The organism is Bradyrhizobium sp. Kon10, assembly GCF_055807395.1.
In genome coordinates, this window is record NZ_JBVVOZ010000042.1 from 1 (window position 1) to 53447 (window position 53447).

General features: G+C 63.0%; 58 protein-coding genes and 1 tRNA gene. 7 read left to right on the forward strand and 52 right to left on the reverse strand.

Annotation, left to right across the window (positions count from 1 at the left end; genetic code table 11):
* Both AC0L2O_RS32705 and AC0L2O_RS32710 read left to right on the forward strand, forming a co-directional pair.
* Positions 1 to 342: porin (locus tag AC0L2O_RS32705; protein WP_473372662.1), on the forward strand; the 342-nt coding region annotated here is incomplete at its 5' end.
* Positions 343 to 371: 29 nt separating this feature from the next.
* The gene (locus tag AC0L2O_RS32710) at positions 372 to 1385 is read left to right on the forward strand and encodes a zinc-binding alcohol dehydrogenase family protein (protein WP_473372663.1); all 1014 of its coding nucleotides are present in this window, start codon (positions 372 to 374) and stop codon (positions 1383 to 1385) included.
* A 3-nt stretch (positions 1386 to 1388) separates the two neighbouring features.
* Here AC0L2O_RS32710 and AC0L2O_RS32715 read toward each other — a convergent pair whose 3' ends face one another.
* The 34 genes from AC0L2O_RS32715 to rpsL all read right to left on the reverse strand — a co-directional run bounded on the left by AC0L2O_RS32715 (position 1389) and on the right by rpsL (position 23300).
* Positions 1389 to 2711: a chloride channel protein gene (locus AC0L2O_RS32715; RefSeq protein WP_409192853.1), complete on the reverse strand. Its 1323-nt coding sequence runs from the start codon at positions 2709 to 2711 to the stop codon at positions 1389 to 1391.
* 62 nt (positions 2712 to 2773) lie between these two features.
* Positions 2774 to 3070, reverse strand: a complete 297-nt coding sequence (locus tag AC0L2O_RS32720; RefSeq protein WP_473372664.1) for a DUF1330 domain-containing protein — start codon at positions 3068 to 3070, stop codon at positions 2774 to 2776.
* Positions 3071 to 3079: 9 nt separating this feature from the next.
* Entirely contained in the window at positions 3080 to 3868 is a 789-nt protein-coding gene (locus AC0L2O_RS32725; protein WP_473372665.1) for an SDR family NAD(P)-dependent oxidoreductase, read from the reverse strand.
* 201 nt (positions 3869 to 4069) lie between these two features.
* Complete coding sequence (gene rplQ / locus AC0L2O_RS32730) at positions 4070 to 4486, reverse strand: 50S ribosomal protein L17 (protein WP_369723119.1); 417 nt, start codon at positions 4484 to 4486, stop codon at positions 4070 to 4072.
* A gap of 121 nt (positions 4487 to 4607) precedes the next feature.
* A complete protein-coding gene (locus tag AC0L2O_RS32735; RefSeq protein WP_369723118.1) occupies positions 4608 to 5639 on the reverse strand; it encodes a DNA-directed RNA polymerase subunit alpha in 1032 nt (343 codons plus the stop codon).
* Positions 5640 to 5749: 110 nt separating this feature from the next.
* Entirely contained in the window at positions 5750 to 6139 is a 390-nt protein-coding gene (gene rpsK / locus AC0L2O_RS32740) for a 30S ribosomal protein S11 (RefSeq protein WP_007603045.1), read from the reverse strand.
* Between the two features lie 131 nt (positions 6140 to 6270).
* Positions 6271 to 6639: a 30S ribosomal protein S13 gene (rpsM, locus tag AC0L2O_RS32745; protein ID WP_473372666.1), complete on the reverse strand. Its 369-nt coding sequence runs from the start codon at positions 6637 to 6639 to the stop codon at positions 6271 to 6273.
* Positions 6640 to 6826: 187 nt separating this feature from the next.
* The gene (locus AC0L2O_RS32750; RefSeq protein ID WP_473372667.1) at positions 6827 to 7660 is read right to left on the reverse strand and encodes an adenylate kinase; all 834 of its coding nucleotides are present in this window, start codon (positions 7658 to 7660) and stop codon (positions 6827 to 6829) included.
* 267 nt (positions 7661 to 7927) lie between these two features.
* Positions 7928 to 9259 carry a preprotein translocase subunit SecY gene (gene secY, locus AC0L2O_RS32755; RefSeq protein WP_354139697.1) on the reverse strand — a complete coding sequence of 444 codons (1332 nt, stop codon included), beginning with the start codon at positions 9257 to 9259 and terminating at the stop codon, positions 7928 to 7930.
* A 147-nt stretch (positions 9260 to 9406) separates the two neighbouring features.
* The gene (gene rplO / locus AC0L2O_RS32760; protein ID WP_369723116.1) at positions 9407 to 9892 is read right to left on the reverse strand and encodes a 50S ribosomal protein L15; all 486 of its coding nucleotides are present in this window, start codon (positions 9890 to 9892) and stop codon (positions 9407 to 9409) included.
* A gap of 74 nt (positions 9893 to 9966) precedes the next feature.
* Positions 9967 to 10161: a 50S ribosomal protein L30 gene (rpmD, locus tag AC0L2O_RS32765; protein WP_369723115.1), complete on the reverse strand. Its 195-nt coding sequence runs from the start codon at positions 10159 to 10161 to the stop codon at positions 9967 to 9969.
* 25 nt (positions 10162 to 10186) lie between these two features.
* Positions 10187 to 10777, reverse strand: a complete 591-nt coding sequence (gene rpsE, locus AC0L2O_RS32770; RefSeq protein WP_369723114.1) for a 30S ribosomal protein S5 — start codon at positions 10775 to 10777, stop codon at positions 10187 to 10189.
* Positions 10778 to 10821: 44 nt separating this feature from the next.
* Entirely contained in the window at positions 10822 to 11184 is a 363-nt protein-coding gene (rplR, locus tag AC0L2O_RS32775; protein ID WP_007603036.1) for a 50S ribosomal protein L18, read from the reverse strand.
* Positions 11185 to 11195: 11 nt separating this feature from the next.
* Complete coding sequence (gene rplF / locus AC0L2O_RS32780) at positions 11196 to 11729, reverse strand: 50S ribosomal protein L6 (RefSeq protein ID WP_409188257.1); 534 nt, start codon at positions 11727 to 11729, stop codon at positions 11196 to 11198.
* Between the two features lie 16 nt (positions 11730 to 11745).
* Positions 11746 to 12144 (reverse strand): 30S ribosomal protein S8, encoded by a 399-nt coding sequence (gene rpsH, locus AC0L2O_RS32785; protein WP_045008205.1) that lies wholly within the window; start codon positions 12142 to 12144, stop codon positions 11746 to 11748.
* Positions 12145 to 12158: 14 nt separating this feature from the next.
* Positions 12159 to 12464, reverse strand: coding sequence for a 30S ribosomal protein S14 (gene rpsN / locus AC0L2O_RS32790; RefSeq protein ID WP_409188256.1), 306 nt, complete (start codon positions 12462 to 12464; stop codon positions 12159 to 12161).
* 46 nt (positions 12465 to 12510) lie between these two features.
* On the reverse strand, positions 12511 to 13068 hold the full coding sequence (gene rplE / locus AC0L2O_RS32795) for a 50S ribosomal protein L5 (protein WP_369723110.1): 558 nt from the start codon (positions 13066 to 13068) through the stop codon (positions 12511 to 12513).
* Positions 13061 to 13375 carry a 50S ribosomal protein L24 gene (rplX, locus tag AC0L2O_RS32800; RefSeq protein WP_409188255.1) on the reverse strand — a complete coding sequence of 105 codons (315 nt, stop codon included), beginning with the start codon at positions 13373 to 13375 and terminating at the stop codon, positions 13061 to 13063. The genes rplE and rplX overlap by 8 nt, the downstream gene beginning before the upstream one ends.
* Positions 13375 to 13743 (reverse strand): 50S ribosomal protein L14, encoded by a 369-nt coding sequence (gene rplN, locus AC0L2O_RS32805; protein ID WP_008549246.1) that lies wholly within the window; start codon positions 13741 to 13743, stop codon positions 13375 to 13377. The genes rplX and rplN overlap by 1 nt, the downstream gene beginning before the upstream one ends.
* 83 nt (positions 13744 to 13826) lie before the next feature.
* A complete protein-coding gene (gene rpsQ / locus AC0L2O_RS32810) occupies positions 13827 to 14075 on the reverse strand; it encodes a 30S ribosomal protein S17 (RefSeq protein WP_369723108.1) in 249 nt (82 codons plus the stop codon).
* A 13-nt stretch (positions 14076 to 14088) separates the two neighbouring features.
* The gene (rpmC, locus tag AC0L2O_RS32815) at positions 14089 to 14295 is read right to left on the reverse strand and encodes a 50S ribosomal protein L29 (RefSeq protein ID WP_045008782.1); all 207 of its coding nucleotides are present in this window, start codon (positions 14293 to 14295) and stop codon (positions 14089 to 14091) included.
* Between the two features lie 5 nt (positions 14296 to 14300).
* Positions 14301 to 14714 carry a 50S ribosomal protein L16 gene (gene rplP / locus AC0L2O_RS32820; RefSeq protein ID WP_063982581.1) on the reverse strand — a complete coding sequence of 138 codons (414 nt, stop codon included), beginning with the start codon at positions 14712 to 14714 and terminating at the stop codon, positions 14301 to 14303.
* Positions 14715 to 14746: 32 nt separating this feature from the next.
* Positions 14747 to 15466, reverse strand: coding sequence for a 30S ribosomal protein S3 (gene rpsC, locus AC0L2O_RS32825; RefSeq protein ID WP_369723107.1), 720 nt, complete (start codon positions 15464 to 15466; stop codon positions 14747 to 14749).
* Positions 15467 to 15484: 18 nt separating this feature from the next.
* A complete protein-coding gene (gene rplV, locus AC0L2O_RS32830) occupies positions 15485 to 15874 on the reverse strand; it encodes a 50S ribosomal protein L22 (RefSeq protein ID WP_369723106.1) in 390 nt (129 codons plus the stop codon).
* A 10-nt stretch (positions 15875 to 15884) separates the two neighbouring features.
* Complete coding sequence (gene rpsS / locus AC0L2O_RS32835; RefSeq protein ID WP_008136357.1) at positions 15885 to 16163, reverse strand: 30S ribosomal protein S19; 279 nt, start codon at positions 16161 to 16163, stop codon at positions 15885 to 15887.
* A gap of 12 nt (positions 16164 to 16175) precedes the next feature.
* Positions 16176 to 17009: a 50S ribosomal protein L2 gene (rplB, locus tag AC0L2O_RS32840; protein ID WP_369723105.1), complete on the reverse strand. Its 834-nt coding sequence runs from the start codon at positions 17007 to 17009 to the stop codon at positions 16176 to 16178.
* A 12-nt stretch (positions 17010 to 17021) separates the two neighbouring features.
* Complete coding sequence (locus AC0L2O_RS32845; RefSeq protein WP_247436933.1) at positions 17022 to 17324, reverse strand: 50S ribosomal protein L23; 303 nt, start codon at positions 17322 to 17324, stop codon at positions 17022 to 17024.
* Positions 17321 to 17941, reverse strand: coding sequence for a 50S ribosomal protein L4 (gene rplD / locus AC0L2O_RS32850; RefSeq protein WP_369723104.1), 621 nt, complete (start codon positions 17939 to 17941; stop codon positions 17321 to 17323). The genes AC0L2O_RS32845 and rplD overlap by 4 nt, the downstream gene beginning before the upstream one ends.
* A gap of 1 nt (position 17942) precedes the next feature.
* The gene (gene rplC, locus AC0L2O_RS32855; protein ID WP_369723103.1) at positions 17943 to 18659 is read right to left on the reverse strand and encodes a 50S ribosomal protein L3; all 717 of its coding nucleotides are present in this window, start codon (positions 18657 to 18659) and stop codon (positions 17943 to 17945) included.
* A gap of 53 nt (positions 18660 to 18712) precedes the next feature.
* Positions 18713 to 19021 carry a 30S ribosomal protein S10 gene (gene rpsJ / locus AC0L2O_RS32860; protein WP_002712302.1) on the reverse strand — a complete coding sequence of 103 codons (309 nt, stop codon included), beginning with the start codon at positions 19019 to 19021 and terminating at the stop codon, positions 18713 to 18715.
* A gap of 85 nt (positions 19022 to 19106) precedes the next feature.
* On the reverse strand, positions 19107 to 20297 hold the full coding sequence (gene tuf, locus AC0L2O_RS32865; RefSeq protein ID WP_129268061.1) for an elongation factor Tu: 1191 nt from the start codon (positions 20295 to 20297) through the stop codon (positions 19107 to 19109).
* A 40-nt stretch (positions 20298 to 20337) separates the two neighbouring features.
* On the reverse strand, positions 20338 to 22410 hold the full coding sequence (gene fusA, locus AC0L2O_RS32870) for an elongation factor G (RefSeq protein WP_369723102.1): 2073 nt from the start codon (positions 22408 to 22410) through the stop codon (positions 20338 to 20340).
* 32 nt (positions 22411 to 22442) lie between these two features.
* Entirely contained in the window at positions 22443 to 22913 is a 471-nt protein-coding gene (gene rpsG / locus AC0L2O_RS32875) for a 30S ribosomal protein S7 (protein WP_045008219.1), read from the reverse strand.
* A gap of 15 nt (positions 22914 to 22928) precedes the next feature.
* The gene (rpsL, locus tag AC0L2O_RS32880; RefSeq protein WP_007603006.1) at positions 22929 to 23300 is read right to left on the reverse strand and encodes a 30S ribosomal protein S12; all 372 of its coding nucleotides are present in this window, start codon (positions 23298 to 23300) and stop codon (positions 22929 to 22931) included.
* A 637-nt stretch (positions 23301 to 23937) separates the two neighbouring features.
* On the opposite strand from rpsL, the gene AC0L2O_RS32885 reads away from it, so the two are divergent.
* Positions 23938 to 25176 (forward strand): FAD-dependent oxidoreductase, encoded by a 1239-nt coding sequence (locus AC0L2O_RS32885; RefSeq protein ID WP_473372668.1) that lies wholly within the window; start codon positions 23938 to 23940, stop codon positions 25174 to 25176.
* Here the strand turns inward: AC0L2O_RS32885 and AC0L2O_RS32890 are convergent.
* From AC0L2O_RS32890 to AC0L2O_RS32945, 12 genes are all read right to left on the reverse strand, one after another.
* Positions 25104 to 27116 carry an ABC transporter ATP-binding protein gene (locus tag AC0L2O_RS32890; RefSeq protein WP_473372669.1) on the reverse strand — a complete coding sequence of 671 codons (2013 nt, stop codon included), beginning with the start codon at positions 27114 to 27116 and terminating at the stop codon, positions 25104 to 25106. The genes AC0L2O_RS32885 and AC0L2O_RS32890 overlap by 73 nt on opposite strands.
* A gap of 137 nt (positions 27117 to 27253) precedes the next feature.
* Complete coding sequence (locus AC0L2O_RS32895; protein WP_473372670.1) at positions 27254 to 29308, reverse strand: FAD-dependent oxidoreductase; 2055 nt, start codon at positions 29306 to 29308, stop codon at positions 27254 to 27256.
* Positions 29309 to 29498: 190 nt separating this feature from the next.
* Positions 29499 to 33695: a DNA-directed RNA polymerase subunit beta' gene (rpoC, locus tag AC0L2O_RS32900; protein ID WP_369723098.1), complete on the reverse strand. Its 4197-nt coding sequence runs from the start codon at positions 33693 to 33695 to the stop codon at positions 29499 to 29501.
* Between the two features lie 128 nt (positions 33696 to 33823).
* A complete protein-coding gene (gene rpoB, locus AC0L2O_RS32905; protein ID WP_369723097.1) occupies positions 33824 to 37939 on the reverse strand; it encodes a DNA-directed RNA polymerase subunit beta in 4116 nt (1371 codons plus the stop codon).
* Positions 37940 to 38441: 502 nt separating this feature from the next.
* On the reverse strand, positions 38442 to 38813 hold the full coding sequence (rplL, locus tag AC0L2O_RS32910; RefSeq protein ID WP_148750326.1) for a 50S ribosomal protein L7/L12: 372 nt from the start codon (positions 38811 to 38813) through the stop codon (positions 38442 to 38444).
* 51 nt (positions 38814 to 38864) lie between these two features.
* Positions 38865 to 39383 (reverse strand): 50S ribosomal protein L10, encoded by a 519-nt coding sequence (gene rplJ / locus AC0L2O_RS32915; protein ID WP_369723096.1) that lies wholly within the window; start codon positions 39381 to 39383, stop codon positions 38865 to 38867.
* Between the two features lie 577 nt (positions 39384 to 39960).
* Positions 39961 to 40914 (reverse strand): 2-hydroxyacid dehydrogenase, encoded by a 954-nt coding sequence (locus tag AC0L2O_RS32920; RefSeq protein ID WP_473372671.1) that lies wholly within the window; start codon positions 40912 to 40914, stop codon positions 39961 to 39963.
* Positions 40915 to 41004: 90 nt separating this feature from the next.
* Complete coding sequence (rplA, locus tag AC0L2O_RS32925) at positions 41005 to 41697, reverse strand: 50S ribosomal protein L1 (protein ID WP_369723094.1); 693 nt, start codon at positions 41695 to 41697, stop codon at positions 41005 to 41007.
* A 6-nt stretch (positions 41698 to 41703) separates the two neighbouring features.
* Complete coding sequence (gene rplK, locus AC0L2O_RS32930) at positions 41704 to 42132, reverse strand: 50S ribosomal protein L11 (protein ID WP_007602986.1); 429 nt, start codon at positions 42130 to 42132, stop codon at positions 41704 to 41706.
* Between the two features lie 130 nt (positions 42133 to 42262).
* Positions 42263 to 42820 (reverse strand): transcription termination/antitermination protein NusG, encoded by a 558-nt coding sequence (gene nusG, locus AC0L2O_RS32935; protein WP_369723093.1) that lies wholly within the window; start codon positions 42818 to 42820, stop codon positions 42263 to 42265.
* The gene (secE, locus tag AC0L2O_RS32940) at positions 42820 to 43011 is read right to left on the reverse strand and encodes a preprotein translocase subunit SecE (protein ID WP_369723092.1); all 192 of its coding nucleotides are present in this window, start codon (positions 43009 to 43011) and stop codon (positions 42820 to 42822) included. The genes nusG and secE overlap by 1 nt, the downstream gene beginning before the upstream one ends.
* A gap of 330 nt (positions 43012 to 43341) precedes the next feature.
* Positions 43342 to 43417: transfer RNA gene (locus AC0L2O_RS32945), tRNA-Trp, on the reverse strand.
* Between the two features lie 161 nt (positions 43418 to 43578).
* Here AC0L2O_RS32945 and AC0L2O_RS32950 point away from each other — a divergent pair.
* On the forward strand, positions 43579 to 44802 hold the full coding sequence (locus tag AC0L2O_RS32950) for a serine hydrolase domain-containing protein (protein WP_473372672.1): 1224 nt from the start codon (positions 43579 to 43581) through the stop codon (positions 44800 to 44802).
* A gap of 98 nt (positions 44803 to 44900) precedes the next feature.
* On the opposite strand, the gene AC0L2O_RS32955 is transcribed toward AC0L2O_RS32950, so the two are convergent.
* A complete protein-coding gene (locus AC0L2O_RS32955; RefSeq protein ID WP_219683752.1) occupies positions 44901 to 45668 on the reverse strand; it encodes an SDR family NAD(P)-dependent oxidoreductase in 768 nt (255 codons plus the stop codon).
* 141 nt (positions 45669 to 45809) lie between these two features.
* On the reverse strand, positions 45810 to 46508 hold the full coding sequence (locus tag AC0L2O_RS32960; RefSeq protein WP_473372673.1) for a histidine phosphatase family protein: 699 nt from the start codon (positions 46506 to 46508) through the stop codon (positions 45810 to 45812).
* Positions 46509 to 46642: 134 nt separating this feature from the next.
* Here AC0L2O_RS32960 and AC0L2O_RS32965 point away from each other — a divergent pair, with 134 nt between their 5' ends.
* The 3 genes from AC0L2O_RS32965 to AC0L2O_RS32975 all read left to right on the forward strand — a co-directional run bounded on the left by AC0L2O_RS32965 (position 46643) and on the right by AC0L2O_RS32975 (position 50153).
* Entirely contained in the window at positions 46643 to 47428 is a 786-nt protein-coding gene (locus AC0L2O_RS32965) for an SDR family NAD(P)-dependent oxidoreductase (RefSeq protein ID WP_409188248.1), read from the forward strand.
* A 1004-nt stretch (positions 47429 to 48432) separates the two neighbouring features.
* Positions 48433 to 49605, forward strand: coding sequence for an acetylornithine deacetylase (gene argE / locus AC0L2O_RS32970; protein WP_473372674.1), 1173 nt, complete (start codon positions 48433 to 48435; stop codon positions 49603 to 49605).
* A gap of 251 nt (positions 49606 to 49856) precedes the next feature.
* Positions 49857 to 50153, forward strand: a complete 297-nt coding sequence (locus tag AC0L2O_RS32975; RefSeq protein WP_369723066.1) for a GIY-YIG nuclease family protein — start codon at positions 49857 to 49859, stop codon at positions 50151 to 50153.
* Between the two features lie 89 nt (positions 50154 to 50242).
* Here the strand turns inward: AC0L2O_RS32975 and AC0L2O_RS32980 are convergent, their stop codons facing one another.
* From AC0L2O_RS32980 to AC0L2O_RS32995, 4 genes are all read right to left on the reverse strand, one after another.
* Positions 50243 to 50869, reverse strand: a complete 627-nt coding sequence (locus AC0L2O_RS32980) for a LysE family translocator (protein WP_473372675.1) — start codon at positions 50867 to 50869, stop codon at positions 50243 to 50245.
* Positions 50870 to 50889: 20 nt separating this feature from the next.
* Positions 50890 to 51231, reverse strand: a complete 342-nt coding sequence (locus AC0L2O_RS32985) for an NIPSNAP family protein (protein ID WP_473372676.1) — start codon at positions 51229 to 51231, stop codon at positions 50890 to 50892.
* A gap of 343 nt (positions 51232 to 51574) precedes the next feature.
* Positions 51575 to 52633, reverse strand: a complete 1059-nt coding sequence (locus tag AC0L2O_RS32990; protein ID WP_473372677.1) for a phosphotransferase family protein — start codon at positions 52631 to 52633, stop codon at positions 51575 to 51577.
* A 103-nt stretch (positions 52634 to 52736) separates the two neighbouring features.
* The coding region (locus AC0L2O_RS32995) for an acyl-CoA dehydrogenase family protein (protein ID WP_473372678.1) at positions 52737 to 53447 on the reverse strand (711 nt) is incomplete at its 5' end.

Here is a 53447-nt window from a genome sequence, read left to right on the forward strand (position 1 = left end):
CTGACAGGCGAAGGTCGCAGCTATAACGCGGCCAACGCCGCCTATAACGGCGTCAAGCCGGCGCATCCGTTCTCGCTCGACGGCGGCGGCTGGGGCGCGTGGGAAGTCGCCGGACGCGTGAGCCAGATCGACCTCAACGATCAGCTCGCGACCGCCAGTGGCGTCGCCGGTGGACGCCAGACCGTCTACACGCTCGCGCTCAACTGGTATGTCAACGGCAACGTCCGCTTCATGCTCGACTACCTGCATGGCAATATCTCCAAGCAGGCCTCGCCGGTCTCGACCGCCGATGTCGGTTCGAAATTCGATGCCGTGGCGATGCGCACGCAGTTCGCATTCTGATGCGATCAACCATCTGATGGAGACAAGCCATGAAGGCCGTCGGCTACAAAAAGTCGCTTCCGATCGAGGATACGAATTCGCTGATCGATTTCGAGACCGCAAAACCCGAGCCAAAGGGACGCGACATCCGTGTTGCCGTGAAGGCGATCTCGGCCAATCCGGTCGATTACAAAGTACGCAAGCGCGCCGCTCCGCCCGAAGGTGAGGTGAAGATTCTGGGCTACGACGCCGCCGGCGTGGTCGACGCCGTCGGGCCCGAGGTGACGCTGTTCAAGCCGGGCGAGGAGGTGTTCTACGCCGGCTCGATCCTGCGCCAGGGCACCAATTCCGAATTCCACCTGGTCGACGAGCGCATCGTCGGCAACAAGCCGAAGTCGCTCTCGTTCGCGCAGGCAGCCGCCCTCCCCCTGACTTCCATCACCGCGTGGGAATTGTTGTTCGATCGGCTCAGTGCGATACCCGGCAAGAGCGTCGATCCGCGCACGCTGCTGATCACCGGCGGTGCCGGGGGCGTCGGCTCGATCCTGATCCAGCTCGCCCGCCGCCTGACCGGACTGACCGTGCTCGCCACCGCGACGCGGCCGGAATCGCAAAGATGGTGCCTCGACCTCGGCGCGCATGCGGTGATCGACCACGGCAAGCCGATGAAGGAGCAGATCGAGAAGCTCAAGCTGCCGCCCGTCGCGCTGGTGGCGAGCCTCACCTTCACCGACCAGCACTACAAGGCGATCGCCGACATCATGGCGCCGCAGGGCAAGTTCGGCCTGATCGACGATCCCCCCGAATTCACCGTGAGCGTGTTCAAGGGCAAGGCGATCTCGGTGCACTGGGAATCGATGTTCACGCGCTCCTCGTTCCAGACGCCGGACATGATCGCGCAGCATCAGCTGCTGGGCGACGTCGCGGACCTCATCGACAAGGGGGTCTTGCGTACCACGCTCGACCAGACCTTCGGCACGATCAACGCGTCCAACCTCAAGCGCGCCCATGCGCTGCTCGAGAGCGGCAAGTCGCGCGGCAAGATCGTGCTGGAGGGGTGGTAGGCTTCAATGCGAGGCGGGCGGCGGCTTCGTCTCCGGCGAAAGCGTCGCCCGCTCGATAAAGCCCTTTGCGAGGGCGTGATAGATGCCCTCTTCGCAGATCAATCGAGACACGAAGTGCGCAATCAGCGCCGCCGTCATCAACGGCACCACCATGCCGTGATTGTCGGTCATCTCGGTCACGATCACGAACGCGGTGATCGGCGCCTGCACGACACCGGCAAAATAGGATACCATGCCGAGCAGCATGATCGCGCCGAGCGGTGCATCGTGAAACAGCTGCGCGACATTGCTGCCGAGGCCGGCACCGATGGCCAGCGAAGGTGAGAAGATGCCGCCGGGGATGCCGCTAATCGCGGCGAAGGTCGTCGCGAGAAATTTGAGCACGCCAAAATCCTGCGGCAGAGGCGAACCGTGCTCCAGCGACATCTTCACCTGCTCGTACCCGGTGCCATAGATGGTATCGCCGGAGACCAGGCCGCAGCCGGCAACGGCAAAGCCACAGGCCAGCGCGAACCACAGCGGGTGGGCCTTGATGGCGTGCCCAACGGAATTGGGAAGCCCCCGCGACATGGTGATGACGGTTCGGCTGAAGAGCCCGCCGAGCACACCCCCAGCCACGCCGCAGGCGGGCACCGCCAGCCAGTCGATGCCGCGGGCGAGCGACATCGCGCTGCTGCCGAAATAGGTGTAGTTGCCCATCAACGCCAACGACGTCAGGCCTGCCGCGATGACCGCGGCGATGATGAGGCTGCTGGTGCGCGTCTCGAAAGCGCGGCTCATCTCCTCGATCCCGAACACGATGCCGGCCAGCGGGGTATTGAACGCCGCGGCGACCCCAGCCGCCGCGCCGGCCAGGATCAATCCGGGTTGACGGCGCGGCGAGACGCGGCCGATCGCGAACATGACGGAGGCGCCGACCTGCACCGTGGGCCCTTCCCGCCCGACCGATGCCCCGCACAGCAGTCCAAACAGGGTGAGGATCATCTTGCCAACGGCAATGCGCATCGAGACGAGCCGCCCCCGCGCCGCCTGATCGCTCAGATGCCGCGCGGCAATGGCTTGCGGAATTCCACTGCCCTGGGCACCGGGAAACACCCGGATGGTGAGAAAGGCCGACAGCATGAAGCCGAGCGGCGTCACCAGCAGGACCGCATAGCGCGAATAGGCAAGCAGCAGCCTGAAGGCGTGCTGGGCGAGGTCGGCGAGTTGGGCCAGGGCCACGGCCGCGGCGCCAACGACAATCCCGCCCAACAGAAAAATCGCCCGCCGCTGCCAGCGGGCAGACGTGATTCTCAACCGCCGCTTGTTGCGAAGAGACCTGACCATGATCATGAGGCCGATCTTTAGCCGGTCGCAGCGCAAATGAAAGCGGCAAGCGAGCAGACCAGTCAGTCAGGAACCGCGCCCTCGACGAACATCAGCCGCCGCTCCAGAGCCGTCCGCCGCAGTTTCAGAGCCTCGGCATATTCAGCCGATGCGTACCATTCGCGCGCGCGGGCCATCGAAGGAAACTCCACAATGATGATGGTCCTGGGCGGCGGGCCGCCCTCCACCAATTCGGTGGCGCCGCCGCGCGCGAGGTAGCGGCCGCCATAGCGCGCAATGGCTTGTGCGGCGAGCGTGCGATAGGCCTGCATCGCGGCCTGGTCGCGCACCTCGACCTCGGAAATCACATAGGCCGGCATCTGCACGCCTCACGCGATCGTATTGACGATGCCGCCTTCCGCGCGAAGTGCCGCGCCGTTGGTCGCGGACGCCTGCTTGGACGCGACGTAGACCACCATATTGGCGATCTCCTCGACGCTGGCGAAGCGTTGCAGCAGCGAACTCGGCCGATGCTGCTTGACGAAATTGGCCGCGGCTTCGTCCACGGACTGGCCGTTCTGCTTGGCCAGATCCTTCACGAAGGTCGCGACGCCTTCCGACATGGTCGGACCCGGCAGCACCGAATTGACGGTGACGCCGGTGCCACCGGTGAGCTGCGCCAGGCCGCGCGCGACCGAGAGCTGTGCCGTCTTGGTCATGCCGTAATGGATCATCTCGACGGGAATGTTGAGCCCGGACTCCGAGGAGATGAAGACGATGCGGCCCCAATTGCGCTTGAGCATGCCTTTCAAATACGCCCGCGACAGCCGCACGCCGCTCATCAAATTGACCTCGAAAAAGCGGCTCCAGTCCTCGTCGGGGATGTCGAAAAAGTCCTTTGGCTCGAAGATGCCGGCATTGTTGACGAGGATGTCGACCTCCGGCAGCGCCGCGACAAGCGCCTTGCATCCGGCCGCGGTCGAGACGTCAGCGGCGATGCCGCGAACCTTGCCCCCCGCTGTTTCCAGCTTGCGCACGGCCGCATCCACCTTGTCCTGGCCGCGCCCGTTGATCACGACGCTGGCGCCCGACGCGGCAAGGCCCTTGGCAATGGCGTGGCCGATGCCGGCTGTCGAACCGGTCACGAGGGCAGTCTTTCCGGAAAGGTCGATGTTCATGCGCGATCTCCGTTGATGTCGACGGAGATATTGGGCGTTGCCAGCGTCCTGGCAATCAGCGCTCACCGATGCGTGAGGGAAGATGGATATTGTCGTCCCGGCCTTCGCCGGGACGACACCTCAGTAGCCGATGAAACAACTGCGCCGACAAAAAAAACGGCGCCCAAGGCGCCGCTTTCTCGAAACTTGATACCGACCGGCTTACGCCGCCTCGGCTTCCTTCGCCTGCACCGGACCGGAGTCCTGGCCCTTGGCGTCGACGTCGCGGTCGACGAACTCGATGACGGCCATCGGCGCGTTGTCGCCGTAGCGGAAGCCAGCCTTGATGATACGGGTGTAGCCGCCCTGGCGGTCCTTGTAGCGGGTGGCCAGCGTGTCGAACAACTTGCGGACCTGATCCTTGTCGCGCATCTCGGAGATCGCCTGGCGGCGCATGGCCAGGCCGCCCTTCTTGCCGAGGGTGACGAGCTTCTCGACGATCGGGCGCAGCTCCTTGGCCTTCGGCAGCGTGGTGACGATCTGCTCGTGCTTGATCAGCGCGGCCGCCATGTTGGCGAACATCGCCTTGCGATGCTCGGCGGTGCGATTGAGCTTCCGATGAACCTTGCCGTGACGCATGTGACTATTCCTTACGTAAAAATTGCCGCGACGGTTCGTCGGACATGTTGCTCAGGTGGGCTGCCTGCGTTCGCCCGCTAAAGCGCGATGATTTCGCGCTTTAGCCTGTGGTGAGTTCGGATCAGTAGTGATCCTCGAAGCGCTTGGCGAGCTCGTCGATGTTCTCCGGCGGCCAGCCCGGCACTTCCATGCCAAGATGCAGACCCATCTGGGCCAGCACTTCCTTGATCTCGTTCAGCGACTTGCGGCCGAAGTTCGGGGTGCGGAGCATTTCCGCTTCCGACTTCTGCACGAGGTCGCCGATGTAGACGATGTTGTCGTTCTTCAAGCAGTTGGCCGAACGCACCGACAGCTCGAGCTCGTCCACCTTCTTGAGGAAGGCCGGGTTGAAGGCGAGATCCGGGATGATCTCCTGGGCGACTTCCTTGCGTGGCTCTTCGAAGTTGACGAACACGTTGAGCTGGTCCTGGAGGATGCGTGCGGCATAGGCCACGGAATCATCAGGCGTCAGCGCGCCGTTGGTCTCGATCGTCATGGTCAGCTTGTCGTAATCGAGGATCTGGCCCTCGCGGGTGTTCTCGACCTTGTAGGAGACCTTGCGGACCGGCGAGTACAGGCTGTCGACCGGGATCAGACCGATCGGCGCGTCCTCGGGACGGTTGCGCTCGGCCGGCACGTAGCCCTTGCCGGTCGCGACCGTGAACTCCATGCGGATCTCGGCGCCCTCGTCCAGCGTGCAGATCTGCAGATCCGGATTGAGCACCACGACGTCGCCCACGGTCTGGATGTCGCCGGCGGTGACCACGCCGGGGCCGGACTTCTTCACGACCATGCGCTTGGGGCCTTCGCCCTGCATCTTGATCGCGATGTCCTTGATATTGAGCACGATGTCGGTGACGTCCTCACGGACGCCGGCGATCGAGGAGAACTCATGCAGCACGCCGTCGATATGCACCGACTGCACCGCCGCGCCCTGGAGCGAGGAGAGCAGAATGCGGCGCAGCGCATTGCCGAGCGTCTGGCCGAAGCCGCGCTCGAGCGGCTCCGCGACGATGGTCGCAAAACGGTTCGAATCGCTGCCGGGCTGGACCTGGAGCTTGTTCGGCCGAATCAGTTCTTGCCAATTTTTCTGGATCGTCACTGTTTCACCCATACAGGCCAGTCAAACTGCTGTCGCAGACACTGGCGTTGGAGAAAGGCCGCAGGTCATTCCCGCGGCTTTGCAAAAGTCATTGCGGGCGACGATGCGCCCGCAACTTCGTATCAGACGCGCCGACGCTTACGCGGACGGCAACCGTTGTGCGGGATCGTGGTCACGTCGCGGATCGAGGTGACGGTGAAGCCTGCGGCCTGGAGCGCGCGGAGCGCCGACTCACGACCCGAACCGGGACCGGCGACTTCGACTTCCAGCGTGCGCATGCCGTGCTCTTGCGCCTTCTTGGACACGTCTTCAGCTGCGACCTGCGCGGCGTACGGGGTCGACTTGCGCGAGCCCTTGAAGCCCATCGTGCCGGCGGAGGACCAGGCAATCGTGTTGCCCTGCGCGTCGGTGATGGTGATGGTCGTGTTGTTGAACGACGAGTTCACGTGCGCGACGCCGGAGGCGATGTTCTTGCGCTCACGACGACGAACGCGGGTGGCTTCCTTGCCCATAGAGTACCTTTCCTGGAGATCTCAAACGCCGCCGTAATGCCAGCGGCTACACCTGTGGATGCGAATGGTGAGCAGCGAATGGCGAATAGGGATGCTCCCTACTCGCCATTCGCCATTCCCTATTCGCGAGTTTACTTCTTCTTGCCGGCGATGGCCTTGGCCGGGCCCTTGCGCGTGCGCGCATTGGTGTGGGTACGCTGACCGCGCACCGGCAGACCGCGACGATGACGCAGGCCGCGATAGCAGCCGAGGTCCATCAGACGCTTGATGTTGATACCGACCTCACGACGCAGATCGCCCTCGACGAGGTAGTCGCGGTCGATGACTTCGCGGATCTGAAGCACTTCGGCATCGCTGAGCTGATTGACGCGACGATCCGCCGGGATCTTCACCTTCTCGATGATTTCGCCGGCAATCCTCTCGCCGATGCCATGGATGTACTGAAGCGCGATCAGCACGCGCTTGTTGGTGGGAATGTTCACGCCGGCAATACGGGCCACGGCCTTCTCTCCTGTTGCCGATCCCTCGTCAGGAATCAGGCTTTAAGTGCTTGGTTTCTCGGGCAGGTGTTCACAAACGCGAACACGACGCCCACCCCTGGTCTTCCTGGGGCCCGGCATCGTCTGAAACTATCCGACTTGGATGCGGGGCTTATTAAGGGATTCAGGGGGCTTTCGTCAACCGCTGCTAGCGCTTAGCTCGCCTTTTCGTGACCTTTTTTGCGGCCTTCTTGGCCCCTTTTTTGGCGGCCTTCTTGGCCGCCTTCTTCGCCGTCTTCCTGGTCGCCTTCACAGCCTTCTTCGCTGGCTTTTTGGTCGCTTTGGCAGGTTTTTTGGCCGTTTTCGCCGGCTTTTTGGCAGCTTTGGCCTTCGTGACCGCCTTCTTGCCGGCAGCTGCTGTGACCGAGCTCCGGGCGTGGCCTTTGGGTTCGACCGCCCCCAGCGCCAGCAACTGGCGGTGGATGGCGCGGGTCACCTCGTCGATGGCCATCATGCCATCGATGGTCGAAAGCTTCCGCCGCTCGGAATAGTAGTGAATCAGGGGTTCCGTCAGGCTGCGATAGCTGGCGAGTCGCTTGGTCAGGACTTCCGGCGTGTCGTCGACCCGGACTTCCTCGCCACGTTCCCGCATCTGCGCCACGCGGGTCTCGACGCGGTTCAACAAGGCGCTCTCGTTGACGCGAAGCTCGATCACGGCGTCGAGCTTGAGGTGCTTGTGCTTGAGCAGCTCATCCAGCGCTTCCGCCTGCGGCACGGTGCGCGGGAAGCCGTCCAGGATGAAACCATTGCGCGCGTCGGGCTGGTCGATCCGGTCGGAGATGATTCCAACCACGACGTCGTCGGGCACGAGGCCGCCGCGGGCCATGATCTCCTTGGCCTTCAGCCCGACCGGCGTACCGGCCGCCACGGCCGCGCGCAACATTTCGCCGGTCGAGAGCTGGACGATGCCATAGCGCTGCACCAGCCGCTGCGCCTGGGTCCCCTTGCCCGACCCCGGCGGCCCCAGAAGTATAATTCTCATCGGCGTACGCCCCCCGGATTGGTGAGCGATATGTCGCGCACCTGTGTTTGAAGATCAGCAACAGTGCAAACCATAATCGGCGCCACACCGCTACCCATATCATAGGGGAGCGGATGCCCGGACGCCAACAACGGCTTTGAAATCAGTGATTGAAGCGCAGTGAAAGCAGCGCTGCCGATGCGACCGAACGGTCCGTCCGCATCTCGCGGAAACCGCGCAGCTGGGCGCGGTGAATCGGCGATGTAAGTCGAAAGAGGACGCCGCGCCTCAGCGGCGGCGGCCCCGCAGCTTCGACTTCCGAATCAGCCCCTCATACTGATGCGCCAGCAGATAGCCCTGCACCTGCGCCACCGTGTCCATGGTGACGCTGACGACGATCAGCAGCGAGGTGCCGCCGAAGTAGAACGGCACCGAGGCGTAGGAGATCAGGATCTCCGGGATCAAGCAGACGATCGCGAGGTAGATCGCACCGAGCACGGTGATGCGCGACAGCACGTAGTCGATATATTCGGCGGTGCGCTCGCCTGGACGGATGCCCGGGATGAAGCCGCCGTGCTTCTTCAGGTTGTCCGCGGTCTCGGTCGGGTTGAACACGATCGCGGTGTAGAAGAACGCGAAGAACACGATCAGTGCGAGATAGAGAATCAGAAACAGCGGACGGCCGTGGCCGAGCTGCGTCGTGATCCACTGGAACCACTCCGGACCGCGGCCCGCGTTGAAATTCGCAACCGTGGTCGGCAGCAACAGCAGCGAGGATGCGAAGATCGGCGGGATGACGCCCGAGGTGTTGAGCTTGAGCGGCAGATGCGAGGACTGGCCCTCGAACATCTTGTTGCCGACCTGGCGCTTCGGATATTGGATCAGGAGCCGGCGCTGGGCGCGCTCCATGAACACGATGAAGGCGATCACGGCGACCGCCATCACGATCACGACCAGAATCAGGCCGGTCGACATCGCGCCCTGACGACCGAGCTCGAGCATGTTGGCGAGCGCCGAAGGCAGCTCGGCGACGATGCCGGACAGGATAATCAGCGAGATGCCGTTGCCGATGCCGCGCGAGGTGATCTGCTCGCCGAGCCACATCAGGAACATGGTGCCGCCGGTCAGGGTGATCGCGGTGGAGAGACGGAAGAACATGCCGGGGTCGCTGACGACGTTGCCGGCGCCTTCGAGGCCGACCGCAATACCGTAGGACTGGAACGCGGCCAGGATCACCGTGAGATAGCGGGTGTACTGGTTCAGCAGCTTGCGGCCCGACTCGCCTTCCTTCTTCAGCGCCTCGAGTTGCGGCGAGACGGTGGTCAGGAGCTGGATGATGATCGAAGCCGAGATGTACGGCATGATGTTCAAAGCGAAGATCGCCATGCGGTGGATGCCGCCGCCGGCGAACATGTTGAACATGCCGAGGATGCCGCCGGCCTGCGACTTGAACACCTGCTCCCAAATATTGGGATCAATGCCAGGCAGCGGAATGTAGGTGCCGAGCCGATAGACCAGCAACGCGCCCAGGGTGAACCAGATGCGCTTCTTCAGCTCGTCGGCCTTGGCGAACGCGCCGAAATTGAGGTTGGCTGCCAGTTGTTCCGCTGCTGAGGCCATTTTGGACTTTCTCCCGCCGCCGTTTGCGCCGTCATGCCCGCAGCCGGGCAAATCGGCAGACGCCGGACATTATCTGGTGCTCGGCTTCGATAAGTCCATCGTCCCGCATGCGTAAGGCCCGCAAGGCGCGGGCCAATGACGCAGTTGTTACGCCGCCTCGCCTTCTTCCTTGGGAGCGGCGAGGATCTTCACCGAGCCGCCGGCCTTCTCAACGGCCGCGATCGCGGTCTTCGAGGCGCCGTGCACTTCGATGTTGAGCTTGGCCTTGAGCTCGCCGCGGCCGAGCAGCCGCAGACCACCCTTGGCGCGGCGCAGCACGCCGGCCTTCACCAAAGCCTCGACGTTCACAACGCTCCCGGCGTCGACCTTCTTGGCATCGACCGCTTCCTGGAGCCGGTCGAGGTTGATCTCGACGAACTCGACGCGGAAGATGTTCGTGAAGCCGCGCTTCGGCAGACGGCGATGCATCGGCATCTGGCCGCCTTCGAAACCCTTGATGCGCACGCCCGAGCGCGCGGTCTGGCCCTTGCCACCGCGGCCAGCCTGCTTGCCCTTGCCCGAACCGATGCCACGGCCGACGCGCATACGCTTCTTGCGCGAGCCGGCGTTGTCGGCGATATCGCTGAGCTTCATCGCCCTGCTCCTTGTTTCCTGCTCATGATCTCGCCCGAAAACCGGTACCCGGCTTGCGGGATCACGCGCCTTGCTTACTTCTCGTCGACGATGCGGACGAGATGGTGAACCTTGTCGATCATGCCGCGGACGGCCGGAGTATCCGGCAGTTCGCTGACGCGGCCGATCTTGTTGAGCTTGAGCCCGATCAGCGTCGAACGCTGCGAGTGATGGCGGCGGATCGCGCTGCCGGTCTGCTCAAGCTTGATCGTCTTTGCGGCTTTGGCCATCGTGGTCTACTCCGAAAAGATTCCGTTACTCGGCAGCCACTTCGGCATCGCCGCCGATACGACGGGCCTGCAGGGTGGACACCTTGATGTTGCGGCGGGCTGCGACCGAACGCGGCGAATCCTGGTGCTTCAGCGCGTCGAAAGTCGCGCGCACCATGTTGTACGGGTTCGACGAGCCGATCGACTTCGCCACCACGTCCTGGACGCCGAGCGTCTCGAACACGGCGCGCATCGGGCCGCCGGCGATGATCCCGGTACCAGCCGGAGCAGCACGCAGATAGACCCGGCCCGCGCCATGACGGCCCGCAATGTCGTGATGCAGGGTACGGCCCTCGCGCAGCGACACGCGGGTCAAATTGCGCTTGGCGGACTCGGTGGCCTTGCGGATCGCCTCAGGCACTTCGCGCGCCTTACCGTGACCGAAGCCGGCGCGGCCCTTTTGATCGCCAATCACGACCAGCGCTGCGAAACCGAAGCGCTTGCCGCCCTTGACGACCTTGGCCACGCGGTTGATGTGGACGAGCTTGTCGACGAACTCGCTGTCGCGCTCCTCGCGCTGCTGGCGGTCACGTCCGCCGCGTTGATCGCGTCCACCACGTTGTTCGCGTTCTGCCATTTTTCCAATCCTTCAGAGGCTTGCGCCTCAATCCTCAAATTCTGTTAGAAGCTCAGCCCACTCTCACGCGCCGCGTCGGCCAGTGCCTTGACGCGCCCGTGATAGAGATAGCTGCCGCGATCGAACACGACTTCCTTGACGCCCTTCTCGGCAGCGCGCTCGGCCAGCAGCTTGCCGACCGCCTTCGCCGCATCGATGTCGGCGCCGGTCTTGCCGCCGTCGCGCATCGATTTCTCGAGCGAGGAGGCAGAGGCCAGCGTCTCGCCCTTCAGGTCGTCGATGACCTGGGCGTAGATGTGCTTCGACGAGCGGAACACGGACAGGCGCGGACGGCCGCCACCGGAGCGGCGCAACTTCAGCCGCACACTCCGCTTGCGCCGGGCATTCGTAACCTTGGCTTTCGACATGACCGGCTCCGTTACTTCTTCTTGCCTTCCTTGCGGAAGATGAATTCGCCAACATACTTCACGCCCTTGCCCTTGTAGGGCTCCGGCGGACGATAGGAGCGAATCTCGGCGGCGACCTGGCCGACACGCTGGATGTCGCTGCCCGTCACCGTGATTTCGGTCGGCTTCGGCACGGTGATCGTGATCCCTTCCGGAATCGTGTAGACCACGTCGTGGCTGTAGCCGAGCGCGAGCTGCAGGTTCTTGCCCTGCAGCGCGGCGCGGTAACCGACGCCGGTGATTTCGAGCTTCTTCTCGAAGCCCTTGGTGACGCCTTCGACCAGATTCGCGACCTGGGCGCGAGCCGTACCGTACAGCGCCCGCGCGCGGTTGGTCTCGACCCGCGGGTTCACCTTGACCTGGCCGTTGTCGAGCTTCACCTCGACGTCGTCATGGACGACGAACTGAAGCTGGCCCTTGGGCCCCTTCATCTTGACGGTCTGCCCGTCGACGGACGCGGTCACACCCGACGGCACCGCTACCGGCCTTTTGCCAACTCGTGACATGGATCAAAAATCCTTCTCAGAACACCGTGAAGAGGACTTCACCGCCCACGTTCGCTTCACGCGCACTGTGGTCGGCCATGATCCCCTTCGGCGTCGACAACACCGAAATACCGAGTCCGTTATTGACCCGCGGCAGGTTCTTCACCGAGGCGTAAACGCGACGCCCGGGCTTGGAGACCCGCTCGATCTCGCGGATGACGGGCTCGCCGTCGAAATACTTCAACTCGATCTCGATCTCGCTGCGGCCCGAGGAATGCTCGAGCGTCGCGTAGCCGCGGATGTAGCCCTCGCTCTTCAGCACTTCGAGGACGTTCTCGCGCATCTTCGAACCAGGCGTGGAGACCTTGTTCTTGGCGCGCATCTGCGCGTTGCGGATGCGGGTGATCAGATCGCTGATTGGATCGTGCGTGGACATCTAAACGACCCTCCTTACCAGCTCGACTTGACGAGGCCCGGGACCATGCCCTTGGAGCCAAGTTCGCGCAGCGCGATACGGGACAGCTTGTTCTTGCGATAGTTCGAGCGCGAACGGCCCGACAGCTCGCAACGCAGACGAATGCGCGTCGCCGACGAATTGCGCGGCATCTCGGCAAGCTTCAGGGTCGCGGCAAACCGCTCCTCCATCGGCAGCGTCTTGTCGGCGATGATCGCCTTCAACCGTTCGCGCTTCGGGGCGGCGTTCTTCGTCATCCGCTTGCGCCGGTTGTTCTTCTCGATTGAACTCTTCTTTGCCATGCTTGGCTCCTGGGTATCCGCGTTTGAGAGGCTTTAGGTCAGCGTCTCACTGCCGGAACGGGAAATTGAAAGCGGTCAACAAGGCCCTCGCCTCGTCGTCGGTCTTGGCCGTGGTGCAGACGGTGATGTCCATACCGCGGGCTTCGGTGACCTTGTCGAAGTCGATTTCGGGGAAAATGATGTGTTCCTTGATGCCGAGCGAATAGTTGCCGCGGCCGTCGAAGCTCTTCGGGTTCAGGCCGCGGAAGTCGCGGACGCGCGGCAGCGCGACCGTCACCAGGCGATCGATGAACTCGTACATACGGGCCTTGCGCAGCGTGACCTTGCAGCCGATCGGCTGGTTCTCACGCAGCTTGAAGGTCGCGATCGCGACGCGCGAATAGGTCACGATCGCCTTCTGGCCGGCGATCTGGGTCAATTCGGCAGCGGCGTTCTCGGCCTTCTTGCGGTCGTTGACGGAATCACCAACGCCCATGTTCAGCACGACCTTGTCCAGCCGCGGAACCTGCATGACGTTGTCATAACCGAACTTCTCGGTCATCTCCGTCCGGATCTTCGCGTCGTATTCCGCGCGCAGGCGCGGGGTGTAAGCGGTCTCAGCCATCGATCTCAGCTCCCGAGCTCTTGGCGATGCGAACTTTCTTGCCGTCCGCCAGAATCTTGAATCCGACGCGCGTCGGCTTTCCGTCCTTGCCGACATAGGCGACGTTGGACAATTGGATCGGCGCCTCTTTCGAGATGATGCCGCCCTCCTGGGCCTGCGTCTGCTTCTGGTGACGCTTGACCATGTTGATGCCGCGCACGAGCGCCGTGCCGGCGTCCGGACGCACCTCGAACACTTCGCCGGTGCGGCCCTTGTCGCGACCGGTCAGCACGACGACCTTGTCGCCCTTGCGGATCTTCGCAGCCATCACAGCACCTCCGGCGCGAGCGAGATGATCTTCATGTGGTTCTTGGCGCGCAGCTCGCGCGGCACGGGCCCGAAGATACGGGTGCCGACCGGCTCGGCCTGGTTGTTGATCAGGACGGCGGCGTTGCGGTCGAAGCGGATGACCGAACCGTCAGCGCGGCGGATGTCCTTGCGGACGCGCACCACGACGGCCTTCATCACGTCGCCCTTCTTCACCTTGCCACGCGGAATCGCTTCCTTGATCGAGACGACGATGATGTCGCCGATCGTGGCGTAGCGGCGCTTGGAGCCCCCGAGCACCTTGATACACATGACACGGCGTGCGCCAGAATTATCGGCCACGTCGAGGTTGGTCTGCATCTGAATCATTGATGCACCTCGTCCTCTTCTCTTTGCGCCAGCCTAGCCGGCGCTCAACATTTACCTGAAGTCAGTCGGCCAAAGCCAACAGATCAGGCGCTTTTCTTGTGTTCGCCCCGGATCACGATCCAGCGCTTCAACTTCGAAATCGGCTTCGATTCCTCGATCCACACCACATCGCCCGGCTTGAACTCGTTGCCTTCGTCGTGCGCGTGGTAGTTCTTCGAACGGCGGATCGTCTTCTTGTAGATCGGGTGCGTGAAGCGGCGGTCGACGCGCACCACGACGGTTTTGGCTGTCTTGTCGCTGACGACCACGCCTTGCAAAGTACGTTTTGGCATCTTCGTAAGCCTCTTACTTCTTCTTCGCGCGCTGCTGCGCGGCGACGGTCTTGATCCGGGCGATGTCACGACGGGCCTCGCGCAGCCGCGAGGTATTCTCGAGCTGGCCGGTGGCGCGCTGGAAGCGCAGGTTGAAGCGCTCCTTCTTCAGGTTCAGCACAGCATCATCCTGCTGGTCGGGGCTCAGCGCACGGATGTCTTCGATCTTCATCTGGGCCATGGCCATTACTCCGCAATGCGTTCGACGAAGCGCGTCTTGATCGGCAGCTTGGCGGCCGCCAGCGTCAGCGCCTCGCGCGCGGTCTGGGTGTTGACGCCGTCGATCTCGAACAGCACCCGGCCCGGCTTGACGCGCGCCACCCACAGTTCCGGCGCGCCCTTGCCGGAGCCCATGCGGACTTCGGCCGGCTTCTTCGACACCGGAACGTCGGGGAACACGCGAATCCAGACCCGGCCGGCGCGCTTCATGTGGCGGGTCAGCGCGCGGCGAGCGGCTTCGATCTGGCGCGCGGTGACGCGCTCAGGCTCGGTCGCCTTCAGGCCGAACTGGCCGAACGCCAACGTCGCACCCGAAGACGCCACGCCGTGGATACGGCCCTTATGCGCCTTCCGGAACTTCGTTTTCTTAGGTTGCATCATGGCTTCAAGCCCTCAAATTCTCTGTGCTGGCGTCAGGCCGCAGCGTTGTCACGGCGCTGCCGGCCGCCGCCACCGCCACCCGTCTCGCCTTCGGCCATTCTCTTGTCCTGGGCCATCGGATCGTGCTCGAGGATCTCGCCCTTGAAGATCCAGACCTTGACGCCGCAGGTGCCGAAGGTCGTGAACGCGGTCGCGACGCCGTAGTCGATGTCGGCGCGCAGCGTATGCAGCGGCACGCGGCCTTCGCGGTACCATTCCATGCGCGCGATTTCCGCACCGCCCAGGCGACCCGAGCAGTTGATGCGGATGCCTTCCGCGCCGAGACGCATCGCCGACTGCACGGCGCGCTTCATGGCACGGCGGAACGCGACGCGGCGCTCGAGCTGCTGCGCGATCGATTCGGCCACCAGCGTCGCATCGAGCTCCGGCTTGCGGATCTCGACGATGTTGATGACGACGTCGGACGCGGTGATGTCCGCGACCTTCTTGCGCAGCTTGTCGATGTCGGCGCCCTTTTTGCCGATCACCACGCCCGGGCGAGCCGAGTGGATGGTGACGCGGCACTTCTTGTGCGGACGCTCGATCACGATGCGGGCGACGGCCGCCTGCTTCAGCTCCTTGTGCAGGATCTCGCGGATCTTGACGTCCTCGTGCAGCAGCTTGCCGTATTCCTGCTTGCCGGCGTACCAGCGGGAATCCCAGGTCCGGTTGATGCCCAGACGCAGACCGATCGGATTGATCTTTTGACCCATCGTTTTCTCCTGCGTCCCTTAAGCCGCTGCTGCTTCGGCTTCGACCTGACGCACAATGATCGTCAGCTGCGAAAATGGTTTGTAGACACGGCCCGAGCGGCCACGGCCGCGCGGTGCAAAGCGCTTCATCACGAGACCGTTGCCGACGAAAGCCTGGGTCACGACGAGATCGTCGACGTCCAGGTCGTGGTTGTTCTCGGCATTCGCGATCGCCGACTCCAGGCACTTCTTCACGTCGACCGCGATCCGCTTGCGCGAGAACTGCAGGTCGGCGAGTGCCGCAGACGCCTTCCGGCCGCGAATGAGCTGGGCGACCAGGTTGAGCTTCTGCGGGCTCACCCGCAGCATCCGGGCGACCGCCTTGGCCTCGTTCTCGGCGAGGCTCCGTTCGCGCTTAGGTTTGCTCATCGTTTAATCCTCAAGCCTTCTTGGCTTTCTTGTCGCCCGAATGGCCATGGAAAGTACGGGTCGGCGAAAACTCGCCGAACTTGTGACCGACCATTTCCTCGTTGACCGCCACCGGCACGTGCTTCTGGCCGTTGTAGACGCCGAAGGTCAGACCGACGAACTGCGGCAGGATGGTCGAGCGACGGCTCCAGATCTTGATGACGTCGTGACGGCCGGAAGCGCGCGCGGCATCTGCCTTCTTGAGCAGAGAACCCTCGACGAACGGGCCTTTCCAGACTGAACGAACCATGTCCGGCGTTCCTTACTTCTTCCGCTTGTGGCGGCTTAGGAGAATGAATTTGTTGGTCGACTTGTTGGTGCGGGTCTTCTTGCCCTTGGTCGGCTTGCCCCACGGGGTCACCGGGTGGCGACCGCCCGAGGTACGACCTTCACCACCGCCGTGCGGATGGTCGATCGGGTTCATCGAGACGCCGCGGTTGTGCGGGCGACGGCCCATCCAACGCGTGCGGCCGGCCTTGCCGATCGAGGTATTCATGTGATCCGGGTTCGACACCGCGCCGATCGTGGCGCGGCAACGGCCGTGCACCAGGCGCTGCTCGCCCGAGTTCAGGCGGATGATCACGTAGTCCTGGTCGCGACCGACGAGCTGGGCATAGGTGCCCGCGGAACGGGCGAGCTGGCCGCCCTTCCCGATCTTGGTCTCGATGTTGTGGATGATCGTGCCGACCGGCATGTTGCCGAGCGGCATGACGTTGCCCGGCTTCACGTCGACATAGTTGCCGGCGATGATGGTGTCACCCACGGCCAGGCGCTGCGGCGCCAGGATGTAGGCCTGCACGCCGTCCTCGTATTTGATCAGCGCAATGAAGCCGGTGCGGTTCGGATCGTATTCGAGCCGCTCGACGGTCGCGGGAACGTCGATCTTGTCGCGCTTGAAGTCGACGGTCCGCAGCGTCCGCTTGTGGCCGCCGCCACGGAAACGCACGGTGATGCGGCCGGTGTTGTTGCGACCGCCCGAGGAGTGCTTGCCTTCGGTGAGCGCCTTGACCGGCTTGCCCTTGTAGAGCGCCGAACGATCGACCATGACCAGCTGGCGCTGGCCCGGCGTCGTGGGATTGAATGTCTTCAGTGCCATCGTCGTGCGACCTTACAGACCGGTGGTAACGTCGATCCGGTGGCCCTCTTCGAGGGTCACGATCGCGCGCTTGGTATTCGACTGCGAGCCGAGATTGCCGCGGAAGATCTTGGTCTTGCCCTTGCGGACCAGCGTGTTGACGCTCTTGACCTTGACGTCGAACAGCTTCTCGATCGCTTCCTTGATCTGCGGCTTGGTCGCCTTCGCGGCCACCTTGAACAGGACCTTGTTGTGCTCGGACGCCAGCGTCGCCTTTTCGGTCACGACCGGGGCGACAATCACGTCGTAATGGCGGGGCTCGATGTTCTTCGTCATTTGAAGCGCGCCTCCAGCGCATCGATGGCGGCCTTGGTCAGAACCAGCTTCCGACGGCGCAGGATGTCATAGACGTTGATGCCCTGGATCGGCAGCACATCCATGTTCGGGATGTTGCGAGCGGCAGCGGCAAAACCGTTGTTGAGCTCGGCACCGTCGATGATCAGCGCGTTGGTCAGGCCGAGGCCCGAGAAGTGACCGAGCAGCGCCTTGGTCTTGGCGGCTTCCAGCGCGGCCTTGTCGATCACCAGCAGATCGCCGTCCTTGGCCTTGGCCGACAACGCATGCTTGAGCGCAAGCACGCGGACTTTCTTCGGCAAGCCGGTGGCGTGCGAACGCACCACCGGACCGAAGGCACGGCCGCCGCCACGGAACTGCGGCACGCGGGCCGAGCCGTGACGAGCACCGCCGGTGCCCTTCTGCTTGTACATCTTCTTGCCGGTGCGCCAGATCTCGGCGCGGCCCTTGGCCTTGTGCGTGCCGGCCTGACGCTTGTTGAGCTGCCACTGCACGCAACGTGCAAGGATGTCCTGGCGCGGCTCAAGGCCGAAAATGGTGTCGGAAAGCTGGACCGAGCCGGCTTCCTTGCCCTCGAGGGTCGTGACCTTCAATTCCATCTCACGCTCCCTCTTGCTGGGCCGCAGCCTCGGCTTCGCCGCCGGCAACCTTGAACTTGCCAGGCTTCGGAGCTTCCTTCGGCAGCGGCTTCTTGACGGCATCGCGCACGCGGATCCAGCCGCCCTTGGAGCCGGGAACGGCGCCTTCGACGAGGATCAGGCCGCGCTCGACATCGGTCTGGACGACGCGAAGGTTGAGCGTGGTGATGCGATCGACACCCATGTGGCCGGGCATCTTCTTGTTCTTCCAGGTCTTGCCCGGGTCCTGACGACCACCGGTCGAACCGATCGAACGGTGCGAGACGGACACGCCGTGGGTGGCGCGCAGACCGCCGAAGTTCCAGCGCTTCATACCGCCGGCAAAACCCTTACCGACCGAGGTACCGGTGACATCGACGAACTGGCCGACGACGAAGTGGTCGGCCAGGATCTCGGCACCAACCGGGATCATGGCATCCGCGGAGACGCGGAATTCCTCGACCTGCCGCTTCGGCTCGACCTTGGCGACGGCGAACTGGCCGCGCTCTGCCTTGGGCAGATACACGGTCTTGCGGCTGCCGGCACCAAGCTGGAGCGCGACGTAGCCGTTCTTCTCTTCAGTGCGGTGGGCTACGACCTGGCAATTGCCGAGCTTCAGCACGGTCACGGGGATATGTTCGCCGGCCTCTGTAAAGACCCGCGTCATCCCGACCTTTTGTGCGATCACTCCGGAGCGCATCGGCGTGCTTCCTGTTCTTTCTGTCCGCTAGGCGCGAACGTGATCCAAAAATCTTAGAGCTTGATCTCGACGTCGACACCGGCGGCCAGGTCGAGCTTCATCAAAGCGTCGACGGTCTGAGGGGTCGGATCGACGATGTCGAGCAGGCGCTTGTGAGTGCGCATCTCGAACTGCTCGCGGCTCTTCTTGTCGACGTGCGGCGAACGGTTGACGGTGAACTTCTCGATGCGGGTGGGCAGCGGAATGGGTCCGCGAACCTGCGCGCCGGTACGTTTCGCCGTGTTCACGATCTCGCGGGTCGACGTATCGAGAATTCGATGGTCGAACGCCTTGAGACGGATACGAATATTTTGGCCGTTCATTGCCGTGTCTTTCTTAGTGAGTGGCGAGTAGCGAACAGCGAATGGATTTCATCCACTCGCCACTCGCCATTCCCTATTCGCGTGATTACTCGATGATCGAGGCGACGACGCCGGCGCCGACGGTACGGCCGCCTTCGCGGATCGCGAAGCGGAGCTTCTCTTCCATCGCGATCGGCACGATCAGGTGCACTTCCATCGCGATGTTGTCGCCTGGCATCACCATCTCGGTGCCTTCCGGCAGATGCACGACACCGGTCACGTCGGTGGTGCGGAAGTAGAACTGCGGACGGTAGTTGGTGAAGAACGGGGTGTGGCGACCGCCCTCTTCCTTGGTGAGGATGTAGGCCTCGGCCTTGAACTTGGTGTGCGGCTTGACCGAACCCGGCTTCGCCAGCACCTGGCCACGCTCGACGTCCTCGCGCTTGGTGCCGCGGAGCAGCGCACCGATGTTGTCGCCGGCCTGGCCCTGATCGAGCAGCTTGCGGAACATTTCGACGCCGGTGACGGTGGTCTTCTGGGTCGCGCGCAGACCGACGATCTCGATTTCCTCGCCGACCTTGACGATGCCGCGCTCGACACGGCCGGTCACGACGGTGCCGCGGCCCGAGATCGAGAACACGTCTTCAACCGGCATCAGGAACGGCTGATCGATCGGACGCTCCGGCTGCGGGATGTACTCGTCGACGTTCTTCATCAGCTCGAGGATGGCGTCGTGGCCGAGCTTCTTGTCCGAATCTTCGAGAGCGGCGAGCGCCGAACCCTTGATGATCGGGATCTTGTCGCCCGGGAATTCGTACTTCGAGAGCAGCTCGCGTACCTCGAGCTCGACCAGTTCGAGCAGTTCCGGATCGTCCACCATGTCGCACTTGTTGAGGAACACAACGAGCGCGGGCACGCCGACCTGGCGGGCGAGCAGGATGTGCTCGCGGGTCTGCGGCATCGGGCCGTCGGCAGCCGACACGACCAGGATCGCGCCGTCCATCTGGGCAGCGCCGGTGATCATGTTCTTCACGTAGTCGGCGTGGCCGGGGCAGTCGACGTGGGCGTAGTGGCGGTTCTTGGTCTCGTACTCGACGTGCGCGGTCGAGATGGTGATGCCACGCGCCTTCTCTTCCGGCGCCTTGTCGATCTGGTCGTACGCCGTGAACGTCGCACCGCCGGTCTCGGCGAGAATCTTGGTGATCGCCGCGGTCAGCGACGTCTTGCCATGGTCGACGTGACCGATGGTGCCGATGTTGCAGTGCGGCTTGTTACGTTCAAACTTTGCTTTGGCCATTTGACTCTCCGTTCAATCGTCAGTTCGAGACCGACGACAATCAGGCAAACTTCTTCTGGACTTCTGCCGACACGTTTGCCGGCGCTTCTGCGTAGTGATCGAATTGCATGGTGAAGGTCGCGCGCCCCTGGCTCATCGAGCGCAGGTTGTTCACGTACCCAAACATGTTCATGAGCGGCACCATCGCGTTGATGACGTTGGCGTTGCCGCGCATGTCTTGACCCTGGATCTGACCGCGCCGGGAATTCAGGTCGCCGATGACCGAGCCGGTGTAGTCTTCCGGGGTCACCACTTCGACCTTCATGATCGGCTCGAGCAGGACGGACTTGCCCTTCTGCAAGGCTTCGCGGAAGGCCGCGCGCGACGCGATTTCGAAGGCGAGCGCCGACGAGTCGACATCGTGATACTTGCCGTCGACGAGCTGCACCTTGACGTCGACCACGGGGAAGCCCGCCACGACGCCAGAGCTCAAGACGCTGTTGATGCCCTTTTCGACGCCGGGGATGTATTCCTTCGGCACCGCGCCGCCGACGATCTTCGACTCGAACTCGTAGCCTTTGCCGGGCTCGTTCGGCTCGACGATGATCGACACTTCGGCGAACTGACCGGTACCGCCGGTCTGCTTCTTGTGGGTGTACTTGACCTCGGCCTTCTTGGTCACGCGCTCGCGGAACGCCACCTGCGGTGCGCCGATGTTCGCGTCGACCTTGTAGGTGCGCCTGAGGATGTCGACCTTGATGTCGAGGTGGAGTTCGCCCATGCCCTTGAGGATGGTCTGGCCGGACTCCTGGTCGGTCGACACGCGGAAGGACGGATCCTCCGCGGCGAGCTTCGCCAGCGCCACGCCCAGCTTTTCCTGGTCCGCTTTCGACTTCGGCTCGATCGCGATCTCGATGACCGGCTCGGGGAATTCCATCTTTTCGAGGATCACCTGCTTGTCGGGATCGCACAGCGTGTCACCGGTGCGCGCTTCCTTCAGACCGGCCAGCGCGACGATGTCGCCGGCATAGGCTTCCTTGATGTCTTCGCGGTTGTTCGCATGCATCAGCAGCATGCGTCCGATGCGCTCTTTCTTCTCGCGCGTCGAGTTCACGACACCGGTGCCGCTCTGGAGCACGCCCGAGTAGATGCGGCAGAAGGTAATGGTGCCGACGAACGGATCGTCCATGATCTTGAACGCGAGCAGCGCGAGCGGCTCCTTGTCGTCGGCCTTGCGCAAGACCTCATTGCCGCGGTCGTCGGTGCCCTTGATCGCGGGCACGTCGATCGGCGACGGCAGATAGTCGACGACGGCGTCGAGCAGCGGCTGCACGCCCTTGTTCTTGAAAGCCGAGCCGCAGAGCACGGGATAGAACGCGCCGGTCAGCACCGCCTTGCGGATCAGCCGCTTCAGCGTCGCTTCGTCCGGCTCGTTGCCGTCGAGGAAAGCAGCAAGCGCATCGTCGTCGAGCTCGACGGCGGCTTCCACCATTTTCTCGCGGTATTCCTTGGCCTGCTCGACGAGATCTTCCGGAATGTCGACATAGTCGAACTTCGCACCGAGCGATTCATCGTTCCAGACAATGCCCTTCATCTTCACGAGGTCGACGAGACCCTTGAAGTTGTTCTCGGCGCCGATCGGAAGCTGGATCGCAATCGGCTTGGCGCCGAGGCGGTCGACGATGTCGGCCAGGCACTTGAAGAAGTCGGCGCCGGTCTTGTCCATCTTGTTGGCGAAGACGATCCGCGGAACCTTGTACTTGTCGCCCTGGCGCCAGACGGTCTCGGTCTGGGGCTCCACGCCCTGGTTCGAGTCGAGCACGCAGACGGCGCCGTCGAGTACGCGCAGCGAACGCTCGACTTCGATGGTGAAGTCGACGTGGCCCGGGGTATCGATGATGTTCAGTCGCTTGCCGGCCCAGAACGCAGTGGTCGCAGCCGAGGTGATCGTGATGCCCCGCTCCTGCTCCTGCTCCATCCAATCCATCGTCGCGGCACCTTCGTGCACTTCGCCGATCTTGTGGCTCTTGCCGGTGTAATAGAGGATGCGCTCGGTCGTCGTGGTCTTGCCGGCGTCGATATGCGCCATGATACCGAAGTTGCGGTAGTCCTCGATGGCATGTTGGCGGGGCATAGGCGTTCCTTGCGAGTCCGAGTGTGTCGCCGTTACCAGCGATAGTGCGAGAAGGCGCGGTTGGCTTCCGCCATCCGGTGCACGTCTTCGCGCTTCTTGACGGCGTTACCGCGGCTGTTCGATGCGTCGAGAAGCTCCGCCGAAAGCCGTTCGGTCATCGTCTTCTCGTTCCGCTCGCGCGCAGCCGAAATCAGCCACCGAATGCCCAGCGCCTGACGGCGCACCGAACGAACCTCGACCGGAACCTGGTAGGTCGCGCCACCGACGCGGCGGGAGCGCACTTCGATCGTCGGCATGACGTTCTCGAGTGCCTGCTCGAACACGCCGAGCGGGTTCTGCTTGGTCTTGGATTCGATGAGGCCGAGCGCACCGTAGACGATGCCTTCGGCAACCGACTTCTTGCCGGCGTACATCACCGAGTTCATGAACTTCGTAATGATGATGTTCCCGAACTTCGGATCCGGCAGAACTTCGCGCTTTTCCGCTGAGTGACGACGAGACATGGATCTGGTTCCCGCTTACTTCGGACGCTTGGCGCCGTACTTCGAACGACGCTGCTTACGGTTCTTGACGCCCTGGGTATCCAGAACGCCGCGGAGGATGTGGTAGCGCACGCCGGGCAAATCCTTGACGCGACCGCCGCGGATCATGACCACGGAGTGCTCCTGGAGGTTATGGCCCTCGCCCGGGATGTAGCCGATCACCTCGAAGCCGTTGGTCAGGCGCACCTTGGCGACCTTACGAAGCGCCGAGTTCGGCTTCTTCGGGGTCGTGGTGTAGACGCGCGTGCAAACGCCGCGCTTTTGCGGCGACTGCTGCAGCGCTGGCACCTTCTTGCGCGACTTCTGCACTTCCCGCGGTTGTGCGATCAGCTGGTTGATCGTCGGCATTCTGGCCTTCACCCTTTTTCTGCCGCGGCCCGTCACCGGGTCCGCAAATTCTTCTCAAGCTACCCGCCCGACGAGGCCGCCATGCACGGAACAACCGCACAAAGCGAAATCGCGCCAACCACTCATCACTGAGCGGAAAGCGCTTCGACGCCACAGAGGACCGCGATTCTTGAGCTGATCAGCGAAATGCCGCAGCCCACGCACCGAGGTCATGCATCCGAGTTCGATCTCAAGAGAACATGCTCAAGAGAACTAAAACGCCTGGCATTGCCTAGCTATGATCGACAGCGTTTGAGCGGCATTCGTCGAGGTTGGTGCCTGCCAGGCGACCCCGAGGGGGTCAGGCAGGTGCTCCGTACCGACGCTGGCGATGCTCACCGCCTGTCGTTAAGTGATGCGCTTTCTATAAGTCGGAATCAGTCGAGTCAAGGTGAAACCACAGTCAGGAGCGCAGCTTGCGCCGGAGCGACACCGCGTTTGGCGCCCCTCCCCGCACACCCTACCGACATAGTGAGCCGCGGCCTCTTCACCAGCCCAGATGCACATTATACCCGGATGAAATATACTTTTATAACCGCTACTAAGGCTTTTTTTCCTCTTCGAGCGTCAATCTACCCGTTCGGCAGAGATTTGCGTCATGCGGTACACCGACATTGCGATCATCGGCGGAGGGCTCGCCGGCTCGACGGCCGCTGCAATGCTCGGCCGCGCCGGTATTTCGACGGTGCTGATTGATCCGCATGCCACCTATCCGGCCGATTTTCGCGTCGAAAAACTCAGCGGTCACACCCAAATCGAGCGATTCGCACGCACTGGAATTGCCGAGTCAGTGCTGCGCCACGCGACTTTTGCCGGCGAGAACTGGATCGCGCGATTCGGTCGCCTGCTCGACAAGGCGCCGAGCCGGCAGTTCAACATTCTCTACGATTGCCTGGTCAACGTCATCCGCGACGAGATCCCCGAGAACGTCGAGCGCGTCTGGGCCAAGGCGGTGTCGATCGAAACAAGCCCGGAGCGGCAGAGAATCACCCTTGCCAACGACGCGACGATCTCCGCCCGCCTGGTCGTGCTCGCGAACGGATTGAACGTCGGCCTGCGCCACCAGCTCGGCATCACGCGAAACATCGTCAGCGCCTGCCATTCGATCTCGATCGGGTTCGACATCGTGCCAACGGAGCGGACCTCGTTCGATTTCCCGGCGCTGACCTATTTCTCGGAGCGGCCGAGCGACCGCATCCCCTACATCTCGCTGTTTCCGATCGGCAAGCGGATGCGCGCCAATTTGTTCGTCTACCGCGGCTTCGACGATCCTTGGCTGCGCGAGCTGCGCCGGGCGCCGGCTGCGACACTGGATGCCGCCCTGCCGCGGCTCAAGCGTATCACCGGCCCGTTCGACATCGCCGGCGAGATCAGGATCCGCCCGGTTGATCTCTATGTGAATGACGCCAGCCATCAGCCTGGCCTGGTGCTGGTGGGTGATGCCTTCTCGACCTCCTGCCCGGTCGCCGGCACCGGCTGCGACAAGGTGTTCACCGACGTCGAACGGCTTTGCAGCGTCTACATTCCGCAGTGGTTGGCCTCCGACGGGATGGACGCGGACAAGATCGCCACCTTTTATGCCGATCCGCTCAAGCGGGCCTGCGATGAATGGTCGGTGGCAAAGGCGTTCGACTTCCGCTCGGTTTCGATCGCGACCAGCCCCTACTGGATGGCGCAGCGCTGGGCGCGCTTCTTTGCGTGGTCGGCCCAGGGATTTTTGCGGCGGCTTGGCGGCGTGATCCATCTGGAGCCGAACTTCCTCGGTCACTCCTCCTCGTCCTCGTCCTCGTCCTCATCATCCTCGTCGAGATCGTCGTCACTGTCGTCCTCGGCGTGAGCCGGAGCGCCGTGCGGCTGATGGGTCTGGTCGTCCCACAGCTTGCGATAAGTGCCGTTCTTGCAGAGCAGCTCGGCGTGCGAGCCGCGCTCGATCGCCCGGCCCCCTGAAATCACGATGATCTCGTCCATCTCCACCACCGAGGTCAGGCGGTGGGTCGACCAGATCATGGTGCGCCCCTTCGCAACCTTCAGCAGCGTGCGGTTGATCGCCGCTTCCGTGGTCTGGTCCAGCGCCGAGGTCGCTTCATCGAGCAGCAGCACGGACGGATTGCGGATAATCGCGCGTGCGATCGCGATGCGCTGGCGCTGGCCGCCCGACAGGGTATCGCCGCGCTCGCCCACCGACGTGTCGTAGCGCTGCGGCAGGCTCACGATGTAGCGGTGGATCTCGGCCTTCCTGGCCGCCTCCTCCACCTCCTCGTCGGTCGCGCCCTCCTTGCCGAGGCGGATGTTCTCGCGGATCGACATGTTGAACAGCATGTTCTCCTGGAACACGACGGCCATGCTCCGGCGCAGCGATTCCAGCGTCACCTTGCGGACATCGACACCGTCGATGGTGAGGCGCCCTTCGTCCGGCACATAGAGGCGCAGGATCAGATTGAGCAGCGTGCTCTTGCCGGAGCCGCTGGGGCCCACGATGGCGATTCGTTTGCCGACGTCGAGCTTGAGGCTGAGATTGTCCAGCACCGGCGTCTGGCTGCCTTCGTACTGGAAGGTCACACGGTCGAAGGTGATGTCGTGGCTGATGCGCGGCAGATCGGGCGCGCCGGGACGATCGGCGCCGCGCGTCGGCTCGTCCAGGAGTTCCAGGATGTGGCGGACGGCCGCGGCCGAGGAGATCGAGACCGGGATGAAGTGCATCACGTGGGCGATGTTGTAGGACACCTCCCAGAATGCGCTCTCGAAGGTCACGAAGGTGCCGATGGTGATCTGGCCCTTGGTCGCGAGATAGGCACCGATCGCGAGCACGACGAGGTGCAAAAGCAGCACCGAGATGGTGACGGTGCGCTCCACCATGGTCGACAGGAACGCCGCCGACGCCATCCTGTTGCGGGTCGCATCGTTGCGGAAAGTGAAGAAGCCGAACATCCTGCGTTGCAGGCTGAACGCCTTGATCACGGCCTGTGCCGCCACGTTCTCCTGCACCATGCCGAGCAGCGCGGATTCATTGAGCTTCTGCTCGTAGTTGGCCTGCACCGCATGCGGCGTGAGCATGCGGGGGCCGATCAGCGTGATCGGAAACACCAGCAGCGCGACCAACGCGAGCTGCCAGTTGAGGAAGAACATCAGGATGATGCCTGCAATCAACTCCAGGAGCGGCAACGCCGCGCTGTTGGCGAAGCTCTTGACAGAGCCCTCGAAGGCGGCGAGGTCGACGGAAAAGCGCGACAGAATCTCGCCGCGCTTGGTACGGCCGAAATAGGCCGCCGGCAGGTCCTGGACGTGCTCGAACAGCCGCTTGCGGACGTCGGAGATGACGCAGGCGGCTAGCCGCGCGTCCCAGCGCTCGTACCAGACCGCCACGATCGAGGTGAAGATCCCCGCGACCGCGAGCACGCCGAGGATCTTGTAGAGCGCCTGGAAATCCTCCTCGCCGAGCGCGTCGTCGATCAGGAATTTCAGGCTGAGCGGCATGATGACGTTGAACAGCGTCTCGATCAGTACGCCGAACGCCACGTACGCCAATATCCGCTTGTAATTGGCGAGATGGGGTTTGACGAAACCCCAGATGGTCGCGAGCGCGCCGGCGGCTTCGCGGGCGGTGAAGACGACGAGGTCTTCGTCCTCATCCTCGTCGTCGAGCTCCAGCTCGTCGTCCTCGTCTTCGTCGTCCTCTTCAAGGTCGGGGCTTTCGACCGCGGCGATCTTCTGTTCCAGCTCTGCCGCCTCTTGCGCGGCGAGCTTCTGTTTGTCGGGAGAGAGAGGCCTGGACGCCATGAAACCAACCGATGCTGACGGCCGGCATGACCGCAGAGAAAAGGAGAGAAATAGCGGAAAGCCGCTACTGCACCGATTCTATGCGATCAGGGTGAATTCGGCAAAGCAATTGGACGATCTCATCCGATCTCAAACGGCTAGTCTTCGTCCTCGATCTTGTCGAAGAAGGAATAGCGCAAGCTGTCGGCGTCGGCATACCACTGGCCGGGGCCCTTGTTGGCGGCAAGCGTCGCCTCCCAGAGCGCGTCGGTGCAGTCCTTGCGGTGCATCGCAAGGTCGAAGCCGTTGCCGAAGAACAGCTCGGACCATTCCCACCAGGTGCCGAGCTTCTTGACGCCGCGCAACAGGTCGTAGCGGTCGATCAGCGCCGGTGCCATGTCGGAGGTGATCGAGCCGAATACGAGGCCGGTCTTGACCACGCGGTTCAGCTCGCGGATCGCACGGACCACCTGCTTCGGGGAAATATGACAGAGGCTGGTCTCGAACACGAAGTCGAACGCACCGTCCTTGAACGGCATGTCGGTGATCGAGCCGAGCTTGTTGTACTTCTTCAGCTCCTTCGGCGTTTTGGCGTGGATGGCGCGGTTGTTCTCGATACCGAAGGCATCGAACCCGCGTTCGCGGAGCGCGCTGACCAGCTCGCCGCTCGCCGAGCCCGCGACCAGCAGCTTGGCACCCTGCGCCTTGCCCCAGACGATGCCGATCAGCTTCGTCAAATAGTCGGGATCGGTGAAGCGCTGCCACGCTTCGCTGTAAGGTCCCTGGCCGCGATAGTTCTCGAAATAGTCGCGGTCGATCTTGTCCGACAGCGGCTTGGCGTCCTGGCTGCGCACGCGGCGCAGGCGCATCATCTCGGTCAGGATGATGTCGGTCGCCGCATCCGAGGAGTCGAGCAGACCGTTCAGTGTCGAATCGAACAGATAGTCGCCGACCACCACGATGCCGGGATGTTCCTTCGGCTCGGGCCGGTGATTGGTCATGACGTCGCGCACGGGCAGGCCGCCCGGTATAGCGTTCACCGAGGACAGCCAGCGATGGATCTTGCCTTCCATGAAATGCGCGCGCGCATTCCCGAGGGAAGCCGGCAGCGATTTCAGCGCGGCGTCGATCAGCTCCTGGTCAGACAAATTGGCGAAGGCGAGCGCATCGGAACCGGGAATCAGCCAGTTCAGCACGCCGTGCTTGCCGACGTCGTGGCGCGCGCCTTCGTTGTAGACGCAGCAGCCGCCAAACGCTTCCGACATGAACCAGGCGCCGGAAATCCTGTCGCCCCAGAATGGGGAATCGAACAGGATCGAGACGCGCAAATAATGCGCCGGCCGGTCGAAATAGGAGACGTGCTTGACCATCGACTTGCGAAGCTGCTCGCCCTCCCAGCCCATGGTCGCGAGCCATGAATGCGGCAGGCAGACCAGCACGAGATCGAAGTCGCGCGTCTCCGGTCCCTTGCCGTTCATCATCTTGAGCTGATAGCGCCCGGTCGGCGCCTTGCCGACGGCGAGCACACGGTGATTGAGCTGGATGTCGGCATCGACCTCCGACTGGAGGCACTCGATGATCTGCTCGTTGCCGTTCTGGATGGAGTAGAGGCCGATATAGCCGTCGACATCCATCAAATAGTTCTTGAGCGCGTTGAGCCCGTTGGTGTTGTGGCTCTCGGTGGCGATATCGGAGCGCGCCATCACCTTGAAAAATCGTTTTGCGGTCTCGTCCTCGACCTCCTCGTCGAGCACTTGCTCGGCCGTCTTGTAGGCCCAGGGGTTCTCGTTGTCGTGCGCGCCGACGCCTTCGTAGTACTCGATCGGCGACATCTTCTCGGCACAACGTTGGCGGAACGCCTCGATTGCGGCCGCAGTCTTCGCGCCGTATTTGCGGCGCATGCCGGCGACGTCGTTGACGAGCTCGCCGCCGAACTGCACCTGCTCGGCGTCCATCGGAATGGTTTGCAAGCCAAAATGCTGGATCAGCTCGCGCAACGGGTCGGGCCCGGTCATCGAGTAGTCGTAGATCTCCGCAACGCCCGCCTCGTACATTGCGGGTGCGGAATCGAATTTGCGCGTGACGATCTTGCCGCCGAGCCGGTCGGAGGCCTCATAGATCGTGATGCGGCAGAGGTCGCCGAGCTTACGCTTCAGATACCAGGCGCTCATCAGCCCGCCGGGGCCGCCGCCTACGATTGCGAGATCAAGCATGTCAGTTCCGTGGTCTCCGGCCCTGCCCCCCGCGGGACCACCGGTCTAAGCTCCCTTAGCAGAAGCGCTTTTGCGCCTGAAGGAAAGATGAACAAAGGTTTGCACCGCAACGCAACAGGCAAACAAAGCAGCAAAAAGGCCGGCTTGCGCCGGCCTTTTCATTGTCCTCGGTATTCTTACGGATGAACCATTATTCCGCGGGCGGCAGCGCCATCGGCTCCACTTCCGGCGCCGGCGGCACGACCGCCGCCTGCTTCTCGCGCTCGTCGAGGATCATCTTGTCGCGCTTGACGGCGACTTCGCGGATCTTGGCCATCGAGGCGCCGGTGCCTGCCGGGATCAGCCGGCCGACAATGACGTTCTCCTTGAGACCTTCGAGCGGGTCGACCTTGCCATTGACCGCCGCTTCCGTGAGGACGCGGGTGGTCTCCTGGAACGAAGCCGCCGAGAAGAACGAGCGGGTCTGGAGGCTCGCCTTGGTGATGCCGAGCAGAACCGGCGTACCCGTAGCGATCTTCTTGCCTTCTTCCCTGGTCTTCTCGTTGATCTGGTCGAATTCGATCTTGTCGATCTGTTCGCCCGAGATCATGTCGGTGTCGCCCTGGTCGGTGACTTCCACCTTCTGGAGCATCTGACGGACAATCACCTCGATGTGCTTGTCGTTGATGAGCACGCCCTGGAGCCGGTAGACCTCCTGGATTTCGTTGACCAGATAGGCCGCGAGCTCCTCGATGCCCTTGACCGCCAGGATGTCGTGCGGTGCCGGGTTGCCTTCCACGATGAAGTCGCCCTTTTCGACGACGTCGCCGTCCTGAAGGTGGATGTGCTTGCCCTTCGGGATCAGGTACTCGCGCGCCTCGTCGGTCTTGTCCATCGGCTCGATCGAGATGCGACGCTTGTTCTTGTAGTCGCGTCCGAACCGGATGGTGCCCGCGATCTCGGCGATGATCGCCGCATCCTTCGGACGCCGTGCCTCGAACAGTTCCGCCACCCGCGGCAGACCGCCGGTGATGTCACGCGTCTTGGCGCTTTCGGTCGAGACACGGGCGAGGATGTCGCCTGCCTGGACCTTGGCTCCGACGTCGACCGACAGAATGCCGTCGACCGACAGCATGTAGCGGGCATCGCCGCCACGGGCGAGCTTGAGGACCTTGCCGTCCTTGCCCTTGACCACGATAGCCGGACGCAAATCCGCGCCGCCGCGCTGCGAGCGCCAGTCGATGACCACGCGCTTGGCGATACCGGTGGCTTCGTCCAGCGTTTCCGTGATCGACTGCCCCTCGACCAGATCCTCGAAGCCGATGGTGCCCTCCACTTCCGTGAGCAACGGACGGCTGTAGGGATCCCACTCGGCGATGCGCTGGCCGCGCTTGACCGTGTCGCCTTCGTCGACATGCAGGCGCGAACCGTACTGAATACGGTGCGTCGCACGCTCCGTGCCGTCGGCATCGACGATCGCGACCACCATGTTGCGCACCATCGCAACCAGATGGCCTTCGCTGTTGCGGGCGATGGCCTTGTTCCTAATCACGATCTTGCCGTCGAAGTTGGATTCGACGAACGATTGCTCGTTGAGCTGCGCCGCACCACCGATGTGGAAGGTGCGCATGGTGAGCTGGGTACCCGGCTCGCCGATCGACTGCGCCGCGATGACGCCGACCGCTTCACCGTGGTTGACCGGCGTGCCGCGAGCGAGATCGCGGCCGTAGCACTTGCCGCAGATGCCGTTGACGAGCTCGCAAGTCAGCGCCGAGCGGATCTTCACCTCCTGGACGCCGCCCTGGTGGATGGCATCCAGATGGCTCTCTTCCATCAGCGTACCGCGCTTGATGATCACCTTGCCCGAGCTGTCACGCACGTCTTCGCAGGCCGTGCGTCCGAGGATGCGCGAGCCGAGCGAAGCGACCACGGTGCCGGCATCGACGATGGCGCGCATCTTGATGCCGAGCTTGGTGCCGCAATCGTCCTGCGTGATAATGCAGTCCTGCGCCACGTCGACGAGACGCCGCGTCAGGTAGCCGGAGTTCGCGGTCTTCAACGCGGTGTCCGCGAGGCCCTTGCGGGCGCCGTGGGTCGAGTTGAAGTACTCGAGCACCGAGAGGCCTTCCTTGAAGTTCGAGATGATCGGCGTCTCGATGATCTCGCCCGACGGCTTGGCCATCAGGCCGCGCATGCCGGCGAGCTGGCGCATCTGCGCCGGCGAACCGCGCGCACCGGAGTGCGCCATCATGTAGATCGAGTTGATGTCGGCATCCGCTCCGCTTGCCGTCTTCTTGGTGGAGGAGATCTCCTTCATCATCGCCTTGGCGATTTCCTCGGTCGCCTTCGACCAGGCGTCGACAACCTTGTTGTACTTCTCGCCGTGGGTGATCAGACCGTCGTTGTACTGCTGCTCGAAATCCTTCGCCAGCGTACGGGTGGTATCGACGATCTTCCACTTCGAGTGCGGCACGACCATGTCGTCCTTGCCGAACGAGATGCCGGCTTTGAACGCGTTGTAGAAGCCGAGCGCCATGATGCGGTCGCAGAAGATCACCGTCTCCTTCTGACCGCAGTGGCGATAGACCTGGTCGATCACGCCGGAGATTTCGCGCTTGGTCATCAGCTTGTTGATGATCTCGTACGAAATTCTCGGGTTCTTCGGCAGCAGATTGCCGAGCATGACGCGACCTGCGGTGGTCTCGATCCAGCGCGTCGAGACCTTGCCGGTCTCGTCCATGCCCTGCCACCGATACTTGATCTTGGTGTGGAGGTGGATGACCTTCGCGTGCAGGGCATGCTCGAGCTCGGCCATGTCGCCGAACCGCTTGCCCTCGCCGGGCAGGCCTTCACGCATCACCGAGACGTAATACAGACCAAGCACGATGTCCTGCGACGGCACGATGATCGGCTGACCGTTGGCCGGATGCAGGATGTTGTTGGTCGACATCATCAGGACGCGCGCTTCCAGCTGCGCTTCGAGCGACAGCGGAACGTGCACGGCCATCTGGTCGCCGTCGAAGTCGGCGTTGAACGCGGCGCAGACCAGCGGATGAAGCTGGATCGCCTTGCCCTCGATCAGCACCGGCTCGAACGCCTGGATGCCGAGGCGATGCAGCGTCGGGGCGCGGTTCAGGAGCACCGGATGCTCGCGGATCACCTCGTCCAGGATGTCCCAGACCTCGGGCCGTTCCTTTTCGACCAGCTTCTTCGCCTGCTTCACCGTGGTGGACAGGCCCTTGGCGTCAAGCCGCGAATAGATGAACGGCTTGAACAGCTCGAGCGCCATCTTCTTCGGCAGGCCGCACTGATGCAGGCGCAGCTCGGGACCGACCACGATCACCGAACGGCCCGAATAGTCGACGCGCTTGCCGAGCAGGTTCTGGCGGAAGCGGCCCTGCTTGCCCTTGAGCATGTCGGCGAGCGACTTCAGCGGACGCTTGTTGGCGCCGGTGATGACGCGGCCACGGCGGCCGTTGTCGAACAGTGCGTCGACGGCCTCCTGAAGCATGCGCTTCTCGTTGCGGATGATGATGTCCGGCGCGCGCAGCTCCATCAGCCGCTTCAGGCGGTTGTTGCGGTTGATGACGCGGCGGTAGAGGTCGTTGAGATCCGACGTCGCGAAGCGGCCGCCGTCCAGCGGCACCAGCGGACGCAGATCCGGCGGGATCACCGGGACCACGGTCAGGATCATCCATTCCGGCTTGTTGCCGGAATGGCGGAACGCCTCGACGATCTTCAGGCGCTTGGCGAGTTTCTTGTGCTTGATGTCGGAGTCGGTCTCCTGCATCTCCGCGCGCAAGCTCAATTCGAGCTTCTCGAGGTCCATGCCCTTGAGCAGCTCGCGGATCGCTTCCGCGCCGATCATGGCGGTGAAGGAATCCTGGCCGTACTCGTCCTGCGCCTTCAGATACTCGTCTTCCGACAAGAGCTGACGGTCCTTGAGCGCGGTAAGGCCCGGCTCCAGCACGACGTAATATTCGAAATAAAGGATCCGCTCGAGATCCTTCAGCGTCATGTCCAGCAGCAGGCCGATGCGCGAGGGCAGCGACTTCAGGAACCAGATATGGGCAACGGGCGCCGCGAGCTCGATATGGCCCATGCGCTCGCGCCGGACGCGCGACAGCGTGACCTCGACCGAGCACTTCTCGCAGATGATGCCCTTGTACTTCATGCGCTTGTACTTGCCGCACAAGCACTCGTAATCCTTGATCGGCCCGAAGATGCGCGCGCAGAACAGGCCGTCGCGCTCGGGCTTGAAGGTACGGTAGTTGATGGTCTCCGGCTTCTTGATCTCGCCGTACGACCAGGACAGAATCTTCTCGGGGCTCGCGATCGAAATCCGGATCTGGTCGAAGACCTGAGCCGGCGTCGTCGGGTTAAAGAGATTCATAATTTCTTGGTTCATCGTCTTCTCCTCGCGTGCCGGTCGCCTCCGGCAGCAAATTCGAAAATCACTATGCGGGGCGCCCTGCCCTCAAGGCCTTGGGAGGGGCGCCGATGCCCGGCCGAGGCGGCCGGGCATGATAGATCGCGTTACTCGGCCGCTTCCGCCGTCCCCGGCCCGACCTTGGAATTGTGCAGGTCGACATTGAGGCCGAGCGAGCGCATTTCCTTGACCAGCACGTTGAACGATTCCGGAATACCGGCCTCGAAGGTGTCGTCGCCACGCACGATCGCCTCGTACACCTTGGTACGGCCGGCGACGTCGTCCGACTTCACGGTCAGCATCTCCTGGAGCGTGTAGGCCGCGCCGTAAGCTTCGAGCGCCCACACTTCCATTTCGCCGAAGCGCTGGCCGCCGAACTGCGCCTTGCCGCCCAGCGGCTGCTGGGTGACGAGCGAGTACGGACCGATCGAACGCGCGTGGATCTTGTCGTCGACGAGATGGTGCAGCTTGAGCATGTAGATGTAGCCCACCGTCACCTTGCGATCGAAGGCATCGCCGGTGCGGCCGTCATAGACGGTCGACTGGCCCGATGCGTCGAGACCCGCGAGCTTGAGCATCTCCTCGATGTCGGCTTCCTTGGCGCCGTCGAACACCGGCGTCGCGATCGGCACGCCGTGGCTCAGATTGCGGCCGAGCTCGATCAGTTCGCCGTCGTTGAGCGACTTGATCGTCTCGTCCTCGCCGTAGACCTTCTTCAAGGTTTCCTTCAGCGGCCTGATGTCCTGCTTCGCCAGATACGCATCGACGGTCTGGCCGATGCGCTTGCCGAGGCCGGCGCAAGCCCAGCCGAGATGCGTCTCGAGGATCTGCCCGACGTTCATGCGCGAAGGCACGCCCAGCGGATTGAGCACGATGTCGGCATGCGTACCGTCCTCCAGGAACGGCATGTCCTCGATCGGCACGATCTTCGACACCACACCCTTGTTGCCGTGGCGGCCGGCCATCTTGTCGCCGGGCTGGATCTTGCGCTTCACCGCGACGAAGACCTTGACCATCTTCATCACGCCGGGCGGCAATTCGTCACCGCGCTGAAGCTTCTCGACCTTGTCGAGGAAGCGCTGCTCGAGCCCCTTCTTCGATTCGTCGTACTGCTTCCGCATGGCCTCGATCTCGGCCATCAGCTTGTCGTTCGGCGAAGCGAACAGCCACCACTGCGACTTCGGGTACTCCTCGAGCACCGCACGGGTGATCTTGGTGTCCTTCTTGAAGCCCTTCGGACCGGCGATGCCCTGCCGTCCCTCGAGCAGCTCGGCAAGACGGTTATAGACGTTGCGGTCCAGGATCGCCTGCTCGTCGTCGCGGTCCTTGGCCAGACGCTCGATCTCTTCCCGCTCGATCGCCAGCGCACGCTCGTCCTTGTCGACGCCGTGACGGTTGAACACGCGCACTTCGACGATGGTGCCCTGCACGCCCGGGGGAACGCGCAGCGAGGTGTCGCGAACGTCGGAGGCCTTTTCGCCGAAGATGGCGCGCAGAAGCTTTTCTTCCGGCGTCATCGGGCTTTCGCCCTTCGGCGTGATCTTGCCGACCAGGATGTCGCCGGCGCGGACTTCCGCGCCGATGTAGACGATACCGGCTTCGTCGAGGTTCTTCAGCGCTTCTTCCGATACGTTCGGAATGTCGCGGGTGATTTCCTCGGGCCCGAGCTTGGTGTCGCGGGCCATCACCTCGAATTCTTCGATATGAATCGAGGTGAACACGTCTTCCTTCACAATCCGCTCGGAGAGCAAGATCGAGTCTTCGAAGTTGTAGCCGTTCCACGGCATGAACGCGACCAGCACGTTGCGGCCGAGCGCGAGCTCACCGAGATCGGTCGACGGACCGTCGGCGATGATGTCGCCCTTCTTGACCATGTCGCCGACCTTCACCAGCGGACGCTGGTTGATGCAGGTCGACTGGTTGGAGCGCTGGTACTTCATCAGCCGGTAGATATCGACGCCCGACTTGGTCGGATCGAGATCTTCGGTCGCACGGATGACGACGCGGGTCGCGTCGATCTGGTCGATCACGCCCGAACGGCGCGCCGCGATCGCAGCACCCGAGTCACGCGCAACGACACCTTCCATGCCGGTGCCGACGAACGGCGCTTCGGCGCGAACCAGCGGCACCGCCTGGCGCTGCATGTTCGAGCCCATCAGCGCGCGGTTGGCGTCGTCGTTCTCGAGGAACGGGATCAGCGCCGCGGCGACCGAAACGAGCTGCTTCGGCGACACGTCCATGTAGTCGACCTTGTCCGGCGTCACCGGCAAGACTTCGCCGGCGTGACGGCAGACCACGAGGTCTTCGGTGAAGCGGCCCTTCGCGTCGAGCGGCACGTTGGCCTGCGCGACCGTGTAGCGGCCCTCCTCCATCGCCGAGAGGTACACGACCTCGTCGGTGACGCGGCCGTCCTTGACCTTGCGGTAAGGCGTCTCGACGAAGCCGTACTTGTTGACGCGCGCGAAGGTGGCGAGCGAGTTGATCAGACCGATGTTCGGGCCTTCCGGCGTCTCGATCGGGCAGATACGGCCGTAATGCGTCGGATGCACGTCGCGCACCTCGAAGCCGGCGCGCTCGCGGGTCAGACCGCCCGGTCCAAGCGCCGAGAGACGACGCTTGTGGGTGATCTCCGACAGCGGGTTGGTCTGGTCCATGAACTGCGAGAGCTGCGAGGAGCCGAAGAACTCGCGCACGGCGGCAGCCGCCGGCTTCGCGTTGATCAGGTCCTGCGGCATGACCGTGTCGATGTCGACCGAGGACATGCGCTCCTTGATCGCGCGCTCCATACGCAGGAGGCCGATGCGGTACTGGTTCTCCATGAGCTCGCCGACCGAACGCACACGGCGGTTGCCAAGGTGGTCGATGTCGTCGATCTCGCCCTTGCCGTCGCGCAGATCCACCAGCGTCTTGATGACGGAGAGGATGTCTTCCTTGCGCAGCGTGCGCTGGGTGTCGGGCGCATCGAGGTCGAGACGCATGTTCATCTTGACGCGGCCGACCGCGGACAGGTCGTAGCGCTCGGCGTCGAAGAACAGCGACTGGAACATCGCCTGTGCCGAATCCAGCGTCGGCGGCTCGCCCGGACGCATCACGCGGTAGATGTCGAACAGCGCGTCCTCACGCGTCATGTTCTTGTCGGCCGCGAGCGTGTTGCGGATGTAGGCGCCGACATTGACGTGGTCGATGTCGAGCAGCGGCAGCTCCTTGTAGCCCTGCTCGTTGAGGGCCTTCATGGACTTGTCGGTGATCTCTTCACCGGCTTCCGCGTGGATCTCGCCGGTCTTGGGATTGACGAGGTCCTCGGCGAGGTAGTTGCCGACGAGCTCCTCGTCCGACAGGCGCAGCGCCTTCAGGCCCTTCTCCTGCATCTGACGCGCACCGCGCACGGTGAGCTTCTTGCCGGCCTCGAGCACGACCTTGCCGGTGTCGGCGTCGATCAAATCGTTGATGGTCGAGTAACCGCGGAAACGGTTGGCATCGAACGGAACGCGCCAGCCTTCCTTGGTCCGCTTGTAGAGGATCTTCTTGTAGAACGTGCTGAGGATCGCTTCGCCGTCGAGGCCGAGCGCGAACATCAGCGAGGTCACCGGCAGCTTGCGGCGACGGTCGATACGCGCATAGACGATGTCCTTGGCGTCGAACTCGATGTCGAGCCAGGAGCCGCGATACGGAATCACGCGGGCAGCGAACAGCAGCTTGCCCGAGGAATGGGTCTTGCCTTTGTCATGGTCGAAGAACACGCCGGGCGAACGGTGCATCTGCGAGACGATGACGCGCTCGGTGCCGTTGACGATGAAGGTGCCGTTCATCGTCATGAGCGGAATGTCGCCCATGTAGACGTCCTGCTCCTTGATGTCCTTCACCGATTTCGCGCCGGTTTCCTCGTCGATATCGAACACGATGAGGCGCAGCGTCACTTTGAGCGGTGCCGCGAAGGTCATGCCGCGCTGGCGGCACTCGTCGACGTCGTATTTCGGCGGCTCGAACTCGTAGCGGACGAATTCCAGCATCGAGGTGCCGGAGAAATCCGAGATCGGGAACACCGAGCGGAACACCGCCTGCAAGCCCTCGTCCGACCGCCCGCCCTGGGGTTCGTCGACCATCAGGAACTGGTCATAGGACGCCTTCTGAACCTCGATGAGGTTCGGCATCTCGGCGACTTCCTTGATGTGTCCGAAGAACTTGCGAACGCGTTTGCGACCGGTGAATGTCTGCTGCGCCATCGTGGCCTCTCATTTCGGCGCCCGATGTGGGCGCGCCCTCCGGAACGCAGCTGCCGCCGCTCCCCGGGTTGAATTTTTCGAACCCGTTTTGGGGACCAAAAGTCCAGTTTCAGGCCGTCATGTCCTGAATCTGTTCTTCAGACCTTCAAAACGCAAAACGACGCGCGGGGCGCATAGGCACGCCCGCCCGTCACAACGATCGTTTTCACGGACTGCAAAAGCCCGAAATAGCCTGCTCTCCCAACGGCTTTCAGGGAAATCGCATCCCTGCCCACCGCGCTTTCGTGCTGCCGACCCGATATGGGGCGACAATAGTGGAGATTCGAGGGGTACACCCTCAAATCCCCACACTTTTTCGTGTTCGGCCTGCGTCGGGATGTTCCGTCGCACGCCTTTTGCATCAGACCCGCCGCTCCATGGCTGGAAACAGCCACTGAATCTGCGGGTCGGGATCCCGGGTTGCGCTGACGCTTGCCCAGGATCTCGCTCGAGTAAGCTGCGCTTACTTGAGCTCGACCTTCGCGCCAGCCTTCTCGAGCTGGACCTTGAGCTTCTCGGCCTCGTCCTTGTTCACGCCTTCCTTGACAGGCTTCGGCGCGCCCTCGACGAGGTCCTTTGCTTCCTTCAGGCCCAGGCCGGTGATGGCGCGGACTTCCTTGATGACCTCGATCTTCTTCTCGCCGGCGGCGGCCAGAACGACCGTGAACTCGGTCTTCTCTTCCGCCGGAGCGGCGGCAGCAGCGGCAGGACCGGCAACGGCCACGGCCGCAGCGGCAGACACGCCCCACTTTTCTTCGAGGAGCTTCGCGAGTTCGGCAGCTTCGAGCACAGTGAGGCTCGAGAGGTCGTCAACGATCTTCTGCAAGTCAGCCATTGTTCTGTTTCCTTAACTAGTCTGGTTCGGGTTTGAGTTTTGCGAAGGGCGTCAGGCCGCTTCGCTCTTTGAGGCATAAGCCTGAATGACGCGCGCGAGCTTGCCCGCGGGCGCGTTTGCGAGCTGCGCAAGCTTGGTCGCCGGGGCCACGAGGAGGCCGACGATCTTGGCACGCAGTTCGTCAAGCGACGGCAGCGAGGCAAGCGCCTTCACGCCGTCGACATTCAGGACGGTCGTTCCCATCGATCCGCCAATGATGACGAACTTTTCGTTCGCCTTGGCGAATTCGACGGCGACCTTTGGCGCCGCTACCGGATCGTTCGAAGTAGCGATCACGGTCGGTCCCTTCAGCATGGGGCCGATGGCAACGACGTCAGTGCCTTCAAGAGCAATTTTGGCGAGACGGTTCTTCGAGACCTTCACCGAGGCGCCAGCCTGCTTCATCTGCGTACGCAGCTTCTGCATCTGGGCAACGGTCAGGCCGGAATATTGGGCAACGACCGCGACGCTCGTGGCCTTGAAGACCCCATTGAGCTGTTCGACCGCTTCCTTTTTTGCCGCTCGTTCCACAGCAAGCTCTTTCCGGTTGGCGGTCATCGCAAAAGCGGGACCGCCGGGTTGCACCCATCGTCCCGCCCAAACCTGAACCTCAGGGTCAAAACCCATCGGACACGCCGGGCAAGACGACAATTCAAAGCCTGCCCTCCGGGAGCCCGCTAGAGCCCACGGCGTGTCGAGGTCCGAACCAAACCCATTTCGCACCTGCCCGAAGGCGAAGCGCGACGTGAAATCCGGTCTTCACCCGTCTATGCAGGCCATGCGATTAAGCCGTTGGGAAATCGAAACTTCCCGCGGGCGCCTGCAGTCTTGGACAGGACAAGGCCAGCCGGCGAACCGCCTGACCTCTGCCCGCATCCCACCAACCGATGGCTTTCCTTCCTTTTCCGGAAAATCCTTGCGGACGTCCTGAAAAGGAATGATCTCCTGTCGTGTCGGGTTTTCGGAATGCGTGCACGAACGCGCCAGCCAAGGCCGGTGCGTCCGGAGGCGGTTCTTTAACCCCTCTCGGCCTGATTGCCAAGAGCAAAATTCGCACCAGTTCCAATCGATTGGTGCCGGGGCTTGATCTTGGCCCAAAAGGACCGATTCAGGGCGTTTTGACTTCATACGGCAACGACTTGCCCTCGAAAAACGCGGTCAGGTTCGCCAGCACGCAATTCTGCATGGCAACATGCGATTCGAGGGTGTGTCCGCCGATATGCGGCGCCAGCACCACGTTGGGAAGGGCGGTCAGCGCGTCGGGCGCGTGCGGTTCTTTGTCGTAGACGTCGAGGCCGGCCCCGGCGATGACCTTGTCGCTCAGGGCCGCAACGAGTGCCTTCTCGTCGATCACCGAGCCGCGGGAGATATTGACGACATAGCCGTCCACGCCCAGACGCTTGAGGATACCGGCGTCGACGACGTGCTGGGTCTCAGGACCGGCGCGGACCGCGATCATCAGCACGCTGCACCAGTCGGCGAGCGCTTCCAGCGACGGGAAATAGTTGTACGGCAGATCGTACTTGCTGCGGCTGAAATAGCCGACCTCGCTCTCGAAAGCCGCGCAGCGCGCGGCGATCTTGCGGCCGATCTCGCCCATGCCGTAGATGCCTATGCGGCGGCCGGGCATGCCGGCCTGCGGCCGCATCATCGGCGACGGTTTCGACGCAGCCCAATCGCCGCTGCGAACATACTGATCGGCGACCAGGATCCGCCGCGTCGTCGCAAGCATCAGGGTCATCGCGATGTCGGCGACCGAGGCGGCATTGGCCCCGGGGCTGTGCCCAACCGCGATGTTGCGCGCGGCGGCTGCCTTAAGGTCGATGCCGTCGTAGCCGGTGCCGTAGCAGACGATGGCGCCGAGTTGTGGAAACAGGTCCATCGCCTCGGCTTCGAGCGGCGTTCCGCCAGCCGTGAGCATCGCGCGAACGCCGCCGAGTTCGTCGGCCGAAAACACCTCCGGCGCCGGCTTGCCACCGGTGTCGAGCAGGTCGAATCGCTCGGCGAAGCGCGCCATCATCGACTTGGGAAAGCGCGAATAGATCAGGACCTTGTCAGCCATTGTTGTCGTTTCCGGTAAACGCCGCCACAAACGATGAGGGGCGGAATCGGTTGCCCGATTCCGCCCCTCATCTCACGCAATTTCCAAACCTCAGCCGAGAATGGTGCCCGGTTCGACCTTCACGCCGGGGCCCATCGTCGAGGACACCGCAACGCGCTGGATGTAGGTCCCCTTGGAACCGGCGGGCTTGGCCTTCGAAACAGCGTCGGCCAGAGCCTTGATGTTCTGGACCAGCTTCTCCTCGGAGAACGAGGCCTTGCCGACGCCGGCCTGCAGGATGCCGGCCTTCTCGACGCGGAACTCGACCGAGCCGCCCTTGGCACCCTTGACCGCACCGGTGACGTCCATGGTCACGGTCCCGATCTTCGGGTTCGGCATCAGGCCGCGCGGGCCGAGCACCTTACCGAGACGGCCGACCAGCGGCATCATGTCGGGAGTGGCGATGCAGCGGTCGAATTCGATCGTGCCGTTCTGCACCTTTTCGACCAGGTCTTCGGCGCCGACGACGTCGGCACCCGCAGCCTTGGCCTCATCGGCCTTGGCGCCGCGGGCGAACACGCCGACGCGGAGCGTACGGCCGGTGCCGTTCGGCAGGGTCACGACGCCGCGGACCATCTGGTCGGCGTGGCGCGGATCGACGCCGAGATTGATCGCGACCTCGATGGTCTCGTCGAACTTCGCTTTCGCGCGTTCCTTGACCATCTTGATGGCGTCCGCGAGCGGATAAAGCTTTTCGCGGTCAACACCTTCGCGGGCTTTGTTCAAACGCTTTCCGATTGCCATGAGCCCTTACCCCGCCACTTCCAGACCCATCGAACGGGCAGAGCCCTCGACCATCTTCATGGCCGACTCGATCGAGTCGCAATTGAGATCCTTCATCTTCTTCTCGGCGATCTCGCGCACCTGCGCTTTGGTCACCGCGCCGGCCTTGTCACGGCCCGGAGCTTTCGAACCGGACTGGATCTTGGCGGCCTGCTTGAGGAAGAACGACATCGGGGGCGTCTTCATCTCGAAGGTGAACGAACGATCGGCGTAGATCGTGATCACTACGGGAATCGGGGTGTTCTTCTCTTCCTTCTGGGTCTGGGCGTTGAACGCCTTGCAGAACTCCATGATGTTGAGACCGCGCTGACCAAGCGCGGGACCGATCGGGGGCGAAGGATTCGCCGCACCGGCCGGGACCTGAAGCTTCAGGTATCCGGTCACTTTCTTTGCCATGCATCACTCCTGTTGTGCCGGCGGGGCCAGCGGTTTCAGGTTCGTGGTCTGGGTCGGATGCGGCTGGCAACCGCCCTCTCCCTCCCACGGCCTCTTGTTGCGTGAGACCGAAGTCGCACGCGTCGTCCGATCAGACCTTCTCGACCTGACCGAATTCCAGTTCGACCGGCGTGGCGCGGCCGAAGATCGACACCGCGACCTTCACGCGCGAGCGCGCCTCGTCGATTTCCTCGACCACACCCGAGAACGAAGCAAACGGGCCATCGGCCACGCGCACGTTCTCGCCAATCTCGAACGACACCGACGCCTTCGGCCGTTCCACGCCCTCCTGCACCTGGTGCAGGATGCGCATGGCCTCGTTTTCCGAGATCGGCATCGGCTTGTTTTCGGCGCCGAGGAAGCCCGTCACCTTCGGCGTGTTCTTGATCAGATGAAACGCCTCGTCGGTCAGCTTCATCTTCACCAGCACGTAGCCCGGGAAGAACTTGCGCTCGGCGTCGATCTTGCGGCCGCGGCGCACTTCCGTGACCTTTTCGGTGGGCACGAGAATCTGCTCGAAAAGATCCTCAAGCCCGCGCTGCTTGGCCTGTTCGCGGATTGATTCCTGAACCTTCTTTTCGAAGTTCGAATAGGCGTGGACGATATACCAGCGCTTGTCGGACGATTGGGTTGCAGCGGCTGTTGCCATCAGTGAATGCCCAAAAGGAAAGTGATGAGGTAGCGGATGATCTGGTCGGCAGCGAAGAAGAAGACCGACGCCACGGCGACCATGATGAACACCATGATGGTGGTGATCGTCGTCTCGCGGCGGGTCGGCCAGGTGACCTTGGCGGTCTCCGAGCGCACTTCCTGCAAGAACTTGAACGGGCTGACTGCCATCGTTTGATGTCCAACGTCCGTCGACAGACGCGAATGAATTTCGGGGATCCGAACAGCCGCCGTTGGCCCAGCCCTCTGTCTCGAAGGATGAGCCGGAAACCGGGCTCGATTGTTCGGGGATTTCAAAGCCGCGCCGGATATCCGCATCTCAACGGGCCGGCTGCGAGTGCGGGGTAGATACTGCGGATGCCGCCAAAGGTCAAGATGCGAGCCGGCCGGCATGCTCGCGGCCGCGACTTGCGGACCTGATCGGGATCAATGGCTTACCCGGTCATGGTGAACCGCGGCACGAGCTTCCGGGCGTTCTGGTCGCAGGCGGCGGGGATTAGCTGGCAGGAGTGGCAGGGCTCGAACCTGCGACCCCCGGTTTTGGAGACCGGTGCTCTACCAATTGAGCTACACTCCTACGGACCCTGCGTCGCCGCGGATCAAGGGCGCTTTCAAGCACAAGGGGCGGCCGGATTGCAAGGACGGATTGCAAGGGTGAAGCGCGTCGGCCTCGCTTGTCTGTGCCGCGGCTTCTGGGCCACAGTTCGCTACCAAGGATAAAGTGCCCCGGGAGTGAACATGACCGCCACAGCCGCCCCTCACGCCGCCATCGCGCCGAAAACCCCGCCTTTGCCCGAGGCCAAGCCCGAGACGCTGGGGCTGTCGCGGTCCCGCCTCCAGGCGATGTCGGATGCGTTCAAGCGCGAGATCGACAAGGGAACCGTGCCCGGCGTCACCGTGCTGGTGGGCCGGCGTGGCCAGGTCGGCTGGTTCGAGGCGATCGGCAAACAGAGCCCGGCAGGTGCGGCGCCGATGGCGCATGATTCGATCTTCCGGCTCTTCTCGATGACCAAGCCGATCGTGTCGGTCGGAATCATGGCGCTGGTCGAGGACGGCCACCTGCTTCTGAGCGACGCCGTCGCAAAATTCATCCCCGAATTCTCCGACCAGAAGGTCGGGCTGGTCAGCGGCGGCAAGCTGGAGCTGGTTCCGCCCAAGCGGCCGATGACGGTGCAGGACCTGCTCCGCCACACTTCGGGTCTGACCTACGAGCACCAGGGCGACGGCCCCGTCCACAAGCTCTACCAGGATTCGCGGGTGCGCAGCCGCAAGATCACCAATGCCGAGCATGCCGCGCTGGTGGCGAGCTTTCCGCTCGTCTGCCATCCCGGCGACGAGTTCAACTACAGCCGCTCCACCGACATCCTCGGCCGCATCATCGAGGTCATCAGCGGCAAATCGCTCGGCGCCTACCTCACCGACCGCATCCTCGCGCCGCTCCAGATGGCCGAGACCGGTTTCTCAACGGCCGAGGCCAATGCCGGCCGCCTCGCCGAGCCCTTCGCCGCCGACCCCTGGACCGGCGACAAGGTGGCGCTGTTCAACATGCTGGAGCAGCCCGTGATGGAGTCCGGCGGCGGCGGGCTGGTTTCGACCACCATGGACTACGCCCGCTTCGCGCTGATGCTGCGCAATGGCGGGGCTCTCGACGGCAACCGGATCATCGGCCGCAAGACGCTGGAGCTGATGGCGTCCGATCACCTCGGACCTCACGTGGTGACCAACGGCACGCTTCTGTCGCCCGGCCACGGTTTTGGCCTCGGCTTCGCCGTGCGCCGTGACGCCGGCATCGCCCCGTTCCCCGGCAGCGTCGGCCAGTATTTCTGGAGCGGCATCGCGGGCACGTTCTTCTGGATCGATCCGAAAGAGGACCTGTTCGTCGTGTTCATGAGCCAGGGCCCGGGCCAGCGCGACTACACGCGCACGCTGGTGCGCGATCTGGTTTACGCGGCGGTGGATTGACCCGAAGGGTCATTCCGGGGCGGTCCGCAGAACCGAGCCCGGAATCTCGAGATCCCGGGTTCACGCTAAGCGCGCCCCGGGATGACGCTCTATTCGCCTCAACTAATCGTCGCGCCGCCGTCGATCACCATGGTCTGGCCGGTCATGAAGTCGCCGGCCTTCGAGCCGAGGAACACGGCTGCGCCGGCGATCTCGTCCGGAATGCCGATGCGCAACAGCGGCGAGCGCGCGGTGGAAGCTTTCAGGTTCTCCGGGTTGTCCCATAGCGCCTTGGCGAAATCGGTCTTGATCAGGCCGGGCGCGATGCAGTTCACGCGGATATTGTGCGGGCCATATTCGCACGCCAGGTTACGCGCGAGCTGCATGTCGGCGGCCTTGGAGATCGCGTAGGCGCCGAGAATGGTCGAGCCCTTGAGGCCGCCGATCGAGGACACAATGATGATCGAGCCGTCCTTGCGCTCGATCATCTGCGGCACCACCATCGAGATCAGCCAGTTATTGGCGACGATGTTGTTGTCGAGGATTTTCCTGAACTGATCATCGGAGATGCCGGCGAGCGGACCGTAATACGGGTTCGAGGCTGCATTACAGACGAGCACGTCGATCTTGCCGAAGGCGCGGTTGCTCTCGTCGATGAGGTTTTGCAGATTCTCCTTCGACGAGATGTTGGCGGCGATCGCCACCGCCGTGCCTTTCCCGAACTTGTCGTTGATCCCCTTCGCGACCTGGTCGCAGACGTCGGCCTTGCGCGAGGAGATCACCACCTTGGCGCCGTGCTCGGCCATGCGCTCGGCAATCGCAAGCCCGATGCCGCGCGTCGAGCCGGTGATGACAGCGACTTTTCCCTTCATGTCGAACAAGGTCATGTTTCTCTCCCAGATTGATCTTCGTGTTCATTGTCGTTTCGCAGCGATGCAAAACATCGAACTAGGGTGCGCAATTGCGCACCTGAGAATCTCGAGATTCCGGGTCCGGTCCTGCGGACCGGACCCGGAATGACAGCTCGCTCAGGCGAGCTTCTTGACTTCCGGTCCTGCGAGCTGATGCATCTCCGCATGCGCATCGTCCGCGATCCACGGCTGCTGGTTCACCATCGGCAGTCGCCAGACCGAGCGCTCGGAACTTGCAAAATAATCCAGCCTCGTGATCGAGCAATTGTCGATGTCGAACGACAGCGCCTTCTCGAGCTGGCCATCGAGCGCCAATCCCAGCGCGGCCTTGATGGTGCCGCCATGCGCGACCGCGATGACGTCCCGACCGGCGGCATCATGGTTGATGCGCTCGACGGTGCGGCGGGTGCGGTTGTAGAGATCCATGAAACTCTCGCCACCGGGCGCGGGCTCGTTGATGTCGGCAAACCAGCTCGAGCCCACCGGGCGGCTTGCGATGAATGCGGCGCGGTTCATGCCCTGCCAGCGGCCGAGATTCTGTTCGGCGAGGTCCGCTTCCCACGTCATCGTCGCCGGCTTCGGAAAGCCGGCCGCCCAGATCGCTTCCGCGGTCTGGTGCGTGCGCATCAGGTTGCTCGAATACCACACCGCATTGCGCGGCAGCACCTTGGCAACAGCGTTGAACACGTAGGTGTCGCTGGTATCGCAGGCGATGTCGGTCTGGCCGTAGATGTTGCCGCCGTCGTTGCGCACCGGCGCGTGGCGGACCCACCACCACCGTGTCGTGACCACATTCGGCTTGTCTGCGGCTGCCATCGAAACCCTTCCATCCGGTGTGATGTCGCTGTACGTCAGTAGCGAACGTGTCTCAAGACACTTTACCGTTTGAAATCTTGTTTGAAATTCCATCGCGCGGCAAGCGTCGCGCGAGCAGTACAAGGGAGAAACGCATGGGCCGCCTGCAAGGCAAATCCGTCATCATCACCGGCGCTGGCAGCGGCATCGGCCGCGCGGCTGCGCTGCTCTTCACGAAAGAAGGCGCCAAGCTGATCGCGGTCGATCGCACCGAGGCGGTGAAGGAGACCGTGGACGAGGTGAAAAAGGCCGGCGGCATTGCCGAAGCCATGGTCGCGGATGCCGGCTCCGAGCCGGACGTTATCGCGGTGATCGAGAAGGCGGTGAAGACGCATGGCCGGCTCGACGTGATCTGGGCCAATGCCGGCGTGAGCGGCGGGCTGGTGCCGCTCGGAGAGCAGACCGTCGAGCAATGGCAGGAAGTTTTGCGGATCAACCTGATCGGCCCGTTCCTCGCGGTGAAGCATGCAATGCCGCACATGGTGAAGCAGCAGTCCGGCGCGATCGTGCTGACCGCGTCCGTCGCGGGCCTCAAGGCCGGCGCCAGCGGTCATCCCTATGCCGCGAGCAAGGCCGGCGTGATCTCGCTGGTGCAGACCACCGCCTATTCGCTCTCCGGCACCGGCGTGCGCATCAACGCGGTCTGCCCAGGCCTGATCGAGACCGGCATGACCAAGCCAATCTTCGATCGCGCCAAGGAGCGCGGCACCGCCGACAAGATCGGCCAGCTCAATCCGCTCAAGCGCCCCGGCCAGCCGCACGAGCTCGCTGCCATGGGATTGTTTTTGGCCAGCGACGAGGCGTCGTATGTGAATGGGCAAGCGTTCCCTGTGGATGGTGGGTTGACGGCCTCGATGCCGTATGCGGGGAAGCCGGTTTAGCAGGAGCGTTCTCGTGTCCGGACGCGTGCTGCGTCCGGTGCACGCGACCGCAGTTCTGCGCCCAACTGCTTCAACATCGTCATTGCGAGCGTAGTGAAGCAATCCAGACCGTCTCCGCGGAGGGATTCTGGATTGCGCTACGCTCGCAATGACGGAGTGTGGGCGACATTGTCGCTGCTTCAATTCGCATTTCAACTGCAGACACACCTTCGCATCCTCGCGGCCTGTTCGCCCGAGTTTTGCTTCGTCGCCTTGCCCCCAAATGAAAGAGGGCGCAGGGAAGACCGGGTGCCGGCTGGCACCCGCGGTCCACTGTGCGAAGTCGTGGTAAGAAATCTGCACAGCGGCATACAGGTGAAGCCCAACACACGGCCTTCCCTGCGCAGTGGTTTGACAGCTTATGTCGTGCTCTCCCCGGGGAGCGATGCACTATTGCCCCCGTCGCCTCACGGCTGACTGATGTGCGCGCCCGGTCGGGCCACACACATCACCGCAAGACTTGGCGCACAGACCCCGGGCGCCAGGACCACACGATTTTGCCGTACGCGAACCACACCGGTCGTGTGCGCGACGGTTTTGCTCACGGTCGCCCGCCCTGCAAAACCCTTCGCGCCGATGTGGCCCACGTCCACCGCTGCCCGGCCCGCGTTCGTGACGATCGCGATACGCCCCTCTTCCTTGGGCCGGGTTGCGGCAACAGATACGCCATTTCCGAATTTCGGTAAAGCGGAATATTTTTGACGGCACGGGTTGACCGGCAGCTTGGGTGTTTTGCCCGTCGGGCAACGCAAGGGCCGGTAGCATCCGTCGTCGTTCCGGGGCGCGACGAAGGCGCGAAGCCGGAATCCATTTCGCAGCAGATGATGCGGGCCAATGGATTCCGGGCTTGATGCTGCGCATCGCCCCGGAATGACGCTTGAGATGTTGATTTGCCCGACCAGCTACTGCCTTGGTATGGTTCATGCAAGCGACCTATCCTCTGCAATTCCTGACAAGAAGTGACAATGCCAAGCTCAAGACCCGACCGTATCCGCAATCTCCTCGCCGACCTCGTTGGCTTCGACACCATCAGCGACCGCAGCAACCTGCCCCTGATTGCGTATATCGAAAGCTATCTCGCCGCGCTTGGCGTCAAGAGCGAGCGCATCACTGACGCGACTGGGGAAAAGGCCTCGCTGTGGGTCACGATCGGCCCCGAAGATCGGCCGGGCCTGGTGCTGTCAGGCCATACCGATGTCGTGCCGGTCGTGGGCCAGGACTGGAGCCACGATCCGTTCAAGCTGGTCGAGCGCGACGGCAAGCTCTACGGCCGCGGCACTACCGACATGAAGGGCTTTGTGGCCGTGTGCCTTGCGATGGTGCCGGAGATGCTGCAAGCGAAGCTCAACACGCCGATCCATCTCGCGATCTCCTATGACGAGGAGATCGGCTGCGTCGGCGTGCGGCCGATGCTGCACGAGGTCGCCAAGAAGAAAGTGAAACCGCTCGGCTGTTTTGTCGGCGAGCCGACCGAGATGAAGGTCATCATCGGCCACAAGGGCAAGCACGGCGTGCGCGCGACCTTCCGCGGTCTCGCCCGCCACTCCTCGATCGCGCCTGATGGCGTCAACGCGATCGAATATGCCGCCGAGTTGATCACCGAGATCCGCCGCCGCGCGGTGCAACTTGCGGCCACCAAATCAACCGACAGCCTTTACGACGTCCCGCACTCGACGCTGCTCACCAGCATTGTGCATGGCGGCGCGGCGCTCAACATCGTGCCCGACACCTGCACCGTGGATTTCGAATGCCGCGGCATCGGCATCACCGAATCCAGGGAGGTGACGGATGCGATCGTCGCCTGGGCCAAGGCGGAACTCGAGCCGGCAATGAAGGCGCGGCATCCGGAGTGCGGCATCGATTTCGAGGAGATCCTCGACTATCCCGCTCTCGACACCGCGGCGGATGCGACAATCGTCACACTGGCCAAGAGCCTCGCCGGGCGCAACGACCACGCCAAGGTCGCCTTCGGCACCGAGGCGAGCCTGTTCGCCAGCATGGCCGATATCCCCTCAGTGGTAATCGGCCCCGGCGCCATCGCCCAGGCGCATACACCGGACGAGTTCGTGGAGATGGCGGAGCTGGAGAAATGCGCGGTGTTCGTCGAGAAGCTGATCGCGCATTGCGCGAAGGGGTAAGCGGAGTTCGCAATTCCTGGGTCTCGGCTCTGCGCAGCAACGCTCACGCGTTGCAGCGCGTCCGGCACACGAACACCGCTGCTAATCCATCTCGCCACGACGGAATATAGACGCCGGGAAAATGCGGTCTCGTGTCCCGGACGCGGTGCGGCACGAAGTGACGCTCCGCAGAGCCGGGACCCAGCACTTGGCGACGCCGTTCAAATATGCAATCTTAAGTCGGGACGTATATAACCAGCGATTGCGTGTACATGTCCTTTTTCGTTTACATCCTTGCGAGCAAACGAAACGGAACTCTTTATGTCGGAGTTACCAATGACCTTACTCGGCGAATGACCGAGCATAAGGCCAAACTCGTACCCGGCTTCACGCAGAAATATGGCGTGACCTTGCTTGTCTACTTCGAAACCTTCGAGTCCGTACTCGAGGCACGCTCACGCGAACATTCGCTGAAGCGTTGGCGACGCGCGTGGAAGCTCAAGCTGATCGAAGAACTCAATCCGGATTGGCGCGATCTTACGGACGAACTGAATACGTTGGCGACGTGACTGGGTCCCGGCCCTGCGGAGCAGCGCTACGCGCTGCACCGCGTCCGGGACACGAGAGCGACTGAAGAATTGCTGATCCGCCCCACGCCTCAGCGCTCCTGCAAAGCCAGCCGCACGCCAATCGCGCAGTAGATGGTCCCGACCACCTTGCCCTGCCATTTCACGACGGCTGGATGGCGACGTAGCAAATTGCCAAGACGTCCGGCGCCGACGGCGAACACCACCGTGCTGACGAGGCCGAGCAACACGAAGACAGCGCCGAGCAGCGCGAGCTGCAGCGTCATCGAGCCGTGTTCCGGCCGGACGAACTGTGGCAGGAACGCAAGGAAGAACAGCGCGGTCTTCGGATTAAGAACCTCGGTCAACACGGCCTGCCGGAATGCCCGCGCTGCGCTGATCACGGGCGCGCCGCCATTTACCTCAAGCGGCGTCTTGTCGAGCATGGCGCGAATGCCGAGATAGATCAGGAAGCCTGCGCCCGCGTATTTGACGGCGCTGAACAGGAGCGCCGAAGTTGCGATGATCGCAGAGAGGCCGACGATCGCCATGGTGGTGTGGACCACGTCACCAGCCGCAATTCCCGCGCCCGTCGCTATGCCGACCCTGGTTCCCGAGCTCGCGGCGCGGGCCATGGTGAGGAGTGTCGCCGGACCGGGAATGAAGACGAAGCCGAGGACGATGAGGATGTAGGTGATGAGGGTGGCGTGGTCGATCATAGATGCGGCTCCGAAGCGGATCAGGACAGCAGACTGAGCGACGGCGAGTAGTCCACCGGCACAAGCAAGCGGTCCTCGATCTGACCTACCATGAGTCCGTGCTCCGCGTGAGTGACCCGCTTGATCTCGGTCCATTCGGTATCCGCCATGAAGGCCGCCCACGCCGAAATCTTGGCTGCCTCGTCCGGCCACTCCAGGAGATAGGCGAACTCGGTGCGGTCACGGTGTTTCGTCTCCCACATCGCCACGATCCGGAAGCAGTATCGGGTTCGCATGATACGCGCGGCGTGATCGCGGAACCGGGCATGGAATGCGGCCTTGTTCTTCTCGAAAATCTCGTAGATGCGCAGTTGCTGGATCATGATCGCCTCCGTGCGGAGGAGGTAATGTCGAAAGGCTCGCTGTCAAACCAGGGCAAGCCGACCGTCTTCACTAGGGTGGGCAAAGCGGAGCGTGCCCACCACGCTTGCCACGATCGCGGAGAGATGGTGGGCACGGCGCTATGCGCCTTTGCCCACCCTACGCACCCCACCCGCGGCACGCCTCTTCGTCATTGCGAGGAGCTCTTGCGACGAAGCAATCCAGGCTGCCACCGCGGAAAGATTCTGGATTGCTTCGCTTCGCTCGCAATGACGGAGACTGTGGATGCATCGAGGAATTACGAAAGGAAGAAGGCGCGGCCAATCGACCGCGCCTTCGTCTCATTCAAACCGCGCCCGCCTTCTGCGCGTAGTCCCATGAGGCCTGAGACAGCGGCACGGTGCGCTTGGCGGATTCCAGCGCCTTGGCGTTGGCGGCGGTGCCGTCGCGGATGCGGCCGGCGATGCCTTGCGTGATGCCCGCGAGCCGGAACAGGTTGTACGAAAAATACCAGTTGAGATCCGGCACGCTCATCCGCGTGACGTTACAATAGATCTGCGCGGCCTCTTCGACGCTCGGGATGTTCAGCGCCTTGAGATCGACACCCTGTAATCCCGGCATCACCCATTGCATCAACAGATAGGTGAAGTCGGCCATGGGATCGCCGAGCGTCGACAGTTCCCAGTCGAGCACGGCCTGCACGCGGGGTTCCGTCGCGTGGAAAATCATGTTGTCGAGACGGTAGTCGCCGTGGACGATCGAGACACGCGCCTGCTCCGGCACGGTCTTCGGCAACCATTCGGCCACCTTCTCGAACTCCGGAATGGTCTGGGTCTCGGAGGCCCGGTACTGCTTGGTCCAGCGGTCGATCTGACGCGCGAAATAATTGCCGGGCTTGCCGAAATCGCCGAGTCCGATCGCAACCGGATCGAACATGTGGAGCTTGGCCAGCGTCTCGATCTTGCTGGTGAAGATTTTGCGGCGATCCGCCGACGTCTGGCTCGGCAGCGACGGATCCCAGAACACCCGGCCCTCCTCCATCGACATGATGTAGAAAGCGGCACCAATGACGCTGTCGTCCTGGCACAGCGCATAGGCGTGCGCGACCGGAAAGCCCTGCTTTCCCAGCGCCGCAATCACGCGATACTCGCGATCGACCGCGTGGGCCGACGGCAGCAATTTGCCGAACGGCTTTCGGCGCATCACGTAGGAACGTTTCGGCGTGTCGAGCCGGTAGGTCGGGTTCGACTGGCCGCCCTTGAACTGAAGGACGACCAGCGGACCCTCATAGCCGTCGACGTTGTCCCGCAGCCAGGCTTCGAGCCGCATCTCGTCGAAGCGATGACGCTCCTCGACCGGCTTGGTGCCCGAGAACTCCTCGTCTTTCCTGACGCCGTCAGCCAATGTGACGCTCCCTCATTTTTCTTTGTCCGTCATTCCGGGGCGCCTCGAAGAGGCGAATCCGGAATGACGGCGCGGAGAGCGGCTTGCGCTCTCCCCCATTTGATTAGCGCGCGGGAGAATTTGCATACTTCCGAACTTCAAGTCTGGCAATGGCGCGATTATGCACCTCGTCCGGACCGTCGGCGAGCCGCAGCGTGCGGATGCCGGCATAGTCCTTGGCAAGGCCCGCCTCGTCGGACACGCCGGCGCCGCCAAAGGCCTGGATCGCCTCGTCGATGATCTTCAGCGCCATGTTGGGTGCTGCGACCTTGATCATGGCGATCTCGGCCTGCGCGGTCTTGTTGCCAACCTTGTCCATCATGTCGGCGGCCTTGAGGCACAAGAGGCGCGTCATCTCGATGTTGGTGCGGGCTTCGCCAATGCGCTGCTCCCACACCGAATGCTCGACGATCTTCTTGCCGAAAGCGGTGCGCGACATCAGCCGCTTCACCATCTTCTCCAGCGCTTCCTCGGCCTTGCCGATGGTGCGCATGCAGTGATGGATACGGCCCGGACCGAGGCGGCCCTGCGCGATCTCGAAGCCGCGGCCCTCCCCTAACAGGATGTTCTCCTTCGGCACCCGCACGTTCTCGAGCAGCACCTGGGCGTGGCCGTGCGGCGCATCGTCGAAGCCGAACACCGGGAGCATCTTCTCCACCTTGATGCCGGGGGTGTCGAGCGGAACCAGGATCTGCGATTGCTGCTGATGCTTGGCCGCCTTGAAATCGGTCTTGCCCATCAGGATCGCGATCTTGCAGCGGGGATCGCCGACGCC

Bases quoted from the DNA above. Each gene is read 5' to 3' on its own strand.
- AC0L2O_RS32920 (WP_473372671.1), bottom strand. From the start codon at position 40,914: ATGGCTGACAAGGTCCTGATCTATTCGCGCTTTCCCAAGTCGATGATG.
- rplQ (WP_369723119.1), bottom strand. From the start codon at position 4,486: ATGCGTCACGGCAAGGTTCATCGGAAGCTCAATCGCACCGCCGAGCAT.
- AC0L2O_RS32710 (WP_473372663.1), top strand. From the start codon at position 372: ATGAAGGCCGTCGGCTACAAAAAGTCGCTTCCGATCGAGGATACGAAT.
- secE (WP_369723092.1), bottom strand. From the start codon at position 43,011: ATGGCAGTCAGCCCGTTCAAGTTCTTGCAGGAAGTGCGCTCGGAGACC.
- rpsC (WP_369723107.1), bottom strand. From the start codon at position 15,466: ATGGGTCAAAAGATCAATCCGATCGGTCTGCGTCTGGGCATCAACCGG.
- rplR (WP_007603036.1), bottom strand. From the start codon at position 11,184: ATGTCGAAAGCCAAGGTTACGAATGCCCGGCGCAAGCGGAGTGTGCGG.
- rpsN (WP_409188256.1), bottom strand. From the start codon at position 12,464: ATGGCAAAGAAGAGTTCAATCGAGAAGAACAACCGGCGCAAGCGGATG.
- rplB (WP_369723105.1), bottom strand. From the start codon at position 17,009: ATGGCACTGAAGACATTCAATCCCACGACGCCGGGCCAGCGCCAGCTG.
- tuf (WP_129268061.1), bottom strand. From the start codon at position 20,297: ATGGCCAAAGCAAAGTTTGAACGTAACAAGCCGCACTGCAACATCGGC.
- rpsL (WP_007603006.1), bottom strand. From the start codon at position 23,300: ATGCCGACGATCAACCAGCTGATCGCACAACCGCGGGAAGTGCAGAAG.
- AC0L2O_RS32720 (WP_473372664.1), bottom strand. From the start codon at position 3,070: ATGCCGGCCTATGTGATTTCCGAGGTCGAGGTGCGCGACCAGGCCGCG.
- rplO (WP_369723116.1), bottom strand. From the start codon at position 9,892: ATGAAGCTCAGCGATATCGCCGACAACGCCGGCTCGCGCAAGAAGCGT.
- rplX (WP_409188255.1), bottom strand. From the start codon at position 13,375: ATGGCTGCGAAGATCCGCAAGGGCGACAAGGTCGTCGTGCTGACCGGT.
- AC0L2O_RS32955 (WP_219683752.1), bottom strand. From the start codon at position 45,668: ATGACCTTGTTCGACATGAAGGGAAAAGTCGCTGTCATCACCGGCTCG.
- rpmC (WP_045008782.1), bottom strand. From the start codon at position 14,295: ATGGCCCAGATGAAGATCGAAGACATCCGTGCGCTGAGCCCCGACCAG.
- rpsG (WP_045008219.1), bottom strand. From the start codon at position 22,913: ATGTCTCGTCGTCACTCAGCGGAAAAGCGCGAAGTTCTGCCGGATCCG.
- AC0L2O_RS32890 (WP_473372669.1), bottom strand. From the start codon at position 27,116: ATGGCGTCCAGGCCTCTCTCTCCCGACAAACAGAAGCTCGCCGCGCAA.
- rpsE (WP_369723114.1), bottom strand. From the start codon at position 10,777: ATGGCAGAACGCGAACAACGTGGTGGACGCGATCAACGCGGCGGACGT.
- rplL (WP_148750326.1), bottom strand. From the start codon at position 38,813: ATGGCTGACTTGCAGAAGATCGTTGACGACCTCTCGAGCCTCACTGTG.
- rplC (WP_369723103.1), bottom strand. From the start codon at position 18,659: ATGCGCTCCGGAGTGATCGCACAAAAGGTCGGGATGACGCGGGTCTTT.
- rpsQ (WP_369723108.1), bottom strand. From the start codon at position 14,075: ATGCCAAAACGTACTTTGCAAGGCGTGGTCGTCAGCGACAAGACAGCC.
- rplV (WP_369723106.1), bottom strand. From the start codon at position 15,874: ATGAGCAAACCTAAGCGCGAACGGAGCCTCGCCGAGAACGAGGCCAAG.
- fusA (WP_369723102.1), bottom strand. From the start codon at position 22,410: ATGCCCCGCCAACATGCCATCGAGGACTACCGCAACTTCGGTATCATG.
- AC0L2O_RS32965 (WP_409188248.1), top strand. From the start codon at position 46,643: ATGGGCCGCCTGCAAGGCAAATCCGTCATCATCACCGGCGCTGGCAGC.
- rpsK (WP_007603045.1), bottom strand. From the start codon at position 6,139: ATGGGCAAGGAAGCCACCCGCGTTCGTCGTCGTGAGCGCAAGAACATC.
- AC0L2O_RS32735 (WP_369723118.1), bottom strand. From the start codon at position 5,639: ATGGGTGAAACAGTGACGATCCAGAAAAATTGGCAAGAACTGATTCGG.
- rplP (WP_063982581.1), bottom strand. From the start codon at position 14,714: ATGATGCAACCTAAGAAAACGAAGTTCCGGAAGGCGCATAAGGGCCGT.
- AC0L2O_RS32980 (WP_473372675.1), bottom strand. From the start codon at position 50,869: ATGATCGACCACGCCACCCTCATCACCTACATCCTCATCGTCCTCGGC.
- AC0L2O_RS32895 (WP_473372670.1), bottom strand. From the start codon at position 29,308: ATGCTTGATCTCGCAATCGTAGGCGGCGGCCCCGGCGGGCTGATGAGC.
- rplD (WP_369723104.1), bottom strand. From the start codon at position 17,941: ATGGAATTGAAGGTCACGACCCTCGAGGGCAAGGAAGCCGGCTCGGTC.
- rpmD (WP_369723115.1), bottom strand. From the start codon at position 10,161: ATGGCCAAAGCCGCAAAGACGATCAAGCTTGAGCAGACCGGCAGCGCG.
- rplN (WP_008549246.1), bottom strand. From the start codon at position 13,743: ATGATTCAGATGCAGACCAACCTCGACGTGGCCGATAATTCTGGCGCA.
- AC0L2O_RS32750 (WP_473372667.1), bottom strand. From the start codon at position 7,660: ATGAGAATTATACTTCTGGGGCCGCCGGGGTCGGGCAAGGGGACCCAG.
- AC0L2O_RS32975 (WP_369723066.1), top strand. From the start codon at position 49,857: ATGTCCTTTTTCGTTTACATCCTTGCGAGCAAACGAAACGGAACTCTT.
- rplK (WP_007602986.1), bottom strand. From the start codon at position 42,132: ATGGCAAAGAAAGTGACCGGATACCTGAAGCTTCAGGTCCCGGCCGGT.
- rpsS (WP_008136357.1), bottom strand. From the start codon at position 16,163: ATGGTTCGTTCAGTCTGGAAAGGCCCGTTCGTCGAGGGTTCTCTGCTC.
- secY (WP_354139697.1), bottom strand. From the start codon at position 9,259: ATGGCCTCAGCAGCGGAACAACTGGCAGCCAACCTCAATTTCGGCGCG.
- AC0L2O_RS32845 (WP_247436933.1), bottom strand. From the start codon at position 17,324: ATGACGAAGAACATCGAGCCCCGCCATTACGACGTGATTGTCGCCCCG.
- nusG (WP_369723093.1), bottom strand. From the start codon at position 42,820: ATGGCAACAGCCGCTGCAACCCAATCGTCCGACAAGCGCTGGTATATC.
- rpoB (WP_369723097.1), bottom strand. From the start codon at position 37,939: ATGGCGCAGCAGACATTCACCGGTCGCAAACGCGTTCGCAAGTTCTTC.
- argE (WP_473372674.1), top strand. From the start codon at position 48,433: ATGCCAAGCTCAAGACCCGACCGTATCCGCAATCTCCTCGCCGACCTC.
- rplA (WP_369723094.1), bottom strand. From the start codon at position 41,697: ATGGCAATCGGAAAGCGTTTGAACAAAGCCCGCGAAGGTGTTGACCGC.
- AC0L2O_RS32950 (WP_473372672.1), top strand. From the start codon at position 43,579: ATGACCGCCACAGCCGCCCCTCACGCCGCCATCGCGCCGAAAACCCCG.
- AC0L2O_RS32960 (WP_473372673.1), bottom strand. From the start codon at position 46,508: ATGGCAGCCGCAGACAAGCCGAATGTGGTCACGACACGGTGGTGGTGG.
- AC0L2O_RS32885 (WP_473372668.1), top strand. From the start codon at position 23,938: ATGCGGTACACCGACATTGCGATCATCGGCGGAGGGCTCGCCGGCTCG.
- AC0L2O_RS32715 (WP_409192853.1), bottom strand. From the start codon at position 2,711: ATGGTCAGGTCTCTTCGCAACAAGCGGCGGTTGAGAATCACGTCTGCC.
- AC0L2O_RS32725 (WP_473372665.1), bottom strand. From the start codon at position 3,868: ATGAACATCGACCTTTCCGGAAAGACTGCCCTCGTGACCGGTTCGACA.
- AC0L2O_RS32985 (WP_473372676.1), bottom strand. From the start codon at position 51,231: ATGATCCAGCAACTGCGCATCTACGAGATTTTCGAGAAGAACAAGGCC.
- rpsH (WP_045008205.1), bottom strand. From the start codon at position 12,144: ATGTCCACGCACGATCCAATCAGCGATCTGATCACCCGCATCCGCAAC.
- rpsJ (WP_002712302.1), bottom strand. From the start codon at position 19,021: ATGAACGGCCAAAATATTCGTATCCGTCTCAAGGCGTTCGACCATCGA.
- rplF (WP_409188257.1), bottom strand. From the start codon at position 11,729: ATGTCACGAGTTGGCAAAAGGCCGGTAGCGGTGCCGTCGGGTGTGACC.
- rplE (WP_369723110.1), bottom strand. From the start codon at position 13,068: ATGGCTGAGACCGCTTACACCCCGCGCCTGCGCGCGGAATACGACGCG.
- rpoC (WP_369723098.1), bottom strand. From the start codon at position 33,695: ATGAACCAAGAAATTATGAATCTCTTTAACCCGACGACGCCGGCTCAG.